Source organism: Hubeiibacter jixunmingi (assembly GCF_041928215.1).
In the GTDB taxonomy this organism is placed as follows: domain Bacteria; phylum Pseudomonadota; class Gammaproteobacteria; order Pseudomonadales; family Moraxellaceae; genus Acinetobacter.
On record NZ_JBHFHK010000003.1, the window covers coordinates 1 to 57,671 of the forward strand.

Here is a 57,671-nt window from a genome sequence, read left to right on the forward strand (position 1 = left end):
TCGCTAGTATCATTTGTCGGTAGTCTTGTGAGTATGCCATAGTTATATTGTACCAATTTTATTTTTCTTTTGCTATAGTCATCAATCAATGCTTGGTTGTCAAAAAGTGGTATCACAAATTTCACAGGTAGTTTAGTAATGGGTTCTTTCAAATATAGATATTCGTCTAGTTCAACAAAAACGGTTATCAGTGCGTTTTCTGTCATGTCATTAATGTAGCAAAAGAAAGCCGAATGATAGCAACGCCCATCATTGTTTTGACAAGGGTCATAACCATGAATTCCCCAATTTCGATAAGGGTCAAAGATTAAATCTAACTCGCCTTGAAAATAACGAATCATAAACATACTCTTAGTGCGATTGGATTAATTTTAAGATGTTAGTTATTTAATCAGCTTGCATCAGAACCTTTTCAATCATCACCGCCAGCAATCGCCCTGCGACTTTTAAGCCACGCCCGTCAATATCGTATTTTGGACTGACTTCTGCCATATCAATGATTTTCACTTTTCCACTGTCAATAATCAGCGAGACACAACGCTCAACAAAATCCAAACTTAAGCCTTTGGCAGCAACGGCACTCACGGCTGGCATCACCGAACCTGAAAGACAATCCATATCAATGGTGAGATAAATCACATCAACTTGATTGATAAAGGCTTGAATTTGGCTTGCAATGTCTTGCCAGTCCAGGCGATAACAGTCATCATCGCTAATCACTTTTACGCCAAGATTTTCCGCACGTTCAAATAATGCAGCGGTATTGCCAAATTGACTAATGCCAATGGTTAGATAATGGAACGGCTGATTTTTTGCGTGTAAAAATTCGCTAATTTGGCGAAATGGTGTGCCTGAAGTAGCATATTGGTCATTACGCAAATCAAAATGGGCATCCAGATTAATAATACCAATGCTTTGATTTTGTTTTAATTTTTCTAAACCTTGATACAGACCCAAAAAACTGCCCCAAGCGATTTCATGCCCACCACCTAAGCCTATCGCCAATTGCCCTTTGGCAATCATCTCGCTCATCTGTTCGCTATAACTGGCTTGAGCTTGTTCTAAGGCATTTTCGGTAATCACATCATCGTCATGACAGCAAATATTGCCATGATCGCCAACTAAATTGGATAAATCTGCACATTGAGCTTGTAATTCACGGCTGATTGGCAACACAGCCAAAGCGGATTTGATTTTATCAGGGGCATGTTTGGCACCGATACGCCCTTTGTTACGTTGCACACCTTGATCTGATGCAAAGCCAAGTAAGCCAATTTTTTGACTGTCATTGGCTTTGATATGTTGATACCAATATTGAGCAATTGCTGGCTCAAAAGGCTCAGCACGTCCAGTATAAAGATTAGCGTTATAATCGGTGATTAAGGTCGTTGATGTTGCTTTAGTCATGGTCGTATTTCCTTTTGTTCATTGAACAATAAAAGCCGAGCATTGACTTGACTTTTATTTTCTAAAACTTTATAAGATTATTTAGCCAAATACCAATCTTGACGTAAATCTGCCCAATCAGCTAGCAATTCACCACCCAAAACCAATGCTTTTGCCACATCAATATCAGGGGCAAAGAAACGGTCTTGGTCATAATAAGCCACTTTGCTACGCAATTTTTGATGGACTTTTGCCAAGACATCACTGGTTTTCCAGCCGTGGTCTTGACTGTGAATATCCACACCTTGTGCAGCGGCTAATAATTCAATCGCTACCACCGCAGCAGTATTTTCCGCCATATCGTACAAACGACGACCTGCATAAGTTGCCATTGATACATGGTCTTCTTGGTTGGCAGACGTTGGGATGCTATCTACAGATGCTGGATGGGCGTGCGATTTGTTTTCACTTGCCAAAGCCGCAGCAGTCACGTGGGCAATCATAAAGCCCGAATTAACCCCAGCATTGCGTACCAAGAATGCTGGCAAGCCCGAAAGACTGGCATCAATCAATAGCGCAATACGGCGTTCACTCATAGAGCCAATTTCACTAATTGCCAATGCCAACATATCAGCAGCGAATGCTACAGGTTCAGCATGGAAGTTACCGCCTGAAATTGCTACAGGGGCATCATCGTTAAAAATTAATGGGTTATCAGTCACCGCATTGGCTTCAATCAATAAGGTTGCCCCTGCTTTGTTAATCACATCAAGGCACGCACCCATGACTTGTGGTTGGCAACGTAAGCAATATGGGTCTTGTACACGGAAGTTTGGCTCGCCGCGACTTGCCGCACGGAATCCGCTTTTTTCCACCAAGGCTTTATAGGTTTTACCCAATTCACTTTGTCCATGATGACCACGGGCAGTATGAATACGTGGGTCAAATGGTGAATCATTACCTTTTGCCGCATCGACTGACAATGCACCGACTACGGTTGCCGTTTCTAACAAATCTTGAGCCATAAAATAGCCACGAATTGCCAGAGCAGTAGAAGTCTGTGTACCGTTAATCAATGCCAAGCCTTCTTTGGCAGCCAAAACGATTGGCGATAAACCGCATTTTGCCAAGGCATCTTTGGCATCCATTTGCTCGCCATTGATATAGGCTTTGCCTTCACCAAGTAACGTCAAGGTCATATGCGACAATGGGGCAAGGTCACCCGATGCACCGACCGAACCTTTGGCAGGCACGTGCGGAATGATGTTGTGATTAAGTAGGGCTAAAATCCCGTCCACCACCAAACGGCGTACACCTGATACACCTTGGGCAAGGCTAGACACTTTCATCACCATCATCAAACGCACCACATTGTCAGGCAAGCGTTCACCCACACCGACAGAATGCGAGATAATCAAATTACGTTGCAAAAGCTCCAATTCCTCATCTGGAATACGGGTTTTTGCCAACAGACCAAAACCGGTATTAATCCCATAGGCAGGTTTGTCTAGGGCAATGATATCTTGCACGGTTTGATGTGATTTTTCAATTGCATCATAGGCACTTGGCTCAAGCGTGACCTTGACAGGGTTGTCATAGACTTGGCGTAATTGTGCAAAGGTCAGTTTGCGTGGGGTAATCGTCAGGTTGTTCATAGCTTCTTCCTAAAAAGTTGTATAGACAAATATAACAAAAAAAACGGCAATTGTAAGAATTTGCCGTAAAAAATTAAAAAAAATTTTAAGCTTTAAATTTCGCCAGTAAATGATTGGCATTAATGAACACCGCTAAGCCTAAAATGACCACAATCACAGAGATAACTTTTAGGCTATCCATCCGTTCCCCCAATAGTAAATACGATGCGATAATGCCCGAAATTGGTACAAATAATGACAGAGGTGCAACTTGTGATACAGGATATTTTTTCATTAAGTTATTCCAAATCATATAACCCAGTATCGTGGTAATATAAGCTTGAAATAATACAGAAAACCAAGCTTTACTATTCATCATTTGTGGTAAATCAAAAAAAGGTTGTGTGCCTTTTACAGCAATGGTCAATATAAATAAAGCAGGTAATGAACAAAAGCTTGACCAAACAATAAATGCAACCATATTTACAGATTTATTTTTTTTGACAATACTATTACATGTTTCCCATGATAATGCGGCTAAAAGTACTAAAAGAATGCCCATTAAAGTACTAGATTTTCCTTGTAAATAAACATGGCTAATCAGCATAATTAATCCAATTAATGCTAAGATAATACCTGAAATTTGTATTTTATTGATATTTTCTTTAAAAAGAACAAAGCCTAAAAATAAAGTAAAAAAAGCACTAAATTGTAAAAAAAGAGATGATAAACCCGCAGATAAGCCTTGATACATAGCAAAATTTACTACCCACCATAAACCACAAGCAAATAAGCTACCATAAGCAAATAAAATTTTAAAAGAAATTTCTTGTGGTTTTTTAATAAAAAATATCGCAGGAAATGCACAAAAGAAAAATCGTAAAAATGTCAGTAAAAAAGGGTCAAGTTGCTTTAACCCTACATCAATGACCACGAAATTACAACCCCACAAAATAGTGGTTGCGATGCCGAATAATAAGTCTTTCTTTTCCAGCTTTACAACATTGTTTTGCATAAAAATAGTCCTTTATTCGTCTAAGCTCTTTGGTTTTATACCGTAATAAACAAAATTGTCAAAGTCTTCATGGCGGTATGTATCATTTCTTTCATAATAGTTTAGTACTACACTTAACTTTTGTTCTGATACGGTAGGTTCAGAGTCATGTAAGGTTTTTCTACCTTGCATTATCAATAAAGCCCCTTTTTTAGCATAAATATTTTTATGTTCAATCCATGCTTCTTTTTTACTAGGATGCGTTCTAGGAATTTGCATTCGTAAAGGTGCTTCATGATTTGTTGTTCAAAATAACAAAACTGTTATACCATTTGTATCATAGTGTAAGCCTAGAGTTCCACCACCTGCAGGATAAGCTTTTATATTAATATCTGATGCTGGATACGGTGAAACGATGGTATCAGTGCTAGTCACCATACTTATAATAGGAACAATTGCATGGTATATACAAACTAATTCAGGAAAATATTCACGAATATCTTCACCTTTAAATATATGATAATTATATTCTCCACCTAAATCTGATACAGCATCAGTTCCTAAACCGCCATGTCTAACATAATCAATTTTTCCACTTGATATTAAATCATTTATTCTATTAGCTAGCGTATCACAAATATTTTCAGGAATTAAATTCTCAATGACAGTGGCTAGATTATAGAAATAATCATATTGGTGTTGGGTTAGATTAAACATTTGCATTCCTTGTATATTTGTTTATTGTTCAAAAATAGCTTATTTGTTTTAGTGTGTCAATTAGCCTTTAATGCTTATTTAAAAAAATGAAACAAAAAAGTAAGGGAGAATTCGATAATATTTTGAAAATTTATTGGTATTTTTTTCTTATGATATTGTTGCCCAATGCGAGCAAATTCATCCAATAAATCATCTGTATCAATATAGGTCTGTCTAGATACACCACGCTCATGACAAGCCAATAAAAATGCTTGTTCGCTGATATCTAGCCAAGTGTGGGCTTGTTTGAGTGTTACTTTACCTTGACGATATTGCTTTACTATAAAGCTGAGTTTAAACGCTTGCTCAATATCTGCTTGAGTCATTTGCTGACTGATGGTATCAGGCACATGTATGCTAATTTCCATGTTCTTTCCTATTGATCACAGTGTGAATAAGGGTGGCGTAAAGAAAAAATCAGCCAGACTCAAGCATTATCGTATGATTGGTTATTTAATCATTGGTAACTTTAAGCCATAATTTTTGGCAGTTTCGATTGCCAATTCATAGCCTGCATCAGCATGACGCATCACACCACTACCGCAGTCATTGACAAGCACATTGGCAAGACGTTTAGCTGCTGCATCAGTACCATCAGCGACAATCACCATACCTGAGTGTTGGCTATAACCCATACCGACACCGCCACCATGATGTAATGATACCCACGTTGCACCGCCAGCCACGTTCAACATACCGTTTAACAACGCCCAGTCTGATACGGCGTCTGTACCATCTTTCATGCTTTCGGTTTCACGGTTTGGACTGGCGACAGAACCTGTGTCCAAATGGTCACGACCAATCACAATCGGGGCTTTTAACTCGCCATTTTTGACCATTTCATTGAATGCCAAACCAGCTTTGTCACGTTCGCCCAGACCTAACCAACAGATACGCGCAGGTAAACCTTGGAAATGAATACGCTCGCCTGCCATGTCTAACCAACGATGAACGTGTTTATTTTCTGGGAACAATTCTTTGATTTTTTCATCGGTTTTGCGGATGTCTTCTGGGTCACCAGATAATGCCACCCAACGAAAAGGACCTTTACCTTGACAGAACAATGGACGGATATAGGCAGGGACAAAACCTGGGAAATCAAAGGCATTTTTTACGCCTTCATCAAACGCCACTTGGCGGATATTGTTACCATAATCCGTTGCAGGTACGCCCATGGCTTGGAAATCAAGCATTGCTTGGACGTGTACCGCACAAGATTTTGCCGCATCTTTGGTCAATTCAGTGTGTTGGCTGGCGTCCGCTTGCGCAGCTTTCCACTCATCCACTGTCCAACCGATTGGCAAATAACCATTAATCAAGTCATGGGCTGATGTTTGGTCGGTGACTAGGTCTGGTTTGATTTCACCGTTATTGGCACGTTTTACCATTTCAGGTAAAATTTCAGCAGCGTTGCCTAGTAGTGCAATCGACACTGCATCACCATTGGCGGTATGTTCTTTGATTAAACGATAAGCATCATCCAAATCTTTGGCTTGTTTATCGACATAGCCTGTACGTAGGCGGAAATCAATACTGGATTGTTGGCATTCGATATTGAGTGACACCGCACCGGCAAAAGTCGCTGCCAATGGTTGAGCACCGCCCATACCGCCTAGACCTGCGGTCAGAATCCAACGACCTTTCCAGTTGTCATAGCCGTCACTGCCCTCGATAGCATAGTGCTGACGACCTGCTTCGGCAAAAGTCTCGTAAGTACCTTGCACGATGCCCTGTGTACCGATATAAATCCAGCTACCTGCGGTCATTTGACCGTACATAAACAAGTCTTTTCGGTCAAGTTCGTTAAAATGTTCCCAAGTCGCCCATTTTGGCACAAGGTTGGAGTTGGCAATCAAGACTCGGGGTGCATTCTCATGCGTGTTAAATACGCCCACTGGCTTGCCTGATTGCACAAGCAAAGTTTGATTGTCTTCTAAGGTTTTTAGGCTCTCAAGGATTTGATCATAACATTCCCAGTTACGTGCCGCACGTCCGATACCACCATATACCACAAGGCTTTTTGGATTTTCGGCAACGTCTGGATGTAGGTTGTTTTGAATCATACGGAAAGGGGCTTCTGTCAGCCAGCTTTTGCATGATAATGTAGTGCCCGTTGGGGCTTTGATTTCGCGATTTTCGTCACGACGAGTGAATTTTTGATTATTTTGGCTCATAGTGAAATCCTTGTAAACGTATACTTAATGATGTATAACAGTTCGCTTTTCCTATTGCAAAGTAATATGCGTAAGCAAAATGACTACACACCTTGAATTTGTATATACAAATCTAGCAAACAATTGTATGATAGGCAAGTAATATTTGTTAAAATATTTAAAGATTATCGATCATGTTTTTACGCTGTTACTTTGCTATTGCTAAGTATATGTAAGAACAGACTTTTTATTTTGTAGGCGACCTATGAGCACACGCAAACCCGCATATCAGCTAATCAAAGCAGAAATTCTTGCCAATATTCACAATGGTGTTTGGCAAGTGGGTTCAGCGATTCCAACAGAAATTGCATTAAGCGAGCAGTTTTCAGTATCACGGATGACGGTCAATCGTGCCCTAAAAGAGCTTGCAGAAGAGAAAGTATTAGAACGTCGTCAAGGCTCAGGTACTTTTGTTGCACAAAAGCATTTTAATCATACTTTTGTGGAAGTACGCAATATTGCCCATGATATTCAAGAAGATCATCATGGTTATCATGCTGAAGTCTTAGTGCAAAAAGAATTGGATTTTGCTGAGATACCGCAGGACATCCAAGTACAATTTTTAAAATCAAAGAAAAATAGCAAATCAAAAAAATCCATCAAATCAGTAGCTTTGGTCAGTATTGTGCATTTTGCCGATGATTTACCTTTACAGTTTGAAGAGCGTTGGGTGAACTTAGACTTAGTAGCGGATTTCCTTGAGCAAGATTTTACTCAAGCCAATAGCAGTGATTTTCTGATGAGTCGTGTGCCTTTAGAAAGTGGAGAATATACCATTTCTGCCCAACAAGTCACCACTGAGATTGCTCAAGCTTTAGCGATTCCAATGACCGAGCCAGTATTATTATTGAATCGTGTGACTGTTTCACAAGGGCAAGTAGTGACCGTGGTAAACATGTGGCACGCAGGCAGTCGCTATCAATTTTCGGGTAAACTGGGTTAAATACAATCGGAATAACGATCAATGAATGAGAACCGACTAATTGCTGTAAAAATAGAAATAAATCAGCTAAGATAGATATCTATCACCTATGTAAAAATGCAATCTTTTGATTTTAATTTTGTAAATCATTTAAAATAATCACTGCCAAAGGATGATTTAACTGTTGTTTTTGTAAAAATATTGTTTGGGAAATATGATTTAACTTTAAACTATCATATTGCTCAAGCGTATAATTTTTTGTTATGTCGCCATCCTTTAACATCAATTCAATTTTTGCATCAGCATTAAAAATAAAAATTAAATCTGTTTTTGGTAAAGCAAAATCTTCTTCTAATTCATCCAACCAAAACATTTCACCGTTTAACTTATTGGCATCATAAATCAAGTTTAAATCACGCACGCTATCTGCCATCAAACGTGAATACACATGACTATCACCATCAAACGCACAGACTTTTTGATAAGGCAATTGTTGGATTTTTCCATCAATATCAAGGGTTAAACCTTGTCCTGATAAGACGCTCAGCAAGCGTTTTTTATCATGAAAATAAGAAAACTCGCCATCTTCAGTAACATCTGCCATCGATATTCGCCAAACAAAATCATCGCCTTGAGGGTTATCTTGTCGTGCGATTTGATAAGTATAGCCTTTGCCATTTTTCCAGAGCATTTTTTTGTAGTCGCCGAGACCGAGCTGGTGAATATCGATAGATGGATTGTGCATACTTTTTTGTTCCGTCATGTTTGGTATAGCGTTATGTCAGTATGGAGATTATTTTATAATAAGCTGTAGTGAAAACCAATGTTTATTCAACCATGAGCTTTAGTTGAGAAAATAAAAGGCGAGTCCTTGAACTCGCCTTAATATTTGTCGTTTATAAGTTGTTTAATGAGCTTACCAACTTAATGCACCGCCAGTTTGATAATCGGTAACACGCGTTTCAAAGAAGTTTTTCTCTTTACGCAAATCCATCATCTCAGACATCCATTGGAATGGATTGTTTACGCCTTTGAATTGCTCTGGCAAACCAAGCTGATTTAAACGACGGTTACAGATGAATTTCAAATATTCTTCCATCATTGCGGCATTCATACCGAGTACACCACGTGGCATGGTATCACGAGCATATTCGATTTCGAGCATCGTGCCTTCTAGGATCATTTGCACGACTTCTTCTTGGAATTCCGCTGACCACAAATGCGGGTTTTCGATTTTGATTTGGTTAATCATATCAATACCGAAGTTTACATGCATTGATTCATCACGCAAGATATATTGGAATTGCTCAGCAACACCACTCATCTTGTTACGACGACCCATTGACAAGATTTGACTAAAACCACAATAGAAGAAAATGCCTTCCAGTACGCAATAGAATGCGATCATATTACGCAACAATTGCTGATCAGTTTCGACTGTACCAGTCGTGAACTTAGGATCGCTTAGTGATTCAGTATATTTCAAGCCCCAAGCTGCTTTACGTGCAACGCTTGGAATTTCACGATACATATTGAAGATTTCGCCTTCATCCATACTGAGTGATTCGATACAGTATTGATAAGCATGGGTGTGAATGGCTTCTTCAAAGGCTTGACGCAAAATATATTGACGGCATTCAGGATTGGTAATCAAACGATATAATGCCAATACCAAGTTATTTGCCACCAAAGAATCGGCAGTCGAGAAAAAGCCCAATGAACGTTTTACAATTACACGTTCATCTTCAGTCAAGCCGTCTTCTGATTTCCATAATGCGATATCATGGTTCATATTGACTTCTTGTGGCATCCAGTGGTTTGCACAACCATCTAGATATTTTTGCCAAGCCCATTCGTATTTAAATGGTACAAGCTGGTTCAAGTCGGCACGACAGTTGATCATACGTTTGTCATCAACTTGTACACGAGCTGCACCCATTTCTAATTCTTCTAAGCCTGCTTCGACATCAAGATCTTTTAGCGCTTGTTCGGCTCGAGCCAATGGATCACTGTCATCGGTTGCGTGATAGCTGGCTGAAGAATTGGATTGTGTACTAGCCATACTCGGCGTCTGTGGTTTCTGATCAGGTACCACTTCTGCTGCAGACGCTTTCTGCGACGTGACGGGCTGAGGGTTAGATGTCGGTGCATCGTCTTTCGCATCATCAAAATCATCCCAGTTAAGAATGGACATAATATCACCTTTTCAAATAAATTAAGTTAAACCAGCATTTTGTCTTAACCAAATATAAGCAACAAATCCACCTATAATCAGAAAAACAATAACAATCAGTAAAAAGACTTTACCAGCAGCACCAGCAGTTTCTTCAGTTTCTATCTGCCCTTGCAGCTGATCGCCTTTACCATCGACAATACCTACAACATCAAATTCGGTCAGGAGTTCTTTGAGTATACGTAATTCAAGTAAGCTCAAACCACCTTCACTCGCAGCCATCCACTGTACGATCAACCCTGGCTTGCCAAACATCTTTTTGGCACGAGATTGCTTGCGTAAACGTTTGATACATTCATCTGCAATCTCATAATCCGCAATCAAAAGCCTAGGCAATTGACTATAAGGTTTTTCGGGACGTTGCCCAAAAAGCTGCCCTGTTGAGTCTTTTTGTAAGATCATCCGATCGGGATAAATCTCTAACCGCCATGCATTGGGATATTGTTGTCGAAGATGGGTATGGCTCATGCTAAAGTCCGCTGACATTTTTTAATCATATAAATTGTGTAATATCTATGCTGACTAAGCAAGCGAAAAAGTGTTGCAATGTACTCGCCAATCAGTGACTCACCGTAGCATAAACATGTTACGGTGAGATGGACATATTACTGACACGCTTCGCAATCAGGATTGTCGATACTACATGCCAAAGGCACTGGTGCAGCTTGACTAAAACCATCATCTACTGCTACTGGTGCTTCTACCGCAGCAGCTGCCATCATCGCAGGTTTCACCGCATTCAATGCACCTGTATTGATGGTTGATTTCTCTGCAGAGGTTGCACCCAATGCTCGGAGGTAATACGTAGTTTTCAAGCCACGCACCCACGCCATTTTATAAGTGATGTCTAATTTCTTACCGTTAGCACCAGAGATATACAAGTTCAATGATTGAGCTTGGTCGATCCATTTTTGACGGCGTGATGCTGCATCAACAATCCAACGTGGCTCAACTTCAAAGGCTGTTGCGAAAATTGCTTTGAGATCATCTGGAATACGTGCGATTTTTTGTACCGAACCTTCATAGTGTTTCAAGTCATTAACCATCACCACATCCCACAAACCACGAGCTTTTAACGCATCAACCAAATAAGGGTTAATCACGGTAAATTCACCAGAAAGGTTTGATTTGACATATAAGTTTTGGAATGTCGGTTCAATTGATTGTGATACGCCACAAATATTCGAGATGGTTGCAGTCGGGGCAATCGCCATCACGTTTGAGTTACGCATACCGTCTTTTTGTACTTTGGCACGCAAACTGTCCCAATCCAAAGTCTGACTACGATCTACATCAAACATGCCTTCTGGACGTGTTTTCGCTAACAGTTCCAAAGAATCTAATGGCAAAATGCCTTGATCCCACAATGAACCTTTGAATGTTTCATACGCACCACGTTCTACCGCCAAGTCACTTGAAGTTTGAATCGCATGATAGCTGATGACTTCCATCGAACGGTCGGCAAATTCTACTGCTTCAGCAGAGCCGTAAGCCAAATTCAATTTATACAAAGCATCTTGGAAACCCATAATACCCATACCAACAGGACGATGTTTGAGGTTCGATACTTTGGCTTGTGGTACAGCATAATAGTTGATGTCAATCACGTTATCCAACATACGCACTGCAGTTTTGATGGTTTGAGCCAATTTTTCTTGGTCAAGCTTGCCATCTTTGATGTGCTGTACAAGGTTGATTGAACCCAAATTACACACAGCGATTTCATCTTGGCTAGTGTTCAAGGTAATTTCTGTACACAAGTTTGATGAATGCACCACGCCTACATGTTGTTGTGGTGAACGTAAGTTACACGCATCTTTAAAAGTAATCCACGGATGACCTGTTTCAAACAACATCGATAACATCTTACGCCACAAGTCTTGGGCACGGACTTTTTTATGCAAAATTTGTTTTTGTTCCGCCAAGGCTTCATATTCAGCATAGCGTGTCGCAAAAGCATGACCTGTCAAATCATGCAAATCAGGGGCATCAGACGGGCTGAATAGTGTCCATTCGCCATTTTCAATCACACGTTGCATAAACAAATCTGGAATCCAGTTTGCGGTATTCATATCATGAGTACGACGACGGTCATCCCCTGTATTTTTACGCAATTCTAAAAATTCTTCGATGTCCAAATGCCATGTTTCAAGATAAGCACATACCGCACCTTTACGTTTACCACCTTGGTTTACCGCAACCGCTGTATCGTTCACCACTTTTAGGAATGGCACAACACCTTGTGATTTACCATTGGTGCCTTTGATATACGAGTTTAAAGCACGCACTGGTGTCCAGTCATTGCCCAAACCGCCTGCCCATTTTGACAATAAAGCATTGTCACGAATGGCAGAATAAATACCATATAAATCATCTGGCACGGTGGTCAAATAACAGCTTGATAATTGTGAACGCAATGTCCCAGAGTTAAATAGGGTAGGCGTTGATGCCATATAATCAAAGCTAGACAACAAGTTATAAAACTCAATGGCACGTTGCTCACGGTTTTCTTCATTTAATGCCAAGCCCATCGATACACGCATAAAGAATAATTGCGGTAATTCAAAACGCACGCCATCTTTGTGGATAAAATAACGGTCAAATAAAGTCTGTAAACCCAAATAAGTAAACTGATTTGAACGCTCTGGACGAATCGCATCCGCCAATTGTTTTAAATCAAAGTTTAATAATTCTGGGGAAATCAGCTCTAATTCTACGCCTTTTTTCAAGAAGGTTGCTAAAGCATCATTTTCAGTGGTGTCACGGCTTAAGCCCAAGAATGCCAAGCCATCAGCCAACAGTTCATTACACAATAAACGTGCAGTCACATAGCTATAATTCGGCTCACGTTCGATGCGAGTACGGGTTGCCATCATCATGGTGGTGGCGATATCAGAAATATTTACCCCGTTATATAGATTTTTTACTGTTTCATCGACGATCGCTTGCACATCAATATTGTCCAAACCTTCGCTGGCTTTGCTGACTGTTGCGGTCAAAAGGCTCAAGTTCAATGGTTGTAATTGACCATTTTCATCAGTAACTTGTAATGTTGGGTGGTGGTCAGCTTGTTGAGATTTGCGTTTTTCTGCTTGTTTTTCACGATAAATCACGTAGGCACGAGCGACTTTTTGTTCACCTGCACGCATCAATTCCAATTCGACCTGGTCTTGGATTTCTTCGATATGAATCGTTCCGCCAGACGGTAAACGACGTTGGAAAGTCGTCCAGACTTTTTCGGTTAAGTCTGCAGTTAGGTCGTGTACACGGCTAGAGTTCACCGCCTGCGAACCTTCGACTTCTAAGTAGGCTTTGCCAATGGCAACATTGATCTTGTCTGAATCAAATGTTACCACGTCACCATTACGTTTGATGACACGGATTTCGCCTGGGGCGGTGGAAAGAACGCTCATAGCTGTTGCTCCATAAGGATATTTTATTGTGTTGAATTTTGACGAAAACACAATAACTTGTGTCTCTGCAATAAGATTTCCACAAGATAAGCTATTTTTAATATTTAATCAATATTGACAAATAAGTCATTTAATTTGTTAGAAATAAAAAATCTATCCACAGTATTGTCCGCAATTTATGATTAAAAAACAATCACATGGTCGTATTTTTTATAATTTAAGATTAAAAAATATGCAAAAAAGGACTGCCGTTTATCGGAAAGTTTGCAGCAAAATATGATGAAAAAAATCGTACTTTTTTAGGTGTTTTATAATATATTTTTATTAGAAAAAAAGCTCACACAAAGTAAGCTTTTTTCCTGTTGGGTATATAATCAAATTAAGCGTGATCTGCGGTGTCTAACACGCCACGACGGACTTGATCACGTTCCATCGACTCAAACAAGGCTTTAAAATTCCCTTCGCCAAAACCTTCACGATAGTCGCCTTTACGTTGAATAAATTCAAAGAATACAGGACCCATCAAGGTTTCAGAAAAAATCTGTAATAGCAAACGTGGCTGTCCGCCTTCAGTTGTACCATCAAGTAAGATACCACGACTTTGTAAAGCTTCAACATTCTCACCATGATTTGGCAAACGCTCGGCAAGCATTTCATAATAGGTTTCAGGCGGTGCAGTCATGAGCGGCACACCAGCTTGGCGTAGGCTATCAATGGTTGTGAGCAAATCATCGCTGAGCAAAGCAATATGCTGAATACCTTCACCATTAAACTGCATCAAATATTCTTCAATTTGACCGCCACCTTGTTTGGCTTCTTCATTGAGTGGAATACGAATCATACCATCTGGGGCAGTCATGGCTTTACTGGTCAAGCCAGTATACTCACCTTTGATGTCAAAATAGCGAATCTCACGGAAATTAAAGATTTTTTCATAAAAATTCGCCCAATATGCCATACGTCCACGATAGACATTGTGGGTTAAGTGGTCGAGTACACGTAAGCCATGCCCTTTTGGATGTTTATCGACATTTGGTAAATATTCAAAATCAATATCATAGATGCTAAGTTGCTCATCAAAACGGTCAATCAAATAAATCAGACTACCGCCAATGCCTTTGATGGCAGGCAATTTTAATTCCATCGCACTGGTTGCCACATCAACAGGCTGTGCCCCCATCTCTAAAGCACGTTGATAGGCTTGCTGTGCATTTTTAACACGAAACGCCATACCACACGCCCCAGCACCATGTTCATCAGCAAAATAAGACGCTGGGCTATTTTTTTCACGATTGATAATAAAATTGATGTCACCTTGGCGATATAACGATACATCTTTAGAACGGTGATTGGCGATATGACTAAATCCTAATTTTTTAAAAATCGTTTCCAATTCGGCTGGATTTGGTGATGAGAATTCTACAAATTCAAAACCTTGAAGTCCCATAGGGTTGTCAAATAAATCTGCCATGATATGCTCCTGCATTAAAATATAAAAAACTTATAGACAAGCTATAATATTTCTTCATATTAAATGAGCTGGCAGCTTAGCACTATCAAGATTTTCTGATTGATTTATAGCTAACTACAATAAATATATACCTTTGTCTAATACTGAATACAACAAAAATTAGCATTTTTAGCACATAGAATGATGATTTTTAGGTGTTGTTATGATGTAGTTGTTATATAATAACACCATTCTAAGTCGTGTTCATATTTGGCTCACATTGGTCAAGTATGCACATGGTCGATTCTGGCAAAACTGGTCAAAGCAAAGGAGCATTTGATGTTTGCACATGTTGAGCATTACGCAGGCGACCCAATTCTTGGGTTAATGGAAAAGTACAATCAAGATACACGTGAAAATAAAGTCAATCTTGGTATTGGTATTTATTATGACGATAATGGTAAATTGCCAGTATTACCATCAGTACAACAAGCAGAAACGCAAATCTTCAATCCAATCAAACCACGTCCTTATTTGCCGATGGATGGTTTGGTCGGTTATCGTACAGCTTGTCAACATCTATTGTTTGGCAAAGGTGCACAAGTCCTTGCAGACAAACGTGTAGCAACCATTGCAACGCTTGGTGGTTCTGGTGCATTAAAAGTCGGTGCTGATTTTATTCATACATGGTTTAAAGATGCAAAATGCTACGTCAGTAAGCCAACTTGGGGTAACCATATCAGTATCTTCGAAGGTGCTGGTTTTGAAGTGGCTGAGTATCCATATTATGATGCAGCGACCAATGGCGTAAAATTTGACGAAATGGTCGCTTGCTTCAAGCAACTTAATGCAAATGATGTGGTGTTATTACACCCATGTTGTCACAACCCAACAGGGATTGATTTAACCCCTGCTCAGTGGGATATCGTGCTTGATATCGTGAAAGAAAAGCAATTGATTGCTTTTATGGACATCGCTTATCAAGGCTTTGGTGAAGATATGGACGCTGACGTTTATGCGATTCGTAAGGCGGTAGAATTAGAGTTGTCTTTCTTTGTCAGCAACTCATTCTCTAAAAACTTGTCTTTGTATGGTGAGCGTGTCGGCGGTTTATCAGTAGTTTGCCCAACAGCGGACGAAGCAAAATTAGTACAAGGTCAATTGCAATTTACTGTACGTCGTATCTACTCAAGCCCACCATCTCATGGCGGTCATGTGGTGGATATTGTCATGAATGACGATGCTTTATTCACACAATGGGTGGGTGAAGTCTATGAGATGCGTGATCGTATCCGTGATATGCGTCAAAAATTACGTGATGTACTAGAGCAAAAAATACAAGGTCGTAGCTTTGAATACATTACTACGCAAAAAGGTATGTTTAGCTTTACAGGTCTAAGCCCAGAGCAAGTAGCACGCTTACAATCAGAATTTGCCATATATATGGTGTCAAATGGTCGTATGTGTGTCGCTGGTTTGAACAACAGTAATATCGACTATGTGGCAAATGCCATGGCAACGGTGTTAGCAGACTAAGTCTGAGCATCTTTGTAATAAAAAAGAGTCACGCACCATAGCGTGGCTTTTTTATTGTAGTCATTAATCGAGATTGTGAAATGATTGTAAAATCAGCTTGCTTTATTTACATAAGTTTACATTGTAACTGTAGTAGTGCTGTAAAAGCATGATTCTATGTAGTAGTTTGGTGAAACAGGGCTTGTTTACAATGTAAACATCTGTATATTAGTAATCAGTAGCAATGCTGATAAAGATTTTTGTAAAAAACGCTTGAATCAAAAGTATTGTTTAATAAGTTCACTCATTCTAAGCAAGCATTGACTTGCAATTTTTGGAGAAGCAACATGACTGGTCAAGAAGAAAAATTACCAAAGATTTTGATCGTTGAAGATGACGAGCGTTTAGCTATGCTTACTCAAGACTACTTACGTAAAAATGGTCTTGATGTCGCAATTGAAACTGACGGTTTGCGTGCGATTCGCCGTATTATTAACGAACAGCCTGACATGGTGGTACTTGATGTGATGCTACCTGGTGCAGACGGCTTGACCGTATGTCGTGAAGTGCGTTCACAATATCATCACCCAATTTTGATGCTCACCGCACGTACTGAAGATATGGATCAGGTGCTTGGTTTGGAAATGGGTGCTGACGACTACGTTGCAAAACCAGTCCAGCCACGTGTATTGTTGGCACGTATTCGTGCTTTGTTACGTCGTACAGATAAGACTGTTGAAGAAGAAGTTTCACAACGTATTGAGTTTGACGACTTGGTGATTGACAATGGTGGTCGCACTGTAACTTTGGCAGGCGAGCCAGTCGATTTCACCAGTGCCGAATATGATTTATTGTGGCTATTGGCATCAAACGCAGGTCGTATTTTATCTCGTGAAGACATCTTTGAGCGTTTGCGTGGTATTGAATATGACGGTCAAGACCGCTCGATCGATGTACGTATTTCTCGTATTCGTCCAAAAATTGGCGATGACCCAGAAAATCCAAAACGCATTAAGACCGTACGTAGTAAAGGTTATTTATTTGTGAAAGAATCGGGTAACTAATCTTAAATAAGCAATAGATTATCATCAAAATCCATCTATCTGGTATAGATGGATTTTTTATTCAAAGTATTCACTACAAGAAAAACATAGACCTTTGAAAAATTTAAACGCATAATAATGCTTTAAATGATTTTTAACTTCATGCAAAAGATAAGAAATTTAGCACTTCACGAGGTTTTGGCGTGGTAAAACATAGTATTTTCGTGCGGATTTACGCAGGATTGGTCGGGCTGGTGATGTTGGTTGCCATATTGACCTATTTTATTGTGCAACTGATCAATGCTCAGCGTGCACAAGATTATCGTGAATCTATGGCAGACGGTCTTGCCTATGTGGTGTCGCAGGTCGTTGCAAAACAGCCAACACCACAAGCACAAAAAGATTGGATAGCTGATGTATCACGGGTGATGGAATTGCCGATCGACTTTGTCAGCGATGAAAATCTCAATCCATCTCGTGGCGAGAGAAGACGTCTTGACCAAAATCGGGCTGTAGTACGTTATGATGATCAGCAAGCGATTGGTGAAATTTATACACGAGTTGAAGGGATAGAAAATAGCTATTTACATATCCATGTTGATAAATTGACCGAAGCACAAATCAAAATGATTCCGATCTTGGTCTTAGAAGATTTGATGTATTACCAAGGCAGTGAGCAACAACGCTTAAAAGAATTAGAAAATTATTTCCCTTATCCGATTGGTTTTCGTCAGCTTTCAGATTTAAAATTGGATGTAGATCAAATTAGTCGTCTGCGTACCGATAAAACACAAACATTGCTGATTTATCGTGACAGTGCAACGCTACAAGGGACAACTATCTCTGCGATTTCAGCTTATACCAATGTACCAAATCAAGTATTGGTACTCGGTCCTGTACCTGTTTTTAACTGGTTTCCGTTCCGTATGTTTGCAGGGATTGTGTTATTCAGTTTATTTATGCTGAGCTTGGGCGTTTATATCTTGATGCGTCCTTTACAACGCAAAATTCGTGGTGTGCGTACTGCCTTAAACCAAGTCCGCCAAGGCGACATGAACACTCGTGTAGAAGTCGATGGCAAAGATGAAGTTGCAAACTTGGGCTTGAGCTTTAACATGATGACTGAGCATATTCAGCGTTTGATTGAAGCACAGCGAGAGTTAACCCGAGCGGTATCGCATGAGTTACGTACACCTGTGGCACGGATTCGCTTTGGGGTGGAAATGCTCACCGATTATGATGATTACGATGATCGTGTGGAGCAGATGAATGCCATTGATAAAGATATCGAATCTTTAAATAGTTTGATCGATGAAATCCTGACTTATGCGACTTTGGAGCAAGGTACGCCATCGTTAAACTTTGAAAAAATCGTACTTAAAGATGTGTTACAACAAGTATTGAACGAGACTGATGTCATCAAAAAAGACAAAACAATTTTGGAGCTTTTGCCTGATGATAATCAAATCGTTGAAGCAGAATATCGTTATCTGCATCGTGTGATTCAAAACTTTGTCGGTAATGCCTTGCGTTATTGCAATCATTCCATTCAAGTGAGTGGTGGTATTGAAAATGGCATGGCGTATATCTGTGTAGAAGATGATGGAGCAGGTATTCCCGAAAAAGACCGTGATAAAGTCTTTGAAGCCTTTGCACGTTTGGATGATAGTCGTACTCGTGCATCGGGTGGTTATGGTTTGGGATTATCGATTGTCAGTCGTATTGCCTATTGGTTTGGTGGTTCGGCAAAGGTCGATCAAAGCCCGAGTCTAGGCGGGGCAAGATTTATCATGCGGTGGCCTGCCAAACGTACCAATAATGAACCTGAAAAAAGTACAAAAGAACAGAAAAATAAAGCTTAAATTACATAGTTAGTCACCTTATATGGGTGACTGATTTTTAATAACTATATAAAGTTTAGATTATAGCTTCTGCTTCATCTGCGGTTATTCCATGCTCAAGTAAACAATGCCTAAAGCGTGGTGTAAGTATTTTTTCAACTAACTGAGATTTTAATAAAAAATAGTTGAACAAATACGTACTATACCTATTAATAAGGATCATTGAGAAATTTAATGAATGCTTCATAATCATTAGGATTTAGCCCATTGTCTTGTAAGCATTGTTTAAAATGCGGTGTGAAAATCTGTTGCGATAATTGTTTTTCATTCATATGGGTGAGCTGTTTAGCTTGATAAGTTTTTGCTACACTTTGTTGAATATACGGTTGGATATTTTTTGCTGAATCAACCTTATCCAATTCAGAAAATTCTTCCATTAAAGCTTTTTCAGCTTGAGCAAATGATTGCCCTGATTGGCGTAATGCATAGGCTTTGCTGTCAATCAAAGACTGTGCTAAACAGCGATCAATCTCGTGTTCTCGTAGGCATTGTTCAAAATGTGGTTGAAAAATCCGTTCAATGATTTGCTTATCATCCATCTTTGTAGGCAGTTGGCTTCGATAAATGTCGGCTACAGTTTCTTGAATATACTGTTGCAGATCCATTGCGGAATGAGCTGAATCAAGCTGGGAAAATTGTTCAAATAGTGTCTTTTGGGCTTGTTCTAATGATTGCCCTGACTCACGTTGGTTGTAGGCTTTCATGTCAATCGAAGCCTGTATCATACAGCGATTGCTGACTTGCTCTGCTAAGTTTTCACTAGGATCAGTTTGGGCAAAACTATAGCTTGAGCCACATATTCCCAATAAGATCAACATTGTACTGATTAAATATTTATTCATGTTTTCCATCGCTTTTTGTTTTGCTTAGTCAAAATGAAGATTAGCATTTTAAAGACTAAAAAGAAACCATTGAGCTTATTTTTTTGCCTTTAAACAAAAGCAAATCATATCAAAAAATTCATTTACCATGATGAAAAACTATGCTATAAAAATTTGAAGCAATGATGCTTTTCTATTATTTTTTCAAGGACATCACGATGACCGCTATTCTAAACCAATCCGAACATTATCTCGCTTCTACATCGGCTTATGATTTTCCTTTGCTGATTAAACAATTATTATTGCGTGCCAAAACCGTATCAGGCGATGAAAAAATTCATTATGCCGACAAACTAACTTATACCTATAATGATTTTTTTAAACGTATCAATCGCTTAGCGAATGTATTAAATGACTTAGGGTTAAAAAAAGGCGATGTGGTGGCGGTGATGGATTGGGATAGTCATCGTTATTTAGAATGTTATTTTACTATTCCAATGTTGGGTTTAATTTTGCAAACCGTCAATATCCGATTATCACCTGATAAAGTGCTTTATACCATCAATCACGCTAAGCCCAAAGCCTTGCTAATCAATGCCGAATTTCAGCCGATGATTAGCGATTATCGCCATGATGCATCATCGGTTGAGCATGTGATTTGGTTGGATGATGGTGCAGATGTCGCCATGCCAAAAGATTTTGCTGGTGAATATGAACAGCTGTTGGCGAATGCCAGTGATGAATTTGATTTTGCTGATTTTGATGAAAATACTATTGCGACCACATTTTATACCAGTGGTACAACGGGCAATCCAAAAGGAGTGTTTTTTACTCATCGTCAGTTGGTATTACATAGCTTGGCGATTTGTGCCAGTGCGGGTTTGAACGCTAATGGTAAAAATCTAAAATATAGCGATGTCTATATGCCAGTCACGCCATTATTCCATGTACACGGTTGGGGGATGCCTTATGCTGCGACCATGATTGGCTTACAGCAAGTCTATCCGGGGCGTTACGTTCCATCTTTGTTGGTGGATTTGATTGAACAAAAAGGCGTGAGCTTTACCCATGGTGTACCAACCATTTTGCAAATGTTATTACAAGAAATGCAACAACGTGGCGGTAAGTTTAATCAGGTCAAAATGTTGATTGGCGGTTCACGTCTGACTGAAGGGCTGGCACGTTTGGCAGTAGGGATGGGTATGCAAGTTTTGGCTGCTTATGGTATGTCCGAAACTTGTCCTGTCATTACTATGGCAGTGTTCCGTGACGATGAGCAACTGACGGAAGATGAGGAGATTTTACGTCGCACGCAAACGGGTTCGCCAGTCGTGCTGACTGATTTGGCATTGTGGCATGATGGCAAAAAACAACCACAAGATGGCAAAAGCACTGGTGAAATCGTGGTGCGTACGCCTTGGCTGACGCAAAGTTATTACAAAAATAAAGATGCCGGTGATGAGTTATGGCAGGGCGGTTATTTGCATACGCAAGACATTGCCTATATGACTGCTAAAGGTCAAGTGCAAGTCACCGATCGTCTAAAAGATGTGATTAAATCAGGCGGTGAATGGATTTCATCGTTGGAAATCGAAACCATTTTGTCATTACATCCAAGTGTGGCGGATATTGCGGTGATCGGTGTGCCTGATACGCAATGGGGTGAGCGTCCATTGGCATTGATTGTCCGTAAAGCAGATAAGCAAGATACGCAAGCTGATGAGATTTTGGCATTGGCACAACAAGCTGTAGAGCGGGGTATTATTCCAAAATACGGTATTCCAAGTGAAGTGAAATTTGTCGCTGAATTGCCAAAAACCAGTGTCGGTAAACTAGATAAAAAAGTCATGCGTCAAATGTATGCGGATGGTTTATTTGTATAGTATTACAAAATGGAATGGGAGGATAAGTTTATTATTCCCCCATTTATAATCAAAGTGAGTTAATTGGATTTAAAATGAAAAAAATCTTATTTTCTAATATTATTTTAATGTCATTATTATTTACAGCAAGTCATGTATGTGCAGAAAATAAATTAAAAATTGATGACAATCAATGTCTGGTCAGTCAAGATGTTCAACAGGAAGATGATATTTATACAGCGAAAACGCTGATATTAAAAATAGGCGATTGTCATCAGTCAAGTCAGCAATATCAAAAAATAGGTGAGTTTGATGTCCCTAACGATACACCAAAACTCGATTGGGTACTTGCTAAGAAAATCAATAATAAACAGTACATTATTGCCATGATGTCATTCGATGCTGATTTTCGAGATCAGCAACGAGATATAAATTATACCAGATATTATATGCCAACGATTTATACATGTACTCATCAGCAGTGTAAAAGTGAAAACGGCAGACTAGATCATTTTATTTCTGCTGGGGGTGATTTAAAAAACTTTAGTACTAATCAATTTATCAGAAAATATCCTTATAAATTAAAAAACATGCTTGAAAAGGATTTAAATACACAGTTATTTAAAGATTGGTTTAATCAAAATACCATTCAAGGCGTTACCTTAAAAACAATACCGTTGAGTGCTGAGTCATATCCATTGACAGATCTAAACATCAATGTAGATAAAAATACTGCTTTTACCGTGTTGGATATTAACGCTCGATATTTAAATATCATTTTTATGGATAAAAAAGGTAAAAAGATACAAGGTTGGATTAATTGTGAAGCAACCAACTTATGCCAATCATTTAATAAATAAAGGTCATTTGGCAAAAAAACTGAAAATACCACATGAGCGTAAATCTGATATGTCATGCGTTTGGTTGTTTATTTACAAAAATAGACGATAGATTCTGTCTGCTACTGTTTTGTTGAGAATAAAAATCATTTACAGAAATATATTTGCAATAAAGTCCAAAAATCAATCCAAAGTCTAAGCTTTACGTCTAGTAAGTTAATGACAAAATCAGTACAATAGATAATATTTTTATTTACGTATTTTGATGATTTTTTGTTCAAAAAAAGCCATCAAATCAACAATCGATGGATTGTATTTGCTAGGAGTTATCCCCGCATGAGTGCCATTACTCCCTATGAATGGGCGATTATCGCGTTTGTTATTGGCGTGACCTTTTTGTGTGTCTTTATGCTTACCGTGCCGTTGTTGCTTGGTGGTAAAGCATGGGGTCGTGCAAAACAAGAACAATTTGAATCTGGTGTAGTGAGTGCGGGCGGTGCGCGTATTCGTTTATCAGCGAAGTTCTATTTGGTTGCAATTTTCTTTGTGGTATTTGATCTAGAAGCCTTGTATTTGTACGCATGGGCGACATCTGTGCGTGAAGTTGGTTGGATTGGCTTTAGCGTGGCTGCGGTATTTATCTTGGTGCTATTGATCGGCTTGATTTATGAGATGAGTACAGGTGCATTGAATTGGGCACCAGCAGATCGTTTGAAAGCCGCAGGTATCAAACCAAAAATTGGTTCACCAAATATGAATATTGCTGACGTGACTCGTTTTAATAATATTCAAGAACTGGTACAAGACCCTACTGGTAAAATCCCAGCACAATCTGCGCATAAAGATATTAAAGATCCAAATGGCGTTGTGACTTTGGCGAAGGAGTAATCGACTGTGAAATATACTTTAACCCGTGCAAATCCAGATGCCAATCAATACCCACTACAAGAGCGTGAAGTATTGGGGGGTGATCCATTACAAGAAGAAATCGACAAGAATATTATTCTGACCAAATTAGAAGACGTCATGCATACAGCGGTCAACTGGGGGCGTAAGCACTCAGTTTGGCCGTTTAACTTTGGTACATCTTGCTGCTATGTTGAATATGCGACCACATTGACAGGCGTACACGATTTATCACGTTTTGGTGGTGAAGTGATTCGTGCGTCACCACGTCAAGCGGATTTGATGATTGTAGCAGGTACTTGCTTTATGAAAATGGCACCAGTTATCCAACGTTTGTATGAACAAATGTTGGAGCCAAAATGGGTGATTTCAATGGGTGCATGTGCCAACTCGGGCGGTATGTACGATATTTATTCTGTTGTACAAGGTGTAGATAAAATCATTCCTGTGGATGTTTATATCCCAGGTTGCCCGCCACGTCCAGAAGCATTGATTCAAGCCTTGATGCTATTGCAAGATCAAATCCAAAAAGAACGTCGTCCATTGTCTGCCGTGATTGGTGATGACTTAAAACCAGTCTATAAGCCAAAAATGATGCCAGAGCGTGACCGTAAAAATGCACAACGTATTGCGGTAACCAATTTACGTTCGATGGATGAAGTGAAATAAATCGGCTAAAAAGTCATGGTGGGTGGTGCGTGTAGTGAGTTTGTTAAATCATTACATCACCAAGCAAAAGAATTTAATGTTGAAAATAGGAAGCCAAGTGTATGGCTGAAACCGAAAATACTGTGCCAGATGTGGAAGTTGATACCCGTCCAGCCTTTACTGTGATTGAAGAGCTCAAAGCCAAATTTGGTGATAGCTTTTTAGTACAGGCGACGTTTGAGAACTTCCCAACCATTTGGGTTGAGCGTACTGCCATCCAAGATGTGTTGATGTTCTTGCGTACTTTGCCACGTCCTTATGTGATGTTGTTTGACTTGTCAGCGGTTGATGAGCGTTTACGTAACAACCGTCAAGGTCTGCCAGCGTCTGATTTTACTGTGTTTTATCATTTGTTGTCTTTGGAGCGTAATAGCGATATTCGTATCAAAGTGGCATTGAGTGATGATGATTTGAATATGCCGACTGCTACCAATATTTGGCCAAATGCCAACTGGTATGAGCGTGAAGCATACGATATGTTTGGTATCAATTTCGAAGGGCATCCAATGCTACGTCGTATCTTGTTGCCAACCTATTGGGAAGGTCATCCATTGCGTAAAGAATATTCTGCACGTGCTACAGAATATACACCTTATATGCAAAACAAAGCCAAGCAAGATTTTGAACAAGAACATCTACGTTTTGTGCCTGAAGATTGGGGCTTAAAACGTGGTACTAAAGATGAAGACTTCATGTTCTTGAACTTGGGTCCAAACCACCCTTCTGCACACGGTGCGTTCCGTGTAGTATTGCAGTTGGACGGTGAGGAAGTGATGGACTGTGTGCCAGATATCGGCTATCACCATCGTGGTGTGGAAAAAATGGCTGAGCGTCAAACATGGCATTCGTTTATTCCTTATACTGACCGTGTCGATTATTTGGGTGGTTCTGCACAAAATATGCCTTATGTCATGGGTGTGGAGCAATTGGCAGGCATTACCGTGCCAGATCGTGCTCAATGTATCCGTGTCATGCTGAGTGAATTATTCCGTATGAGTAACCACTTGGTATTTATCGGTACAGCGATTCAGGATACGGGTGGTATGACACCAGTATTCTATATGTTTGCTGACCGTCAAAAAATCTTTAACATTGTTGAAGCGATTACTGGTTATCGTTTGCATCCATCTTGGTTTCGTATCGGTGGTACTGCACATGACTTACCAAATGGTTGGCATAAACTAGTACAAGAATTGCTAGATTGGATGCCAAAACGTTTGGACGAATACCATAAAGCAGCCTTGAAAAACTCAGTATTCCAAGGTCGTACCAAAAATGTTGCACAATATGATGCCAAGTCTGCATTGGCTTGGGGTGTAACGGGTACAGGCTTGCGTGCGACAGGTATTGATTTTGATGTGCGTAAAGCACGTCCATACAGCGGCTATGAGAATTATGATTTTGAAGTGCCAGTAGAGTACACAGGTGATGCCTATGCCCGTGTAATGGTGCATTTCCACGAAATTCGTGAATCATTAAAAATCATTAAGCAATGTTTGGATAATATGCCTTCTGGTGCGTATAAAGCTGATCACCCATTGGCTGTTCCACCACCAAAAGACAAGACATTAAAAGACATTGAAACCTTGATTACGCACTTCTTGAGCGTATCGTGGGGTCCTGTGATGCCAGCGGGCGAAGCCAGTGTGATGGCAGAAGTGGTCAAAGGTGCAAGTAATTACTACTTGACGTCTGACAAAGCCACCATGAGCTATCGTACGCGTATTCGTACGCCTACATTTACCCATTTACAGCAAATCCCATCGGTGATTAATGGCAGCTTAGTGTCTGACTTGATCATTTATTTGGCGACAATTGATGTCGTGATGGCGGACGTGGACCGTTAAGGGGTAATAGAATTATGATGATTTTAACTGACAAAAAACCACGTGTGAATGTAGAAGGCATTTTGACTAGCGAAGAGCTACACGAGATTGACCACTACATGCACCATTATCCTTATCCACGTGCAGCATGTTTGGATGCCCTAAAAATTGTGCAACGTCGCAATGGTTGGGTAGATGACGCACAAATGAATGCCATTGCACAAGTGCTAGGCATGAGTTTAGCGGATTTGGAAGGGGTGGCAACATTTTATAACCGTATCTATCGTCGTCCTGTTGGTCGTCATGTGATTTTGGTTTGTGATTCGATTGCGTGTTTCTTGATGGGTGCAGAAAGTTTGACCGAAGCATTCCAACGTGAATTAGGCATCCAATTGGGTCAAACCACGGCGGATGGTCGTTTTACTTTATTGCCAATTTGCTGTTTGGGCAATTGTGATAAAGGTCCAACGTTGATGATTGATGAAGATACGCATGGTTTGGTTGAGATTAGCTCAATCAAAACTTTGTTGGAGAAATATGTATGAACCAACAACCAATCCCAATTTATGGCGATGGCAATCCAGAAACGCATCCACTGACTTGGCGTTTGAGCAAGCATGAGCAAGTGCATGATATTGCTGATTATGAAGCATTAGAAGGTTATGCAGGTTTCAAAAAAGCCATCAGCATGACACCTGCTGAAGTATTAGAGGCAGTCAAAGCCGCAACAGTAAAAGGTCGTGGTGGTGCAGGTTTCCCAGCAGGGATTAAATGGTCATTGATGGCACCGAATGATGGTGGCCCACGCTATTTGATTTGTAATGCTGATGAAATGGAACCAGGTACATTCAAAGACCGTCTATTGATGGAGCGTTTACCGCACCAATTGATTGAAGGCATGTTGATTGCTGCTTATACCTTAGAAGCTACACAAGGCTATATCTTTATTCGTGGTGAATATATCGAAGCTGCACAATATCTTAATGCTGCTTTGGATCAATGCCGTGAAAAAGGCTACTTGGGTGACAATATTCTCGGTACCAACTGGAATTTTGAATTGCATGTGCATACCGGTGCAGGGCGTTATATCTGTGGTGAAGAAACGGCATTGATTAACTCTTTAGAAGGTCGTCGTGCTAATCCACGTACTAAGCCGCCTTTCCCACAAGTGGCAGGGGCTTGGGGTCGTCCAACGATTGTCAATAACGTGGAAACTTATAACAACTTGCCAGCGATTTTATTGCGTGGTGCAGAATGGTATATCAATCTTTCTGCACACAAGTCTAAAGACCCAGGTACCAAGATTTATGGTGCATCGGGCAAAGTCAAATTCCCAGGTTTGTGGGAATTGCCATTTGGTACGACAGCACGTGAAGTGATTGAAGACCATGCAGGCGGTATGCAAGACGGCTTGACCTTGAAAGCATGGCTACCAGGTGGTGCATCAACTGACTTTTTGACTGCAGATCATATTGATCTACCGATGGACGGTGAAAGCATCATGAAAGCAGGTTCTCGTTTGGGGACCTGTCTATTGATGGTGGTTGATGAAACCCAATGTATGGTGTCTTTGACCCGTAATTTAGAAGAATTCTTTGCACGAGAGTCTTGTGGTTTCTGTACCCCTTGCCGTGACGGTTTACCTTGGAGTGTCAAAGCCTTAAAAGCCATTGAACATGGTGAAGGCAAGATGGAAGATATCCAACACTTGCAAGAATTGACCAAAAAATTGTGGATTGGTAAAACCTTCTGTGCCCACGCACCAGGAGCGATGGAACCACTACAAAGTGCATTAAAATATTGGCGTAATGAATTTGAAGCAAAAGTGACCGATCGTCCAGTTGCTCAAGTTCAACCAGCTGAACAAGCATAAGGAATACGACAATGGCTACTATACATGTCGATGGAAAATCTTATGAAGTCAATGGCTCTGAAAACTTGCTACAAGCATGTTTGTCACTTGGCTTAGATATTCCATATTTTTGTTGGCACCCTTCTTTAGGTTCTGTGGGTTCATGTCGTCAATGTGCGGTGACCCAGTATGCCAATCCAGAAGATACCCGCGGTCGTTTGGTGATGTCTTGTATGACACCTGCTGCGGACAATACGTATATTTCGATTGAAGATAAAGAAGCGGTTGATTTTCGTGAATCAATCATTGAATTGTTGATGACCAATCACCCACATGACTGCCCAGTTTGTGAAGAAGGTGGTCACTGTCATTTACAAGATATGACCGTGATGACAGGTCACGACCGTCGTCGCTATCGCTTTACCAAGCGTACTCATCACAATCAAGAATTGGGTTCGTTTATCGCCCATGAAATGAACCGTTGTATCGCATGCTATCGTTGCGTGCGTTATTACCGTGATTATGCAGGCGGTACAGATTTTGGTGTATATGCCAATGCATCACGTGTGTATTTCGGTCGTCCAGAAGATGGCGTGTTGGAATCAGAATTTTCAGGTAACTTAACTGAAGTCTGTCCAACGGGTGTATTTACCGATAAAACCCATTCTGAACGCTATAACCGTAAATGGGATATGCAATACGCACCAAGTATTTGCCAAGGCTGTTCTTCAGGCTGTAACATTTCTCCAGGTGAACGTTATGGCGAATTGCGTCGTATCGAAAACCGATTTAACGGTGAAGTCAACCAATATTTCTTGTGTGATAAAGGTCGTTTTGGTGCAGGTTATGTCAATAATGCAGACCGTCCACGCCAACCACAATTACGTTTGAATGGCAATGCTACAAAGCTTGATACTGATCGTGCTTTGGACGATGTGATTGCAAAATTACAAGGCAAAAAAGTCTTGGGTATCGGTTCACCACGTGCCAGCTTAGAGAGTAACTTTGCGTTGCGTGAATTGGTTGGTCAAGCCAACTATTCAACAGGGATGACGCAAAAAGAGCAAAGCTTGGTGGAATTGGTTGCCGACATCATGCAAACCGAAGGCATTTATACGCCAAATATGCGTGAAATCGAAAGCTATGATGCAGTGGTGATTCTGGGTGAAGATTTAACCCAAACTGCACCGCGTATGGCTTTATCTGTACGTCAAGCTGCCAAAAACAAAGGCAAGCAAATGGCGGCAGATCGCAAAACACAAGATTGGTTGGCTGAGCCAGTACAACGTATTGCTCAAACTGAAAAATCACCGATTTTTGTCTTTGCGGTAACACAAACCCGTTTATTTGACGTTGCTGAAGCGGAAGTGGTTGCTTCACCGAATGACATCGCACGTTTAGGTTTTGCCATTGCAGCCAGCGTGAAAGGCGAAAGCGTGTATGGTGTAGATGAAGATACCAAAGCATTTGCTGAACATGTGGCAGGCGTATTGAAAGCCGCAAAAAAAACATTGGTGATTTCAGGTACAAGTTTGCAAGATCCAGCGATTTTACAAGCTGCAGCCAGTGTGGCACAAAGCTTGGGTGAAAATGCGGGCTTGAGCTTGACTGTACCAGAAGTAAACTCAATGGGCTTGGCATTATTTGGTGGCTTAAGCTTAGAACAAGCTTTTGCACAAGATTATGATACCGTTGTGATTACCGAAAACGATTTATTCCGTCGTTTACCAACTGTTCAGGTACAACAAGCCTTGGCAAAAGCTGAAACCGTGATTGTATTAGACCATAGCGAAACTGAAACTACCCAAGCAGCTGATTATGTGTTGTCAGCAGCAAGTTTTGCGGAAGGTGATGGTACCGTAGTCAGCCAAGAAGGTCGTGCACAGCGTTATTATCAAGTGTATGACCCAAGCTATTACAAGCCAGAATATGTGATTAAAGAATCTTGGCGTTGGTTGCATGCCTTGCACACTGGTGTGAAAGGTCAAGCGATTAGCTGGACAGTCTTGGACGATGTGGTCGAAGATATTGTGCGTCAAGTGCCAACATTACAAGCGATTGCTGATGTTGCTCCAGATGCAAGCTATCGTGTACACGGCTTAAAAATTGCTCGTGAACCACGTCGTTATTCTGGTCGTACTTCGATGCGTGCCAAATTATCCATTCATGAGCCAAAACAGCCAGTCGATAAAGACTCTGCTTTAACATTCTCAATGGAAGGTTATGTCGGTCCGCAAAAAGAATCGTCATTGATTCCATTTGCATGGGCACCAGGTTGGAACTCAACGCAATCTTGGAACAAATACCAAGATGAAGTGGGTGGTCACTTAAAAGGCGGTGACCCTGGCGTGCGTTTATTCGATGTATTGCCAAAACGTGCTAGCCGTAGCTTTGTTGCACCAAATGCCACAGTAACCAATCCTGCAGTATTCCATTTGGTACCGATGTATCATATTTTTGCATCAGGTGAATTTACCATCAAAACGCCAGCAATGCAGTCACGTATTCCTGAGCCACGTTTTGCCATGAATCCGCAAGATGCACAGCGTTTGGGTGTACAAGATGGCAGTACCATGAATGTAAATATTGGTGATACAGCAGTAAGCTTACCTGTACAAATTATTGAGTATTTGCCAGCAGGCTATTTGGGTTATCCAATGGGGATTGCACCAACAGTATCATTGGCTGAGCCAGTCACAATCAGTACTGTGGCACAAGTAGGAGCATCATCATGAATGAAGCTGTTCGTGTAATTCCTGAATGGGCAGTGGGCTACGAGACCTTGTTCTTGGTGGTGCAAGCTGTCGTCATCATGCTTGCAGTGGTGGTGATGGCTGCTGCAATGCCATGGGTAGAGCGTCGTCTGTTGGGCTTATGGCAAGACCGTTACGGTCCAAACCGTGTAGGTCCTTTTGGTATTTTCCAAATCGTTGCCGATATGCTCAAAATCATGTTTAAAGAAGACTGGACACCAAAATTTGCTGATAAATTGACTTTCCGTATGGCACCTGCGATTGCCATGGCGACAGCATTATTGTCGTTTATGGTGATTCCAATGAGTCCATCAATTGGCGTGGCGGATATGAATATCGGGCTATTGTTCTTTATGGCAATGGCAGGTATTGCAGTCTATGCGGTATTGTTCGGTGGTTGGTCTTCAAATAACAAATATGCCTTATTGGGTGGCTTGCGTTCTGCAGCACAAACCATTTCTTATGAAGTATTCTTAGGTATTTCATTGATGGGTGTGGTAGCGATTGCGGGTACTTTTAACTTGCGTGAAATCGTTGAAGCACAACGTGACGTGTGGTTTATCGTTCCACAGTTCTTGGGCTTTATGGTGTTTATCGTGGCAGGCGTTGCGGTCACACACCGTCACCCGTTTGACCAACCTGAAGCAGAACAAGAACTTGCAGAAGGTTATCACGTAGAATATGGTGGTATGAAGTGGGGGATGTTCTTCGTTGCAGAATATGTCAACGTGGTCTTGATCTCGGCATTGATTGTGACTTTATTCTTTGGTGGTTGGTTAGCACCGTTTAATCTTGAAATTCCGTTTATTCCACCAATTTTTTGGTTCATTATCAAGACATTATTCTTTGTGATGATGTTTGTCTTGGCACGTGCGTCATTGATTCGTCCGCGTTATGACCAAGTGATGAATTTTGGTTGGAAAGTCTGTTTACCATTAGCCATCTTAAACTTGTTGGTCACTGGTGCAGTGATTTTATGGTAACTAAGGAGGCAAAAATCGTATGAGTAATTTATTCGCTTCCTTAGGGAAGGTGATTGTTGGTACAGGTACAGTGGTACGCTCGTTAGCCATGGTATTTAGCCATGCTACACGCAAGCGTGATACCATTTTGTATCCAGAAGTGCCTGCAGAAGAAATCGTACCACCACGTTTTCGTGGTCGTATCGTGCTAACCCGTGACCCAGATGGTGAAGAGCGTTGTGTGGCTTGTAACCTGTGTGCGGTAGCATGTCCTGTCGGCTGTATTTCATTGCAAAAAGCTGAAAAAGAAGATGGCCGTTGGTATCCAGAGTTTTTCCGTATCAATTTTTCACGTTGTATTTTCTGTGGCATGTGCGAAGAGGCGTGTCCGACCACAGCCATTCAGCTGACACCAGACTTTGAATTGGGTGAATACAACCGTCAAGATTTGGTCTATGAAAAAGAAAACTTGTTGATCTCAGGTCCGGGTAAATATCCAGATTATAATTTCTATCGTGTGACAGGTATGGCGGTGACTGGCAAAGAAAAAGGTCAGGCAGAACGCGAATCTGCACCTATTGATGTACGGAGTTTATTACCATGATGTGGCCATTTTATGTGATGGCTATCGTCGCCATCTTATCCACCATTCGTGTGATTACCAACGCCAATCCTGTACACGCATTACTTAATCTTATCGTGTCATTGTTGGCTGTGGCAGGTATTTTCTTTATCGTCGGTGCACCATTTGCTGGTGCATTGGAAGTCATCGTCTATGCAGGGGCAATCATGGTATTGTTCGTGTTTGTGGTGATGATGTTGAACCTAGGTTCACACACTGTCATGCAAGAAAAATCATGGTTAAGCTCATCCACATGGGCTTGGCCAGCAGCTTTAAGCTTTATCGTTGGTTTGGTTTTGGTCTGGTCAATGTCAGGTACTGCGTCAGACAAGGTGATGGGACAAGAAATCATTGGTCCAAAACTGGTCGGTATTGCCTTATTTACCAAATACTTATTATTAGTTGAAATCGCTGCATTATTACTGTTGGCTGCTTTGGTAGCAGCATATCATCTTGGTAAACGTGGTGCAGAAGAAGAGGAGCAAGGCTAATGGGAAATATTCCTTTGGAACACGGCTTAATCCTTGCAACAATACTTTTTGCACTGGGATTTTGTGGCGTGATGGTACGTCGCAATGTGTTATTTATCTTGATGAGCTTAGAGATCATGATGAATGCTGCGGCACTTGCCTTTGTTTTGGCAGGTAGTGCGTGGAAACAGCCTGATGGTCAAATTATGTTTATTTTTATTTTGACTTTGGCAGCAGCAGAAGCATGTATCGGGTTGGCTATCGTTCTTCGATTCTATCATCGCTTCCATCATTTGGATGTTGATGCGGCAAGTGAGATGCGCGGATGAGTTATTTATATTTAACAATTCTTTTCCCGCTAATTGGCTTTGTATTATTAGCGGCAGGACGAGATAGACTGTCTGAAAATGTAGCAGCGGTGATTGGTGTAGGTGCGGTAGGTTTATCAGCATTGACGGCTTTAATTGTCGGCATTGAGTTTTATCAAGCACAACCAAGCTGGACAGCTGAAACTGTAGGTTATAACCAACATCTTTGGACGTGGTTCAATGTCGGTGGTTTTGCCCCTGCATTTGGTTTGTACTTAGATGGCTTATCTTTGTTAATGCTTGGCATGGTGACTGGTGTGGGCTTTTTGATCCATATCTTTGCATCATGGTATATGCGTGGCGAAGAAGGCTATGCACGCTTTTTCTCTTACTTCAACCTATTCGTCGCCAGTATGGTGGTGTTGGTATTGGGCGATAACATGGCGTTATTGTTCTTGGGTTGGGAAGGCGTAGGTCTATGCTCTTATTTGTTGATTGGTTTTTATTATGCCAATCCAAGCAATGGTTGGGCGGCCATCAAAGCATTCACGGTTACTCGTGTTGGTGATATTTTCTTATTGATTGGCATGTTCTTGTTGTATCAACAATTTGGTACTTTGGATATTCGCCCAATCGTGGATAATGCCAAAGAAATCTTAACAGGTCAGAATATTGCGTTCTGGACAGCGTTGATGTTGTTCTTGGGTGCGGCAGGTAAATCAGCACAGATTCCATTACAAACTTGGTTGGCAGATGCGATGGCAGGTCCTACACCTGTATCAGCGTTAATCCACGCAGCGACCATGGTTACTGCGGGTGTGTATTTGACTAGTCGTTTGTTCCCAGTATTCCAAGCAGCACCAGAAATTTTAACCTTCATTTCGGTAACAGGTGCGGTAACATTATTGGTTGCAGGCTTTGCGGCATTGGTACAAACCGACATCAAACGTATCTTGGCATACTCAACCATGAGTCAGCTTGGTTATATGTTTATGGCGGTCGGTGCAGAAGCGTATCAAGCAGGCTTGTTCCATATGCTGACTCACGCATTCTTTAAGGCATTATTATTCTTATCATCTGGTGCAGTGATTCTTGCTTGCCATCACGAACAAAACATCTTTAAGATGGGCGGTTTGTGGAAAAAGATTCCATTTGTATTTGCCTGTTTCGTGGTCGGTGGTGGTGCATTAGCGGCGTTACCATTTATTACCGTAGGTTATTTCTCTAAAGATGCGATTTTGGCAGCCGTGTATGCACATGGTCATATGGCGAATTTAGAAGTATATGGCTATTTGTATTGGGCTGGTGTTGTGGGTGCGTTCTTAACCTCAATCTATACTTTCCGCTTGATTTGGGTGGTATTCTTTGGTGAAGAGAAAACTCATGCACACGCTATCCACGGTGTAACTTACTGGGCACCATTGTCTGTATTGTTAGTATTATCGACGGGTGTTGGTGCATTATTAAAAGCACCTGTAGAAAAATTATTAAATTCTGCACAAATTCCTGCATTTATCGTGCCTGAAAACTTGGCAGAACAAGTGCATCATGCAGAATTGACCGCAGTAGGTATTGCTTTGGCTGGCTTGGTAGTTGGTGTAATTTTATTTGCATTTGCGTATTCAAGCGTAAAATCTGTAGCAAATACTGGTTTTGGTCGTGGTGTTGCACATCTATGGCGTTCAGCATTTGGCTTTGATGCCTTGTATGACTTAATCTTTGTCAAACCTTATTTATTGCTCGCACGTATCTTTGGTCGTGATCCTGTAGATAGCTTGTGGCTGGCATTACCTGCCATCGTAAAAGGTGGTAATAAAGCAGCCAGCTGGCGTCAAACAGGTTTGTTACGTGAATATGCTGCCAGTATGGGCTTGGGTGTAATTGTGTTATTAATTATTCTGATTGTCACTCAGGTGGGGGTATAAGATGGAAAATAATTTACTTCTCCCTGCATTGATTTTGGTGCCATTTTTTGCAGGTCTGTTGTGTTGGCTTGCCGACCGTATGGGCAATACTGTACCAAAATGGATTGCCTTGATTGGTATGCTGATTACATTAGGTTTAAGCTTAATGTTATGGAGTACAGGTACTTATAGCTTTGAAGCACAAAGTGCAGTGCCACAATGGGCAGCACAATTCCACGTACCATGGATTCCGACTTTAGGTATTAGCATTCACTTGGCAACCGATGGCTTGTCAATGCTCATGGTCGCCTTGACCGCATTACTTGGTGTCTTGGCGGTAGGTTGTTCATGGTCAGAAATTCAAAAGCATGAAGGTTTCTTTTTCCTCAATTTATTATGGAGTTTGGGCGGTGTTATCGGGGTATTCTTAGCCATCGATATGTTCCTATTCTTCTTCTTCTGGGAAATGATGCTAGTACCGATCTATTTCTTGATCGCTTTGTGGGGACACAAGGGCTCAAACGGTCGTACTCGTGACTATGCAGCCAAGAAATTCTTTATCTATACTCAAGTATCTGGTTTGATCATGTTGGTTGGTGTACTGTCTTTGGTATTGATCAACTATTCACAACGTGCAGAAACTGATCCTAATGCTCTACTGAGCTTTAACTATATGGATTTGTTAGGTACGCACATTCCGCCAGGTTTTGACTATGCGATTATGTTGTGTTTCTTCATTGGTTTTGCAGTGAAATTACCAGTATTTCCGTTACATGGCTGGTTACCAGATGCCCACGCACAAGCACCTACAGCAGGTTCAGTGGATTTGGCGGGTATTTTGATTAAAACTGCTGCTTATGGTCTTTTGCGTTTTACCATTCCATTCTTCCCAGAAGCATCGGCTGAGTTTGCCAATATCGCGATTATCCTTGGTTTGATCGGTATCTTCTATGGTGCATGGTGTGCATTCCAACAAACTGATATGAAACGTTTGTTGGCTTATACTTCTATTTCACACATGGGCTTTATTCTGTTGGCGATTTATGCAGGCAACATTTTGACTTATCAAGGTTTGATGGTGATGATGTTGGCACATGGTCTGTCTTCAGCAGCATTGTTTATTATGAGTGGTCAAGTGTATGAGCGTCTACATACGCGTGATATGCGTTTGATGGGCGGTATGCGTGGTCAGTTCCGTTATTTACCTGTGTTTTTGATGTTCTTTGTAGTAGCTTTGGTTGGTATTCCAGGTCTAGGTAACTTTGTTGGTGAATTCTTAATTTTGATGGGTTCATTTAATAAATATCCAACCTTTACTATTATCGCTGCAATCAGCCTTGTGTTTGCTGGTTTGTACGGCTTGATTTTGATTCATCGTACTTTGTTTGGTCAGCCAAACCCAGAGCAAACGCCTTATTATGATGCTAAGCCAAAAGATTTGACTGCCCGTGAAATCCTGATTTTATCTGTAGCAGCGATTGGTCTGATTTGGTTAGGTATCTACCCGCAAACGATTTTGGATGTGTCACATTCAAGTTTGCAATGGATCGTGGATAGTTTCAGTGTTGCACAATCTATGCCATTGTCTTCAATTAATGCTACGGAGATTCAATAGTCATGAACTTTACTATTTCATTTTCGCAGCTACTGCCTTTAGTGCCAGTGATGATTGTGGCGTTGACTACAATCATCGTGATGTTGTTGGTGTCTCTTAAGCGTCATCATGATTTGGCAGCGACCGCAAGTGTGTTGGGTTTAAATATTGCAGCATTGTGGTTGGTTAAAGATCTATATTTAAAAGTGCCATCAGCTGATGTGATGGGCTTATTTACTGTAGATAGCTTTGCACGTGTATTTATGTTGATGGTGGTGATAGCATCATTGGCTTGTATGACGTTGTCACACGCATATTTATCAAAATTCAAAGACAATAAAGAAGAGCTTTATATCTTATTGCTTGCATCAGTGACTGGTGCAATGTTAATGGTATCAAGTACGCATTATGCATCGTTCTTTATGAGTTTAGAGTTGATGTCGATTCCAGTATATGGCATGTTGGCTTATACCTATCATCGTCAGCGTTCGCTTGAGTCGGGCATTAAATACTTAGTATTGTCTGCGACGGCATCAGCGATGCTCTTGATGGGTATGGCATATCTTTATGCTTATACAGGCGAGATGTCGTTTGCTATTTCTGCTATGGAAATAGTAAAAGCGTTGCATGAGCCTTTGGTGGTGATTGGTCTAGGCTTGACTATATTTGCAGTGGCGTTCAAATTGTCTTTAGCACCTTTCCACAAATGGACAGCAGATGTCTATCAAGGCGCCCCTGCACCGATGGCAACTTTCTTGGCATCTGCTGCGAAAGTGGCGACTTTAGGTCTATTCTTACGTTATGTCTATACTTCAGGTGCGTTGGTACTTGACGGTGTCATGACTGTATTGACCGTGATTGCTATCTTATCGGTATTCCTAGGTAACTTGTTGGCATTGAATCAAAATAATTTAAAACGTATTTTGGCATATTCTTCAATTGCTCATTTTGGTTACGTTTTGATTGCATTAGTCAGCACAGATATTTCTGCATTAGCTGCGATTAATACTTATATCATCAGTTATGTATTAACGACTATTGGTGCCTTTGGTGTGATTGCTTTGATGTCTAGTCCATTCAATCATGAAGCAGAAGCTGAAACCTTGGAAGACTACCGTGGCTTGTTCTGGCGTCGTCCAGTATTAACCGCAACATTGACGGTGATGTTATTGTCATTGGCAGGTATTCCATTGACCGCAGGTTTTGTTGCCAAGTTTATGATCGTATTACAAACTGTTGCAGTGATGAACTGGTGGCTCGCTGGTGTGATCATCATTGGTAGTGGTATTGGTTTATACTATTATTTGCGTGTTTTGGCAGTGCTTTATATGGCACCGATTGACAAGCCAAATCTTGATGCTGAAAAGCATTGGGGCAAAACTGCTGGTGGTATCATGGTACTCGTTGCTGCATTACTTGTATTGGTATTGGGTGTTTATCCAGAGCCAATGTTAAAAGTAGCCGAGTTTGCTAAAATCGAAGTTTTACAATAATTTTTCAGCTTTAAAGATTATTGTTGCACAAAAAAGCCTACTGTAAATGCAGTAGGCTTTTGTATTATGAGAGAACTGTTCTATAATAAAGGTCTGTTCAAGTACAATTTTGCCCAAAGGTCAGCTATCATGTCTATTCAAGAAATCCGCCATCCGCTTATCCGCCATAAACTTGGTTTATTACGTCGTTCAGACATGAGTACTAAAAATTTTCGTGAGTTGGCTCAAGAAATAACCATGTTATTGGTCTACGAAGCAACAAAAGACTTAGAGCTTGAAAATCATACCATTTCGGGCTGGGCTGGAGATGTCAGTGCTGAGCGTATCGCAGGTAAAAAAATAACGATTGTGCCTATTCTTCGTGCTGGTATTGGTATGTTAGAAGGCGTGTTGAATTTGATTCCGAGTGCCAAAGTGAGTGTTCTAGGCTTAGAGCGTGATGAAGAAACATTACAAGCACGTACTTATTACAAAAAATTAGTTCCAGATGTAGCACAACGTCTAGCAATGATTATCGATCCGATGCTTGCAACAGGTAGCTCTTTGGTGGCAGCGATTGATGTGCTGAAAGCCAGTGGCTGTAAAGATATTCGTGTTATGGTCTTGGTTGCAGCACCAGAAGGCATAGCATTCGTTGAAAAACATCATCCTGACGTGCAAATTTATACTGCGTCAATCGATCAAGGTCTAAATGAACAAGGTTATATCTTGCCTGGTTTAGGCGATGCTGGCGATAAAATTTTTGGTAGCGTGCAAAAGTGCTAATTATTGCCAATCTTGCTCTATAACTGTAACGATAAAAAAACAGCACCTAGAATACTAGGTGCTGTTCTTTATGCTCAAACCAAGATTAGCGATTGAAGCGATCCCAAGCTTGACGAGCCGAGATTTTAGCTTCTTCCCACTTCAAGCGAGATTCGCCTTTGATTTCATGCCACTTGGCTTCTAAGTCATTTTCATGGTCTTCGAAACGTGCATCGACTGGATAATAGTTACGGCTTTCATAACCTACACGGTAAGCAGGGTAGTAGTCACGCTCGTATTCGTAGCCAGTGATAGGGTTTTGTGAATATACTTCACGCCAGTAAGCTTCTTCGAGCGTTGGATCAGCAAGCTCTGCAACTGCTTTACCAGCACCGCCACCTACGACTGCACCAATTGCACCACCAACGATTGTACCAAGTGGACCTGCAACTGAACCTACTGCTGCGCCGATTACCGCACCAGAAGCACCGCCGATACCAGTACCTGCTGGATGCGAACCTGGCTCACCCGTGATTGGGTCAGCATTCAAATCTTCACGCACTTCTTTAGGAAGGGTCTTTACTACGTCTTTATCAATTTCATTGTTACTCATCGTATTACATCCTCTAAAGCATAATAGGTTTTATGAACATCAGCACATGTTCGATCGATTTGAGTGAGGTGGCTGTGTATATGTTAATCATAAACAGATATAAAAGAGTGAGATATAGCGAAGTTGTAAAGTAGGTAAGCAACTGTTATTGAAATTACACTTTTAAGTAAAGATATACTTTGCTTATGTATTTATCACACAAAATGATTGACTATAAAAAAACTGATTTTTTCTAAGTATTTGATATTTATTAAATTTAAAAATATTATCCTATTATTTAAAGATACAATAGGATAATATGTGATGATTTTAACAAAAGTTAAAAATTTCGTAATGCATTATGCATTCGCTTGTTTTTGGCAATAATCCAAGAATGCTTTTAGACCAGGTCCCTGATATTTCTGACGATGAACCAGTAGATATAATTGGCGAGTTAAATTCCAAAAAGGCGTATCTAAAATCACCAATTGCCCTTTTTCAACAAAAGGTTGAATGGCTAAAGTCGATGCACAAGTAATACCTAATCCCTGAGCCACGACATTCAGGATCGTTTCATTATGCCCCAAAGTCAGACGGATATTTGGATGATCTAAATTTGGTAAAATCATTTGATCAAATACTTCTCTTGTGCCTGAACCTTGTTCACGTAAAATCCAATCGACATCGACAAAATCATCCGCCGAGAATTTGTGCTGTTGAGATTTGAGCTGAGCTAAAGCATGGTTAGGTGCACAGCAAATCGCTAGCTCATCACTTTGCCAAGGAATACATTGCAACTGTGGCATATTGCATGAGCCTTCAATAAAGGCGACATCAAGTTGATATTGATTGACCGCATCAATCATTTGACGGGTATTGCCCGATTGTAGTTGTAAATTGGCTTTTGGATATTGGATAAAAAAGTCAGTAACCAATTGTGGAATCAAATAATCGCTAATAGTTAAGGTCGCACCCAAACGTAAATCAATGCCTTGTAACTCACCGCGTGCGACTTGTTCAAAGGCTTCACAACGTCCCAAAATTTCTAAAGCCTGTGGTAATAAATAACGTCCTAAGTCATTAAGCTGTAAACGCTTGCCTTGACGATCGAACAAAGGCGAGCCTAAGCCGTCTTCTAAGTCGGACAATGCCATACTGGCAGCACTTTGCGTCAGTCTTACCGCATCACTGGCTCGGGTAACAGTACCTTCTTGAGCGACGGCAACAAAAACCGCTAATTGACGCAATGTCATACGCATAATAACTACCTTTCAATCATAGGCTAAAATCACTGATTTATGCTAACATGGATTGATTAAATTTTCTTGTGATTTCGGCATGATTGATGAAAAATTTCTCGCAACCCAAGTAATTTCTATTCATACTTGGTCTGATACGCTATTTAGCTTTACTGTAACACGTCCTGATAGCTTTCGCTTTACTGCTGGGCAGTTTGCACGGATTGGTATTTTAGTTGATGGTGAGCTGATTGTGCGAGCTTATTCAGTAGTGTCATCACCATATGATGAGTATTTGGAATTTTTCTCTATTGTTGTGCCTGATGGTGCGTTTACTTCACGCTTACAGCATTTACAGCTTGGTGATACGTTGTATATTGAAAAAGTACCGTATGGCTTTTTGACTTTGGCTCGCTATCAACAGCCTGCACCGCAAGATTTATGGCTATTGGCGACAGGGACGGGGGTTGCACCATTTATTTCTATGCTGCAAGATTTTAAGACTTGGGAAGATTATCAACATATTATCTTGGTCTATAGTGTGCGGACGGCACAAGAATTGGCATATCAAGATAAAATCGCTGAGATAAAAGCGTTATTTGCTGATGAGCCTGCCAAATTGACGTTTATTCCAATTGTTACCCGTGAAGTCGTGCAAGGGGCGTTAAATCAACGTTTACCGCAATTGATTGCATCAGGTGAGCTTGAGCGTGTGGCAGAATTAAAATTTGATGTAACTCGTAGTCATGTCATGTTGTGCGGTAATCCGCAAATGGTGGAAGATACCAAAGAAAGCCTAAAAGCCATCGGTCTGACCATGAATAGACGTGGTGAAGGCAATATTGCGGTGGAAAATTATTGGTAATATTTGCATTTTGAATATCTTTACAAGCCATAAATGATAAAAGCTCTATCAAAAAATAGAGCTTTTATTTTAATAAAATCAAAAAAAATTAAAGACTTACACAACGTCCTTCATCATCACAAATTTTTCCACTGCCCTGATTCATTGGTGAAGTATAATTTGGACTGGCACTTGGGGCAGGGCCGCTTGATGTATTGCGATTCGGATTGCCTAAACTTGGTGGCAAACTATTACTTGGCATTAGGCTGTTGCTATTTAGAGTGATTTTGAAATTATCGTACAAATCATTTGCCAACTGTTCATAGCCCGAGCGACTAAAGTGCACACCATCTTTGGCTGCTAGCCCTTTTGCTACCCAATTATTCATGCTACAAGCACCACCCATAGCGTCTTGCCAACTCCAATACAGCGTACGATTTTGCTGTGCTAAGCGACGTAATTGGCTCTGCACGGTATCTAGACTTGGCGAACGTGTACCGCAACTACCTGATGTGCTTTGCAAGCTTTCAGGGGCATTTACCACCAAGATGGCTGCATTCGGCAAGGCTTGACGTACTTGGCTAATGGCTTGCTGTACCGCAATCAATTGACTATCGACTTGTGCTTGAAAAGCTTCATTAGTACCATAAGCCAAAATCACCATGTCAGCTTGTGAAGCAGCGATATCTTGGCTCAAACCACTACGCCAGCGTTGCCAATAATCTTGCGTTGCACCATTAATCCCGATTGCTGATACTGTGCCGCCTTTATTGGCACCTAACCAAAAACCACCTAAACTCATTCCCTTATTGGCAGTAACGGTGACAGGCAAAGTCATACTACTCGGTAAAGTCTGCCAACCCGAACGGCTCAAAGTGATTTGACGTTCACCTTGATTATCTTTGATTTTAAGCTGTTGCCCTGCGTCACCTTGTACTAGAATACGTGCATCTTGATATTGATTATTATAATTTTGACTGGTTAGAGTGACACTCGCACCATCAACATCCGCTGTAGCGGTAATACCACCTAAGGCATAGTCACCGTTACGATTAAAACGGCTATTATTTACTGTCCAGCCATTGCTACGATAATCGTGGCGTGCGTTGCGTTGCCCACTGACTTTAGCAGGATAAGCAAAGCCAATCCCCCCCACACCAACATCACTTTGCAACCGTTTACGTAATTGTTCTGTCAAATAATCGCCTGCGGTATGCGAATCGCCAAATTGTACGATATGGACTTTCTGTTGATTAAATGCATTTCTTAACGATGCCAAATTTTCACCAAAATTTTCTACAGGTGCAGCCATCACACTACTACAACACATCGTAGCAAATAGGCTAAAGCAGATTTTAGTCATGCTTAGATTGAGTTTTGTAGGGTATTTCATGTGATGTCCTAAAAAATAACATTAAAATTTGAGCGTAGCATAACAAAAAATCGTATAGAAGTTTTGCTGATTTTGCAAAGCAATGTAATGAAGATGTTCATTATTTTTGATATATGCTGCTCTCTTTTCTATTCCCTAATTATTAAACACCAAATTTTAGCTGTTTTTCACTTTGATTTTTTGCAAAATGGCTTGGGCAATGAGCTTTTGACCATCTGCTGTAAAATGAATACCATCTGCTGTACGCACTTTGGTTATTTTACCATCAATATTAATGCTGTCGCTGTAATGACTTTCATTGCCATTGGTCAATAATAAAGGCTTACTATCAATGACCAGTGCATTATTTTTAGGAATGGTTTGATGATAGACTTGACGTAAAGCATCCATTTGCTGGCTGAGCTCAGGGCGTTTCATTGTAGGTGGCGTAACCCATAATACTTGCACATCACTTTTTTGAGCAGCCTTTAATATACGTTGAATCTTTTCAGCATAAAGTTGATTCCAGCGAGGTGTATTAAAAATCACACGTTTGCCATTTTGGGGATCGCTCACATCCCAAGGGTCGTTTGGCCCTAAGAAAATAATTAAAGCCCCAATATCTGGATTGGCAGTAAGTGTATTTTCAATGGTTTTAGGCCAATCAAAAAACGTGCTGTAGCTCAGCCCTGTACTTTGCTTACTCAAATCAATGCTTTTGACTTGATACTGTTTTTGTAAATCACGCATAACCCAAGGTGCAACACCTTGCATCATTGAATCGCCAGCAAAAAACACTTTTTGGTCGCTACTGATAGACACGCTATCAAGTTCTAAACTTTGCTGCTGTTGCTTTAATAAATGTGCTGCATGACGTTTGGCAAGCTCTTCTTGATGACGTTTTTGTGCTGCGATTTGTTCAGGATATAGGGTCTGATTGAGTTCTTTGTTGCTGAGTTTACTCACTTCAGTCAAGTTTTGCTGAATACCTTGAGTGTAATCAATCACTTGTTGAATTTGTTGTCCAGAACGCCAAGCATCTGCCTGTGATAACTGATCAAATACTGATGTATTTTGATAACTTTGTTGCCAATAACTGCTAATGCTATCTTGTTTTACCCATGTCACCAAAAGTAATGTTGATGCCAAAATTGCACCCACTTTCCAAGGTTGTAATTGCTTTGACTTATTTGATTCAAAATGAGCGTCAGTGTTGTCATTCATCATAGTCTTCCATTATTTTCCAAAAACTAGAAATTGGCGTAAATAAAACCTGGCAAACCTTCAGGTGCTAAACTAAATACCAAAGTGATATACAAAGCAAAAATAACGGGCAAACTCCACCATGGTAATTTTGCCAATAAATTTGCCAATTGCTCACGGCTACGTCCCAAATATGGATAAACTAACCATGCCAATAACATCATGGCTAAAGTCGGTACAAGTGATAAAGTTACCATCACACCATCAAATTGGGTTAGACCTTGCAAAACTTGTACAGCCTGTTCAAAGCTGGCACTACGGAAAAATATCCAGCCAAATGCCACATAATGAAACGTCAGTATAACTGCAAGAAATTTTGCTTTTTGAGTTAGCCAACCACGCCAGCCGACTTTCTTCATACAATTCAAAAATACTAAGGCAATACCGTGAATCGCACCCCATATAAGGAAATTCCACCCAGCACCATGCCACACACCCGAAATAATAAAGGCAAGCATAATATTGATTTGCACACGCCAAAAGCTGGCACGTCCGCCGCCCAATGGGATGTAAATATAGTCACGAATCCATGTCGATAAGGTCATATGCCATTTATTCCAAAAATCTTGGATGTCGGTGGCGAGATAAGGGCGATTAAAGTTTTCAGGTAAACGAAAACCCAATAACAAAGCCAAAGCAATTGCCAAATCAGTATAACCAGAAAAATCAAAAAATAGCTGTAGCGAATAGGCATACACAGCGGTCAATACTTCTAAGCCGTGGAATTGTAAAGGATTGGCAAAAACAGGATTGACCCATAATGTCTCTAACCAACTCGCCAAGACGATTTTTTTGAACAATGCAAAAATAATCAATGCTGCTGCCAAATAGGGCAAGATAATATGGCGTTGTCTGGCTGCTACTCGCTCTGCTCGTGTCATGCTCTGTGGTACATTCGATTCAGTCATGTCCTGTGCAGGCAAATAATTCTGATAATTTCTTGGTTGCCAAAATTTGATGGCATCGCTCATACGAACGATTGGTCCCGCGGTGATACTTGGCACAAAAGACAAAAATGCCAAAGTAACCGATGCAGGTACAGCTTTAATTTTGTTACGGTAGATATCAACCAAATAGCTAATCGCTTGGAAGGTGTAGAAAGAAATACCTAATGGCATCACAATATCCAAAGGTGATATCGAGCTATCAGGCAGATTACGATTCAGTTCACCAATGGTAAAGTTGGTATATTTAAAGAAACACAGATGCAAGGCAAGTGCAGACACCGCAAAGATAAGAATGGTTCCTTTTGAGCTTTGTTGCGTCAGACGATTATGAAAGTGAATGTACACCTGTACAATTGCCCAAACGTAGCTGATGCTTAATAAAAATTGCCACTGCCAACTAAGCACAAATAATAGGCCAGCACCCAACAGCAAATAATTTTGGATTTGAATAGAACGTCGACATGCCCAATACACCACAAAGAATAATAAAAAGCATAAAGCAAATTCGTATGACAAAATAACCATGAAATTGTGCCGACAAAAAAAAGATATAAAAAAGATATAACGATACCAATCTGCGAAAATAATTTAAGCTGAACTGCAAAATGAATCAAAAAATAGACTTAAAAGCAAACCTTAGGACAGCAATCCTTGCAAATATTTATGACGTGCAAAACATGACCTTGTGCATAATTTCAGCTTAAAAAATCTCAATCTTAGCTTAAATATTTACGCTTAAGATATACCGCAAATATAGCAAATTTTGCCTTATTATTCAAATGCCTTGCTTAAGTATTTATGGCTAGAATGATAGTTTTGTGTAACATTGCATTAAAGATTTTCACTGAAATATTTATCTGTATCTTTAATGCGAGCTATTTTAGCTCATGTATTATTTTTGCAATATTTTCAATGCTGAAATTTAGATTAGTTTGTGCAGTCTGTGCACTCACAATCAAACCTTCACCAAAACTAAATAGAATATCAGCTGGTTTATCTGCCTGAATATAATTAAGCTGTTGAAAGCGTTGAGTGAGTATAGCCCGTATTTGAGATTTATGTGCTTGGGCTTTCTTGAAAATCAAACAATCAGACTCAGAAAATTCCGCACAGGCATTAATAAACATGCAGCCATAAAAATCATCGCTCTGAGTCCATGCTTGGATAAAGCTTAAGTAAGCTTTTGCAGTCTCTTCAACTTCATATCTTTGTAAAGCCTCTTGTAGCTGTTCTAGAAACTGCTGATGTCGATAGTCTAATACTGCCAAAATTAAACCATCTTTATTTGTAAAATGTGCGTATAACGTTCTTTTCGTTGTGCCAGCGTGTCTAGCAAGCATTTCTACGCCACAAGCATGAAAGCCATATTGATAAAAAAGAGTAAAGCTATTTTTGATGATTTTTTCTCGAACGTTGTTCATAGATCTTGACCTCGTATTTAAGAAGGTTTAATGTATACTGATTGGTATACTTGTGCAAGCAACATTTAAACAGATTGAAAGGATAAAGATATGGTTAAGAGTAGACTATTTCACGCAACAGAAACGTGTCCACCGAGATTGCCCATAAAAAATATTATGATTGCATGGTTAGGTGCATTTATTGCTATAGCAAGTTTAGCAACAGTTCAATATTGGACAAAATTTCCGATGATTTTAGGCTCTTTTGGAGCAAGTTGTCTATTGATTTTTGCTTATCCATTTAGCCCATTCGCTCAACCTAGAAATGTGATAGGTGGTCATATGATTGCGAGTTTTGTAGGTTTAGCGATTATGGCATTATTTGGCGTGACATGGTGGAGTATGGCGTTGGCAGTAAGTACAGCGATTGCAATGATGTTGATATTTCGAGTTCCTCATCCACCAGCAGGCTCAAATCCACTTATCATTATGCTGGGTGGTGCAAAATGGAGTTTTCTGATTAATCCGACTTTTGTTGGTGCAGTGATTGTGGTTTTGATTGCGTTGATTTATAACAATGTCGGCAAGGATAAACAATATCCAGTTTATTGGATCTGATTTTTAATTTACTTTTTAGATAAAATAAAAAAGCCTTAAGTGAATGACTTAAGGTTTTTCGTATTTGGCTCTCCCACCTGGGCTCGAACCAGGGACCTGCGGATTAACAGTCCGTCGCTCTACCGACTGAGCTATGGGAGAATATGCAGTGCATTATATAGGATTTTTTTGGGTCGTCAAGCACTAAAAAATAAAAAAAATAGAAAAATGACATTAAGTGATTTAAAAATGTACTTTGTGGATTTTTAGTATCGATACACTGTATTTTTGGTATACAGTGTGTTTACAAAAGCAACTTGACTTTTTACACAATCAGTTTACATTAATCAGTATTCAAATTAAATGTGATTAATAGGTGTACATCATGGCAAAAACTGATAAACCAGCAGCAAAAAAAAGCAAACTCTAAAACTTCAGCGAAGACCAATCAAATCGGTCTTGAGCAAGCAGAAATGAAGCCAGTGATTGGTAAGTTGAATGCTTTGCTATCTAGTTACCATATTTTCTACATTAACGTTCGTGGCTATCATTGGAACGTTCGTGGCGAACATTTCTTCTCTCTACATGTGAAATTTGAAGAGCTTTATACAGCACTACAATTACAGATCGATGCGATTGCTGAACGTATCTTGACTCTGGGCGGCACACCTTTGCACGCATACAGCGAATTTGCGAAGTATTCAAGTGTACAAGAACATAAAGACGTTTTTGATGGTCGTGACTGCGTGACTGGCTTAGTTGCTGGTTTAAATGCATTGATTGAAGAGCAACGTGCAATTAGCAACATTGGCAGAAGAGGCGAGCGATCAAGGTTCAGCAGACTTGGTATCTGAATATATTCAAGAACAAGAAAAACTTGTTTGGATGTACAACGCATTCCTTGGATAATTATTGATTATAGGGTTATGAAAGTCAAATTTGTTTTTATAATCCAAATGAAAAAACGCAAATCTTAAAGATTTGCGTTTTTTTTGTGGCTTCAGTTTATTTGCCCGCTGTCCATCCATTGATGATTGGATAACGGCGATCACGTCCAAAAGCCTTGGCACTGATACGTGGACCAATTGCACCTTGACGACGCTTGTACTCGTTACGGTCTGTCAGACCGATGACTTTTTTGACGACTTCAGCGTCAAAGCCTTTCGCAATGATCTCATCTTGGCTCATGTTTTCTTCGATATACATATAAAGAATACCGTCTAAGATGTCATAAGGTGGCAAGCTGTCTTGGTCTTTTTGATCAGGGCGTAATTCTGCTGATGGTGGGCGTGTGATAACACGTTCTGGAATGACTGGTGTTTCGCTTAAGCTGTTGCGATATTTTGCCAATTCAAAAACAATACTCTTGTACACATCTTTTAATGGTGCAAAACCACCGACCATGTCACCATAAAGTGTGCAATAACCTACAGCAAGCTCTGATTTGTTACCTGTAGCTAAAACCAGATTACCAAATTTATTTGATAGTGCCATCAGCATCGTACCACGGGCACGAGCTTGTAAGTTTTCTTCTGTGGTGTCGGCAGGACCATTACCAAAGAATGGATGTAAGGTCTGTAAAAAACCACTGACAATTGGATGAATTTCTGCCACAGCAAAAGTCACACCCAGTGCATTGGCTTGGGCAGTTGCATCTTCAATACTGATTTTTGCAGTATATTGATAAGGCATCATCACGGCTTGTACTCGATTAGCACCCAATGCATCGACTGCAATCGCTAAGGTAAGTGCCGAGTCTATACCGCCAGACAAACCTAAAATCACACCAGGGAATTTTGAACGATTGACATAGTCACGTACTGACATCACCAACAGTTGATAAATTTCTGCTACAGCATCGGTCACTCGGCTAATTGTTTGTATGGCATATTTTTGTTGCTCGTGTTGATATTCAACCATAAGCAATTGCTCATTGGCCAATGATGCAGTGGCTGCCAATTCGCCATCAGCGTTCATTAGCATACTACAGCCATCAAAAATCAAATCATCTTGACCACCAAGTTGATTGACATAGGCAATATTCATATTAAATTTTGTTGCCATACGTTTGAGCAAATCACGACGAACATCTTGCTTGCCTGCTTCATAAGGCGATGCATTCAATACCAATAATGTTTTTGCACCTAGCTTAGCAACTTGTTTAACTGTTTCTTCTGTCCACACATCTTCGCAGATAAGCACACCGAATTTGTGTCCAGCGTGTTCAAAAATTAAGTGTTGCGAGCCTGTTGTGAAATAGCGTTTTTCATCAAATACACTGTAATTTGGCAAATTTTGTTTGCGATAAGTTGCTAAAATTTCACCATTTTTGATCAACACAGCTGCATTATGAAGCTGACCTGCACTGGTAGACTCTACCGCACCAACGATAATTAAAATGTCTTTGATTTTTTTAAGCTGTTCCAAAGCATCGAGTGTACGTTGAGCGATACTTTTTCTTAAAATTAAGTCTTCTGCTGGATAACCAATCAGGCTCAATTCAGGGAAAACAATAATATCAGCACCTTGTTGCTGTGCTTGTTGTGCTTGTTCAGCGATACGAGTTGCATTTTGTTCAATATTGCCCACATGTGGAGAGAATTGAGCAAGAGCAAGTTTGAAGTTACGCATCATTACGATCCTATCTGTGACTTGTCATTGCATACAAAATGTTAAGAATTATTATTAATATAGCTTAGACATTTTGATGTGCGTTGGGTGGATGTTCAGTTTCGCTAGCCTGTAATGGTGATGTGTGAAATGATGTTTAAAAATCAACAACATCTATTATTATACGCGCGAGAACCTTAACAATAATTGTAAGTTAAAACCAGCATTAAATATAGTGATAAATCGTTGTTTTTTGCAAAGCATACAAAAAAATAATCACAAAGATGGCAAAGGCTGTTTTATAATTACTCATCTTCTACAGCGTCATTGATGCAACGCGTGATAAGGAAATTAGGATGAGTTTTTTTAAAGATTTCGCACAGTACAGTCGTGAGCTAATTATGCCAAAGCGTCGTAAATTGACCGTTGGTGAAAAAGAGATGGCACGCCAGATTTTTATGGATGCATTGGATATGGAAAATGTAGAAGTGGTCGCACACCGCTTGGTACTAAAAGACTATGCAATGAGTCCAAATGGTCGCATTTATTTTCATCCAAAAGATTATGTCGATGATTTTAGTCAGCAAGATTTATCAACACAATCATGGTTAATCCATGAATTGGCACATATTTGGCAAATGCAACAAGGTGTGAAAGTAGTGCGTAAGGCACTGTTGGATAGACGCTATCGCTATGTATTGGAGTTGGGTAAAGGCTTTGCTGAATATGGCGTAGAGCAACAAGCCCAAATGATTCAAGATTATTTTCTGCGTAAACAGCGTGGGCAAGATTGTGGATTATATGAGAATTGCATTCCTTTTCTGCAAGACCGAGATGTAAACACACCAACTCAATTGACTTAAAACACGAAACAAAAAAAGAGCATCCGAAAAATGCTCTTTTTTATTACAATTTAGACAAATCGTATATTATTTGATGTCACGTTGTGTTTCGCCGCTATAAAGCTGACGTGGACGACCAATTTTGTACGGTGCAGAATGCATTTCTAACCAATGGCTAATCCAACCCACAGTACGTGCCAAAGCAAAGATCACAGTGAACATTGCTGTTGGAATACCGATTGCTTTTAAGATAATACCAGAGTAGAAGTCTACGTTTGGATATAATTTACGTTCGATGAAGTATGGATCGCTCAATGCGATTTCTTCCAATTTCTTCGCCAATGCCAATTGTGGGTCGTTATTATGACCTAGTGCAGCCAATACTTCGTCACACGTTTCTTTCATCACTTTAGCACGAGGGTCAAAGTTTTTGTAAACACGGTGACCGAAGCCCATCAATTTAGCTTCTTTACGTTTTACTTTTTCCATGAACTCTGCAACGTGTTCAACACTGCCGATTTCATCAAGCATCGTTAATACAGCTTCGTTTGCACCACCGTGTGATGGACCCCAAAGTGCAGAAATACCTGCAGAAATACATGCATAAGGGTTTGCACCAGTAGAACCTGCCAAACGTACAGTAGAAGTCGATGCATTTTGTTCGTGGTCTGCGTGCAATGTAAAGATTTTGTCCATTGCTTTAGCAAATACAGGATTTACTTTGTAATCTGGGTTTGCTGGTGTAGCAAACATCATATACAAGAAGTTTTCTGCATAATTTAGATCGTTACGTGGGTACATAAATGGCTGACCTACAGTGTATTTGTAGCTCCATGCTGCCAAAGTAGGTACTTTTGCGATCAAACGTTTTGCAGTGATTTCACGATGATTAACATCTTCGATATTAAGGTTGTTATGATAGAATGCAGACAACGCACCAACTACGCCAACCATGATTGCCATTGGGTGAGCATCACGACGGAAACCATTATAAAAACGGCTTACTTGGTCATGTACCATAGTGTGGTTGCGAATGTCGTCTTCAAATTTTGCTTTCTGTTCAGCGTCTGGTAATTCACCATTTAACAACAAATAACAAGTTTCTAAATAGCTTGCTTTGGTCGCCAATTGATCAATAGGGTAGCCACGATGCAATAAGATACCTTTGTCACCGTCAATAAAGGTAATCTTTGATTCGCATGACGCAGTAGACATAAAACCTGGGTCAAAAGTGAAATAGCCTTCCTTCAATACACTACCCACATCAATCACATCTGGACCTAAGCTGCCAGAGTAGATTGGAAGTTCTATTCTCTTGCCATCAATCTCAAGAATGGCTTTTTTACCTGTATTTTCAGACATTCAGAAGTGCTCCTGTCTTGGTGAATATCAAAGTTATCATGATGAAGCTCGCTAGCATACTCAATATTGTCAACAATGTCATCATTAATGACGCTTAAGTATCACAGGCGAGAAAAGTCCCTGTTCACACTATCAGATTTATGTGGCGTAATAATTACACTAAAAACTATTCTAGTACGCTCAAATCAGTATTGGGCATACCAGTGAATAATCATTCACCAAAGCATGATAGGATGAGTTTAAAAGTTACAGCTTAGCTTAAACTGAAAACATTGTTACTGTAAATAACTAATTGTAAGCAGATTTAAGTAAATGAACTTTGCATCTATGTTGCTGGTCACTCTTTATAGCCTCAAATGAGGTATTAGATAAATTAAACTTAAGTCTTATAGTGGATGCTAGATTGGATTTTTTTATGCGATGTGTCACATTATTTTCTGATAGATATTATTGTAATGATTGTAAAATCATTGGCTTATCATTTTAATGAGAATCGTTCTTAATTATATAATTCTAAAGCATTTTTTTTGGAGTGATAATTGTAATTTTTGTCTTGTCGCTTTATACTGCTGAGTTACAAAGTTGTTTGTGGATAAGCTTGCGTTGGTGGTTTGCGTACTTATCAAAACATTTATTTTCAGATTTCGATGCCTTTTTTGATTGTAAAAAATTGTTTTGTTTACAATCCTATGGTGTCAGATCATAAACCTATAGGATATTCGCTGTGAAAAACAACAGACCTGTCAATCTGTCCATGGGTCAAGTTTTAGCTGTAAACTTAAAATCCCCTGTGGCGATTGCATCCATTTTACACCGTTTATCGGGTGTAGTTGTCTTTTTATTGATTCCAGTTTTGCTGTGGATCTTGGACAAATCTTTATCTTCTCCTGAAGGTTTTACCTACGTAAAAGAACAAATCTTCGGTAACTTTTTGGTGCGCTTTATTGTTTGGGTGTTTGCGGCAGGTTTGATTTATCACTTTATCGCAGGACTTAAGCATTTATTGGCAGACTTAGGTGTTGCTGAAGAATTACAAAGTGGTCGTACTGCTGCGACTGTGTCTCTCATCTTGTCTGCAATCGGTATCATTGCGGCCTTTATCTGGATTGTATTGTAATGAAAAGTGCAACAGGTTTAACGGGTTCAGGCTCTCGTGATTGGTTTATCCAACGTGTCAGTGCTGTGGTACTGGCAGTTTATACGGTAGTGATTTTTGGCTGGTTATTGAGTCATAGTGGTTTTGACTATGTGGCTTGGTCTGGCTTTATGAAAACTTTACCAATGAAAATTTTATCATTGCTTGCAGTATTGTCTTTGCTTGTTCATGCATGGATCGGTATGTGGCAAGTATTCACTGACTATGTGACGACTCGTCAAATGGGTCCGTCAGCGTCAGGTTTACGTTTGGTCTTGACGTCAGCAGTGATTATTTCAGTTTTTGCTTATGCAATCTGGGCAATCCAAATTTTTTGGGCAAATTGATAGGAACACATCATGGCTAGTGTAAATGAAAATTATACCAATGTAGAAACTTTGAGCTTTGATGCGGTGATCGTGGGCGGTGGTGGCTCAGGGATGCGTGCATCTTATCAATTGGCTCAAGCAGGTTTAAAAGTTGCGGTATTAACCAAAGTATTCCCAACACGTTCGCACACTGTTGCGGCACAAGGTGGTATCGGTGCATCTTTGGGTAATATGCAAGAAGACAACTGGCATTATCATTTTTACGATACCGTAAAAGGCTCTGACTGGTTGGGTGACCAAGATGCCATTGAGTTTATGTGTCGTGAAGCACCTTATGTGGTGTATGAACTAGAGCATTTGGGTATGCCGTTCGACCGTAACGAAGATGGTACGATTTATCAACGTCCATTCGGTGGTCACTCTGCAAATTATGGTGCCAAAGCTGTACCACGTGCGTGTGCTGCGGCTGACCGTACAGGTCATGCTTTATTGCATACCTTGTATCAAAGCAACGTCAAAATGGGTACACAATTTTTCGTTGAATGGATTGCATTAGATTTAATCCGTAACGAAAATGGTGACGTATTGGGCGTAACTGCAATTGACCAAGAAACAGGTAATATTGCCGTATTCCAAGCCAAAGCAACATTGTTCGCTACAGGTGGTGCGGGTCGTGTATATCGTGCATCGACTAACGCGTATATCAATACTGGTGACGGCTTAGGTATGGCAGCACGTGCAGGTATTCCATTACAAGATATGGAATTCTGGCAATTCCACCCTACAGGTGTAGCGGGTGCAGGCGTATTATTGACTGAAGGTTGTCGTGGTGAAGGTGGTATTTTGCGTAACAAAGACGGTGAGCCGTTTATGGAGCGTTATGCACCAACATTGAAAGACTTGGCACCACGTGACTTCGTATCACGCTCAATGGACCAAGAAATCAAAGAAGGTCGTGGCTGTGGTCCAAATGCTGACTATATCTTGTTGGATATGACGCACTTGGGTGCTGAAACCATCATGAAGCGTTTGCCATCGGTATTTGAAATTGGTAAGAAATTCGCCAATGTGGATTGTACGAAAGAGCCAATTCCAGTTGTACCAACCATTCACTATCAAATGGGCGGTATTCCAACCAATATTCACGGTCAAGTCTGTGTGCCAGACGGTCAAGAAATTGCCCCATTAAAAGCACACTACAACAAAGACACCAAAGAATACACTTATGAAGGTGATCGCAATTATACGAAGCCTGTTAAAGGTTTTTATGCGATTGGTGAGTGTTCTTGTGTATCTGTACATGGTGCAAACCGCTTAGGTACCAACTCATTGCTTGACTTGGTGGTATTTGGTAAAGCAGCGGGTAAACATATTATCGAATATGTAACCAAAGAATGTGATGATAAATTTATCCCATTACCAAATGATGTGTTGGAAGGAACGTTAGATCGTATCCGTAAATTGGACAATTCTACTACTGGTGAAAATGCCCAAGATGTTGCGGATGAAATTCGTGAAATCGTACAGTACCATGCTGGTGTATTCCGTACTGCTGAACTGTTGGAAAAAGGTGTAAAAGAAATTCTTGCCCTTGAACCACGTGTACGCAACATCCATTTGAAAGACAAATCAAAAGTATTTAATACTGCACGTATTGAAGCTTTAGAAGTGGAAAACTTGTACGAAGTCGCAAAAGCAACTTTGATTTCCGCTGCTGCACGTAAAGAATGTCGTGGTGCACATACTGTGGTTGACTATGAAGAAGCACCAGATCATCCACAATATTCATACGGTCGTCGTGATGATGAATGGATGAAACACACATTGTGGTTCTCAGCGGACAATCGCTTGGAATACAAACCAGTTCGCTTTACACCGTTAAGTGTTGAAGCCATCGAACCTAAACCACGTACATTCTAATCAGGAGAATACAGATGAGCAGAGGTATCCGCACATTTCATATCTACCGCTATGATCCTGATAAGGATAAAGCACCGTATATGCAAACTTACAAGCTAGAATTGACGGATAAGCATCGTATGTTGCTTGACGCATTACTGGCTTTGAAAGTACAAGACGAAACTTTGACATTCCGCCGTTCATGCCGTGAAGGGATTTGTGGTTCGGATGGTGTCAATATTAATGGTAAAAACGGTTTGGCTTGTTTGTGGAATCTTAACGATTTACCAAACGAAATTACCATCCGTCCATTGCCAGGTTTGCCAGTGATCAAAGATTTGGTCGTGGATATGAATCAGTTCTACGAACAGTACAACAAAATTCAGCCATTCTTGATTAACGATCAGCCACCACCAGCCAGAGAGCGTTTACAGTCACAAACTGACCGTGAGCATTTAGATGGCTTGTATGAATGTATCTTGTGTGCATGTTGTTCAACATCATGTCCATCATTCTGGTGGAATCCAGACAAATTCTTAGGTCCTTCAGCATTATTGAATGCCTATCGTTTTATCATCGACTCTCGTGATAATGCAACCCAAGAGCGTTTGGCACGCTTGGACGATCCATTCAGTTTGTTCCGTTGTAAAGGTATTATGAACTGTGTATCAGTATGTCCTAAGGGCTTAAACCCAACCAAGGCAATTGGTCATATTCGTAGTATGATGTTGGATCAGGCGGGTTAATATAATCCTATTGATTTTCATCAAAAAAGCACATCTGAGGATGTGCTTTTTTTTTGTTCCAAAACAATAAAAAACGTGCTAATCACTATAGCGTCATTAGCACGTCAGTATTATTTAACGTGAGTTCGGTTTAAAAGGCATATTTTTATTGTAATTATATGATTTCTAAAAAGTAGGGTGTGAGAAACATTTTTTCGCAAGACGCACCATTTTAATGCCGTTTTCTGAAAGGTGCGTAAGATGCACCCTACAGACGAATTAAATTTACTTTTAAAATCAAATAATTATATCTTAGTTTATCCCGAACTCACGTTATTTAACTGAGTTTAATAGCGGTAAATCCGTTTAGAATTTTAAATTTAAACCAGCAGTATAATTTCTACCTATTTGTGGCACATAAGGCAGATATGAAGTATGGATATAAATGTCTTGATTCAAGAGATTATTTGCACCAAGAGAGAGCTGATAATCCAAACCTTGCCATTTATTTTTGTAATCCACCGCCAGATTTAATGCATTATAGCCTTTGCTTGCATCTTCATGGATGTTTGTACCCACTAGGCTATCGCCATCTTCAGACTTTTTACTATAAATAGATGTAGAGGTTTTTTTCTGAGCAAAAACATGTGTGTAGTCAAGCACTGCTGACCAGTGATCATTAAACTCAGATTTCCACTGTGCACCTAAACGAGCAGGTGGTGTGCGAGGGTTATTACGGTTTGGGCGTGCCAAAGTTTGATAACCAATTACATCATGACAAATATCATCATAACCATCACTATCTACGCAGTCATAACCTTCGGAGTAAATTTTATCACCATAAATAGTCGGTAAATTAAATAATTTCCCACGTACATAATCACCAAATAATTTGACTTGATGCTGAGGGTTTATATGATAAGTGATATTGCCTTCAACACCATAGATTTTGGCTTCAGATTGTAGGTAACGACGTGCGTATAAATTGCCACTACGTAAAATGGTTTCGTTATGGATATAATTTTTAAAGCGATTGTAATAAGCACTTAAATTATAATCAACTTTATCGCCACGGTGCATTAAACCAATTTCAAAATTATTTGAGCGTTCTTTGTCGAGGTTTTTATTACCATATTCAAAAGAGTTGGTCGCCAAATGCTTACCGTGATAATACAATTCCATTGGGCTTGGCAAGCGTTCATTGTGTGAGGCATTCAACGACAAGCGATATTCTGGTTGAATATCCCATGCTAAACCTGTGGAATATGAAAACGCATTTTTTTGTACGTAGATAGATCTGGTTTGATATCAAGGCGTTTTGATGTATATCTCTCGAGCAAATCTAAATTATATTCAATCGGAATGGCTTGTTTTTCAGCACGAAAACCTACA

General features: G+C 40.2%; 51 protein-coding genes, 1 tRNA gene and 1 pseudogene (1 of these 53 running past the window's edge). 28 read left to right on the forward strand and 25 right to left on the reverse strand.

The annotated features are described in order from the left end of the window. The 8 genes from ACEYX7_RS00740 to hutU form a co-directional block, all read right to left on the reverse strand. The coding region (locus tag ACEYX7_RS00740; protein WP_374900091.1) for a hypothetical protein at window positions 1-341 on the reverse strand (341 nt) is incomplete at its 3' end. 46 nt (window positions 342-387) lie between these two features. After that, on the reverse strand, window positions 388-1,407 hold the full coding sequence (gene hutG / locus ACEYX7_RS00745; RefSeq protein WP_374803455.1) for a formimidoylglutamase: 1,020 nt from the start codon (window positions 1,405-1,407) through the stop codon (window positions 388-390). A 77-nt stretch (window positions 1,408-1,484) separates the two neighbouring features. Further along, window positions 1,485-3,041, reverse strand: a complete 1,557-nt coding sequence (hutH, locus tag ACEYX7_RS00750) for a histidine ammonia-lyase (protein WP_374803453.1) — start codon at window positions 3,039-3,041, stop codon at window positions 1,485-1,487. Between the two features lie 85 nt (window positions 3,042-3,126). Beyond that, window positions 3,127-4,035, reverse strand: a complete 909-nt coding sequence (locus ACEYX7_RS00755) for an EamA family transporter (RefSeq protein WP_374803451.1) — start codon at window positions 4,033-4,035, stop codon at window positions 3,127-3,129. Window positions 4,036-4,047: 12 nt separating this feature from the next. Further along, window positions 4,048-4,293 carry a hypothetical protein gene (locus tag ACEYX7_RS00760; RefSeq protein ID WP_374803449.1) on the reverse strand — a complete coding sequence of 82 codons (246 nt, stop codon included), beginning with the start codon at window positions 4,291-4,293 and terminating at the stop codon, window positions 4,048-4,050. A 27-nt stretch (window positions 4,294-4,320) separates the two neighbouring features. Continuing rightward, the gene (locus ACEYX7_RS00765; RefSeq protein ID WP_374900093.1) at window positions 4,321-4,731 is read right to left on the reverse strand and encodes a hypothetical protein; all 411 of its coding nucleotides are present in this window, start codon (window positions 4,729-4,731) and stop codon (window positions 4,321-4,323) included. 74 nt (window positions 4,732-4,805) lie between these two features. Next, entirely contained in the window at window positions 4,806-5,138 is a 333-nt protein-coding gene (locus ACEYX7_RS00770; RefSeq protein ID WP_374803445.1) for a UPF0175 family protein, read from the reverse strand. Window positions 5,139-5,219: 81 nt separating this feature from the next. After that, complete coding sequence (gene hutU / locus ACEYX7_RS00775; RefSeq protein ID WP_374900094.1) at window positions 5,220-6,944, reverse strand: urocanate hydratase; 1,725 nt, start codon at window positions 6,942-6,944, stop codon at window positions 5,220-5,222. Window positions 6,945-7,188: 244 nt separating this feature from the next. Here hutU and ACEYX7_RS00780 point away from each other — a divergent pair, with 244 nt between their 5' ends. Continuing rightward, window positions 7,189-7,926 (forward strand): UTRA domain-containing protein, encoded by a 738-nt coding sequence (locus ACEYX7_RS00780; protein ID WP_374803441.1) that lies wholly within the window; start codon window positions 7,189-7,191, stop codon window positions 7,924-7,926. 112 nt (window positions 7,927-8,038) lie between these two features. Here ACEYX7_RS00780 and ACEYX7_RS00785 read toward each other — a convergent pair whose 3' ends face one another. The 5 genes from ACEYX7_RS00785 to hppD form a co-directional block, all read right to left on the reverse strand. After that, entirely contained in the window at window positions 8,039-8,668 is a 630-nt protein-coding gene (locus ACEYX7_RS00785; RefSeq protein WP_374803439.1) for a HutD/Ves family protein, read from the reverse strand. A gap of 153 nt (window positions 8,669-8,821) precedes the next feature. After that, the gene (locus ACEYX7_RS00790; protein WP_374803437.1) at window positions 8,822-10,099 is read right to left on the reverse strand and encodes a ribonucleotide-diphosphate reductase subunit beta; all 1,278 of its coding nucleotides are present in this window, start codon (window positions 10,097-10,099) and stop codon (window positions 8,822-8,824) included. 21 nt (window positions 10,100-10,120) lie between these two features. Then, entirely contained in the window at window positions 10,121-10,606 is a 486-nt protein-coding gene (locus ACEYX7_RS00795; protein ID WP_374806819.1) for a hypothetical protein, read from the reverse strand. Between the two features lie 137 nt (window positions 10,607-10,743). Continuing rightward, entirely contained in the window at window positions 10,744-13,551 is a 2,808-nt protein-coding gene (locus tag ACEYX7_RS00800) for a ribonucleoside-diphosphate reductase subunit alpha (RefSeq protein WP_374803433.1), read from the reverse strand. 379 nt (window positions 13,552-13,930) lie between these two features. Further along, entirely contained in the window at window positions 13,931-15,022 is a 1,092-nt protein-coding gene (gene hppD, locus ACEYX7_RS00805; protein ID WP_374803431.1) for a 4-hydroxyphenylpyruvate dioxygenase, read from the reverse strand. A gap of 318 nt (window positions 15,023-15,340) precedes the next feature. On the opposite strand from hppD, the gene ACEYX7_RS00810 reads away from it, so the two are divergent. The 3 genes from ACEYX7_RS00810 (at window position 15,341) to ACEYX7_RS00820 (ending at window position 19,421) form a co-directional block, all read left to right on the forward strand. Further along, entirely contained in the window at window positions 15,341-16,537 is a 1,197-nt protein-coding gene (locus ACEYX7_RS00810; protein WP_374803429.1) for an amino acid aminotransferase, read from the forward strand. 326 nt (window positions 16,538-16,863) lie between these two features. Continuing rightward, the gene (locus ACEYX7_RS00815) at window positions 16,864-17,580 is read left to right on the forward strand and encodes a response regulator (RefSeq protein WP_374803427.1); all 717 of its coding nucleotides are present in this window, start codon (window positions 16,864-16,866) and stop codon (window positions 17,578-17,580) included. 182 nt (window positions 17,581-17,762) lie between these two features. After that, window positions 17,763-19,421 (forward strand): ATP-binding protein, encoded by a 1,659-nt coding sequence (locus ACEYX7_RS00820; RefSeq protein ID WP_374803425.1) that lies wholly within the window; start codon window positions 17,763-17,765, stop codon window positions 19,419-19,421. A gap of 188 nt (window positions 19,422-19,609) precedes the next feature. Here ACEYX7_RS00820 and ACEYX7_RS00825 read toward each other — a convergent pair whose 3' ends face one another. Then, window positions 19,610-20,302: a hypothetical protein gene (locus ACEYX7_RS00825; RefSeq protein WP_374805494.1), complete on the reverse strand. Its 693-nt coding sequence runs from the start codon at window positions 20,300-20,302 to the stop codon at window positions 19,610-19,612. Between the two features lie 197 nt (window positions 20,303-20,499). Between ACEYX7_RS00825 and ACEYX7_RS00830 the strand changes: the two genes are divergently transcribed. From ACEYX7_RS00830 to upp, 16 genes are all read left to right on the forward strand, one after another. Then, complete coding sequence (locus tag ACEYX7_RS00830) at window positions 20,500-22,164, forward strand: fatty acid--CoA ligase (protein WP_374900096.1); 1,665 nt, start codon at window positions 20,500-20,502, stop codon at window positions 22,162-22,164. A gap of 74 nt (window positions 22,165-22,238) precedes the next feature. Beyond that, the gene (locus ACEYX7_RS00835; RefSeq protein WP_374806622.1) at window positions 22,239-23,003 is read left to right on the forward strand and encodes a hypothetical protein; all 765 of its coding nucleotides are present in this window, start codon (window positions 22,239-22,241) and stop codon (window positions 23,001-23,003) included. Window positions 23,004-23,318: 315 nt separating this feature from the next. Then, on the forward strand, window positions 23,319-23,870 hold the full coding sequence (gene ndhC, locus ACEYX7_RS00840; protein ID WP_374804639.1) for an NADH-quinone oxidoreductase subunit A: 552 nt from the start codon (window positions 23,319-23,321) through the stop codon (window positions 23,868-23,870). A 6-nt stretch (window positions 23,871-23,876) separates the two neighbouring features. Further along, the gene (locus tag ACEYX7_RS00845) at window positions 23,877-24,557 is read left to right on the forward strand and encodes a NuoB/complex I 20 kDa subunit family protein (protein ID WP_374804640.1); all 681 of its coding nucleotides are present in this window, start codon (window positions 23,877-23,879) and stop codon (window positions 24,555-24,557) included. Between the two features lie 101 nt (window positions 24,558-24,658). Beyond that, window positions 24,659-26,443, forward strand: a complete 1,785-nt coding sequence (gene nuoC / locus ACEYX7_RS00850; protein ID WP_374804641.1) for an NADH-quinone oxidoreductase subunit C/D — start codon at window positions 24,659-24,661, stop codon at window positions 26,441-26,443. Between the two features lie 14 nt (window positions 26,444-26,457). Further along, window positions 26,458-26,967 (forward strand): NADH-quinone oxidoreductase subunit NuoE, encoded by a 510-nt coding sequence (gene nuoE, locus ACEYX7_RS00855; protein WP_374804642.1) that lies wholly within the window; start codon window positions 26,458-26,460, stop codon window positions 26,965-26,967. Next, a complete protein-coding gene (gene nuoF / locus ACEYX7_RS00860; protein ID WP_374804643.1) occupies window positions 26,964-28,295 on the forward strand; it encodes an NADH-quinone oxidoreductase subunit NuoF in 1,332 nt (443 codons plus the stop codon). The genes nuoE and nuoF overlap by 4 nt, the downstream gene beginning before the upstream one ends. An 11-nt stretch (window positions 28,296-28,306) precedes the next feature. Continuing rightward, window positions 28,307-31,009: an NADH-quinone oxidoreductase subunit NuoG gene (gene nuoG, locus ACEYX7_RS00865; RefSeq protein ID WP_374806619.1), complete on the forward strand. Its 2,703-nt coding sequence runs from the start codon at window positions 28,307-28,309 to the stop codon at window positions 31,007-31,009. Beyond that, a complete protein-coding gene (nuoH, locus tag ACEYX7_RS00870; protein ID WP_374804645.1) occupies window positions 31,006-32,010 on the forward strand; it encodes an NADH-quinone oxidoreductase subunit NuoH in 1,005 nt (334 codons plus the stop codon). The genes nuoG and nuoH overlap by 4 nt, the downstream gene beginning before the upstream one ends. 19 nt (window positions 32,011-32,029) lie before the next feature. Continuing rightward, the gene (gene nuoI / locus ACEYX7_RS00875) at window positions 32,030-32,593 is read left to right on the forward strand and encodes an NADH-quinone oxidoreductase subunit NuoI (RefSeq protein WP_374804646.1); all 564 of its coding nucleotides are present in this window, start codon (window positions 32,030-32,032) and stop codon (window positions 32,591-32,593) included. Next, window positions 32,593-33,102 carry an NADH-quinone oxidoreductase subunit J gene (gene nuoJ / locus ACEYX7_RS00880; protein ID WP_374804655.1) on the forward strand — a complete coding sequence of 170 codons (510 nt, stop codon included), beginning with the start codon at window positions 32,593-32,595 and terminating at the stop codon, window positions 33,100-33,102. The genes nuoI and nuoJ overlap by 1 nt, the downstream gene beginning before the upstream one ends. Continuing rightward, complete coding sequence (gene nuoK / locus ACEYX7_RS00885; RefSeq protein WP_374804647.1) at window positions 33,102-33,410, forward strand: NADH-quinone oxidoreductase subunit NuoK; 309 nt, start codon at window positions 33,102-33,104, stop codon at window positions 33,408-33,410. Before nuoJ ends, nuoK begins: the two co-directional genes overlap by 1 nt. Then, window positions 33,407-35,314 carry an NADH-quinone oxidoreductase subunit L gene (gene nuoL, locus ACEYX7_RS00890; RefSeq protein WP_374804648.1) on the forward strand — a complete coding sequence of 636 codons (1,908 nt, stop codon included), beginning with the start codon at window positions 33,407-33,409 and terminating at the stop codon, window positions 35,312-35,314. The genes nuoK and nuoL overlap by 4 nt, the downstream gene beginning before the upstream one ends. 1 nt (window position 35,315) lies before the next feature. Then, a complete protein-coding gene (gene nuoM, locus ACEYX7_RS00895) occupies window positions 35,316-36,908 on the forward strand; it encodes an NADH-quinone oxidoreductase subunit M (RefSeq protein ID WP_374900098.1) in 1,593 nt (530 codons plus the stop codon). Between the two features lie 2 nt (window positions 36,909-36,910). After that, window positions 36,911-38,380 carry an NADH-quinone oxidoreductase subunit NuoN gene (gene nuoN / locus ACEYX7_RS00900; RefSeq protein WP_374804650.1) on the forward strand — a complete coding sequence of 490 codons (1,470 nt, stop codon included), beginning with the start codon at window positions 36,911-36,913 and terminating at the stop codon, window positions 38,378-38,380. Window positions 38,381-38,509: 129 nt separating this feature from the next. Next, window positions 38,510-39,145: a uracil phosphoribosyltransferase gene (gene upp / locus ACEYX7_RS00905; RefSeq protein ID WP_374804651.1), complete on the forward strand. Its 636-nt coding sequence runs from the start codon at window positions 38,510-38,512 to the stop codon at window positions 39,143-39,145. Between the two features lie 85 nt (window positions 39,146-39,230). Here upp and ACEYX7_RS00910 read toward each other — a convergent pair whose 3' ends face one another. Together ACEYX7_RS00910 and ACEYX7_RS00915 are read right to left on the reverse strand one after the other, a co-directional pair. Continuing rightward, window positions 39,231-39,737: a glycine zipper family protein gene (locus ACEYX7_RS00910; protein WP_374804652.1), complete on the reverse strand. Its 507-nt coding sequence runs from the start codon at window positions 39,735-39,737 to the stop codon at window positions 39,231-39,233. A 338-nt stretch (window positions 39,738-40,075) separates the two neighbouring features. Next, window positions 40,076-40,975 carry a LysR family transcriptional regulator gene (locus ACEYX7_RS00915; RefSeq protein ID WP_374804653.1) on the reverse strand — a complete coding sequence of 300 codons (900 nt, stop codon included), beginning with the start codon at window positions 40,973-40,975 and terminating at the stop codon, window positions 40,076-40,078. Window positions 40,976-41,054: 79 nt separating this feature from the next. Here ACEYX7_RS00915 and ACEYX7_RS00920 point away from each other — a divergent pair, with 79 nt between their 5' ends. Further along, window positions 41,055-41,819: a ferredoxin--NADP reductase gene (locus ACEYX7_RS00920; protein ID WP_374804654.1), complete on the forward strand. Its 765-nt coding sequence runs from the start codon at window positions 41,055-41,057 to the stop codon at window positions 41,817-41,819. Between the two features lie 88 nt (window positions 41,820-41,907). Here ACEYX7_RS00920 and ACEYX7_RS00925 read toward each other — a convergent pair whose 3' ends face one another. The 4 genes from ACEYX7_RS00925 to ACEYX7_RS00940 all read right to left on the reverse strand — a co-directional run bounded on the left by ACEYX7_RS00925 (window position 41,908) and on the right by ACEYX7_RS00940 (window position 46,801). After that, window positions 41,908-43,191: an SGNH/GDSL hydrolase family protein gene (locus ACEYX7_RS00925; RefSeq protein ID WP_374804175.1), complete on the reverse strand. Its 1,284-nt coding sequence runs from the start codon at window positions 43,189-43,191 to the stop codon at window positions 41,908-41,910. 156 nt (window positions 43,192-43,347) lie between these two features. After that, on the reverse strand, window positions 43,348-44,394 hold the full coding sequence (locus ACEYX7_RS00930) for an SGNH/GDSL hydrolase family protein (RefSeq protein ID WP_374804177.1): 1,047 nt from the start codon (window positions 44,392-44,394) through the stop codon (window positions 43,348-43,350). Window positions 44,395-44,420: 26 nt separating this feature from the next. After that, entirely contained in the window at window positions 44,421-45,905 is a 1,485-nt protein-coding gene (locus ACEYX7_RS00935; protein ID WP_374804179.1) for an MBOAT family O-acyltransferase, read from the reverse strand. Window positions 45,906-46,255: 350 nt separating this feature from the next. Further along, window positions 46,256-46,801, reverse strand: a complete 546-nt coding sequence (locus ACEYX7_RS00940; RefSeq protein ID WP_374804181.1) for a TetR/AcrR family transcriptional regulator — start codon at window positions 46,799-46,801, stop codon at window positions 46,256-46,258. Window positions 46,802-46,891: 90 nt separating this feature from the next. On the opposite strand from ACEYX7_RS00940, the gene ACEYX7_RS00945 reads away from it, so the two are divergent. Beyond that, entirely contained in the window at window positions 46,892-47,398 is a 507-nt protein-coding gene (locus tag ACEYX7_RS00945) for an HPP family protein (protein ID WP_465246273.1), read from the forward strand. A 65-nt stretch (window positions 47,399-47,463) separates the two neighbouring features. On the opposite strand, the gene ACEYX7_RS00950 is transcribed toward ACEYX7_RS00945, so the two are convergent. Continuing rightward, window positions 47,464-47,539: transfer RNA gene (locus tag ACEYX7_RS00950), tRNA-Asn, on the reverse strand. Between the two features lie 311 nt (window positions 47,540-47,850). Between ACEYX7_RS00950 and ACEYX7_RS00955 the strand changes: the two are divergent. Continuing rightward, a pseudogene (locus tag ACEYX7_RS00955) lies at window positions 47,851-48,286 on the forward strand (Dps family protein). A gap of 96 nt (window positions 48,287-48,382) precedes the next feature. Here ACEYX7_RS00955 and ACEYX7_RS00960 read toward each other — a convergent pair. After that, window positions 48,383-50,008 (reverse strand): NAD+ synthase, encoded by a 1,626-nt coding sequence (locus ACEYX7_RS00960; RefSeq protein ID WP_374900099.1) that lies wholly within the window; start codon window positions 50,006-50,008, stop codon window positions 48,383-48,385. Window positions 50,009-50,343: 335 nt separating this feature from the next. Between ACEYX7_RS00960 and ACEYX7_RS00965 the strand changes: the two genes are divergently transcribed. Continuing rightward, window positions 50,344-50,850: a type IV secretion protein Rhs gene (locus ACEYX7_RS00965; RefSeq protein WP_374804187.1), complete on the forward strand. Its 507-nt coding sequence runs from the start codon at window positions 50,344-50,346 to the stop codon at window positions 50,848-50,850. 66 nt (window positions 50,851-50,916) lie between these two features. Here the strand turns inward: ACEYX7_RS00965 and gltA are convergent, their stop codons facing one another. Next, on the reverse strand, window positions 50,917-52,191 hold the full coding sequence (gltA, locus tag ACEYX7_RS00970) for a citrate synthase (RefSeq protein ID WP_374804189.1): 1,275 nt from the start codon (window positions 52,189-52,191) through the stop codon (window positions 50,917-50,919). 724 nt (window positions 52,192-52,915) lie between these two features. Here gltA and sdhC point away from each other — a divergent pair. Genes sdhC through ACEYX7_RS00990 form a run of 4 tightly spaced genes read left to right on the forward strand, consistent with a single transcriptional unit; the run spans window position 52,916 to window position 56,300 of the window. Then, complete coding sequence (gene sdhC / locus ACEYX7_RS00975) at window positions 52,916-53,308, forward strand: succinate dehydrogenase, cytochrome b556 subunit (protein ID WP_374804191.1); 393 nt, start codon at window positions 52,916-52,918, stop codon at window positions 53,306-53,308. Further along, the gene (sdhD, locus tag ACEYX7_RS00980; protein WP_374806614.1) at window positions 53,308-53,673 is read left to right on the forward strand and encodes a succinate dehydrogenase, hydrophobic membrane anchor protein; all 366 of its coding nucleotides are present in this window, start codon (window positions 53,308-53,310) and stop codon (window positions 53,671-53,673) included. The genes sdhC and sdhD overlap by 1 nt, the downstream gene beginning before the upstream one ends. A 12-nt stretch (window positions 53,674-53,685) precedes the next feature. Further along, window positions 53,686-55,575 carry an FAD-binding protein gene (locus ACEYX7_RS00985; RefSeq protein ID WP_374804195.1) on the forward strand — a complete coding sequence of 630 codons (1,890 nt, stop codon included), beginning with the start codon at window positions 53,686-53,688 and terminating at the stop codon, window positions 55,573-55,575. 14 nt (window positions 55,576-55,589) lie between these two features. After that, window positions 55,590-56,300: a succinate dehydrogenase iron-sulfur subunit gene (locus tag ACEYX7_RS00990; protein ID WP_374900100.1), complete on the forward strand. Its 711-nt coding sequence runs from the start codon at window positions 55,590-55,592 to the stop codon at window positions 56,298-56,300. A gap of 345 nt (window positions 56,301-56,645) precedes the next feature. Here the strand turns inward: ACEYX7_RS00990 and ACEYX7_RS00995 are convergent, their stop codons facing one another. Together ACEYX7_RS00995 and ACEYX7_RS01000 are read right to left on the reverse strand one after the other, a co-directional pair. Then, entirely contained in the window at window positions 56,646-57,503 is an 858-nt protein-coding gene (locus ACEYX7_RS00995; RefSeq protein WP_374900102.1) for a TonB-dependent receptor domain-containing protein, read from the reverse strand. Window positions 57,504-57,529: 26 nt separating this feature from the next. Continuing rightward, window positions 57,530-57,671: the end of a TonB-dependent receptor plug domain-containing protein gene (locus ACEYX7_RS01000; RefSeq protein WP_374900103.1), read on the reverse strand. Its footprint extends 1,496 nt past the window's final position; 142 of the gene's 1,638 nt are visible here — the last part of the coding sequence; its start codon lies off the right edge, out of view; it ends in the stop codon at window positions 57,530-57,532.

Excerpts from the sequence above, each read along its gene's own strand:
- ACEYX7_RS00965 (WP_374804187.1), top strand. The coding sequence starts at position 50,344 with ATGAGTTTTTTTAAAGATTTCGCACAGTACAGTCGTGAGCTAATTATG.
- ndhC (WP_374804639.1), top strand. The coding sequence starts at position 23,319 with ATGAGTGCCATTACTCCCTATGAATGGGCGATTATCGCGTTTGTTATT.
- ACEYX7_RS00770 (WP_374803445.1), bottom strand. The coding sequence starts at position 5,138 with ATGGAAATTAGCATACATGTGCCTGATACCATCAGTCAGCAAATGACT.
- ACEYX7_RS00835 (WP_374806622.1), top strand. The coding sequence starts at position 22,239 with ATGAAAAAAATCTTATTTTCTAATATTATTTTAATGTCATTATTATTT.
- ACEYX7_RS00800 (WP_374803433.1), bottom strand. The coding sequence starts at position 13,551 with ATGAGCGTTCTTTCCACCGCCCCAGGCGAAATCCGTGTCATCAAACGT.
- nuoC (WP_374804641.1), top strand. The coding sequence starts at position 24,659 with ATGGCTGAAACCGAAAATACTGTGCCAGATGTGGAAGTTGATACCCGT.
- nuoM (WP_374900098.1), top strand. The coding sequence starts at position 35,316 with ATGGAAAATAATTTACTTCTCCCTGCATTGATTTTGGTGCCATTTTTT.
- gltA (WP_374804189.1), bottom strand. The coding sequence starts at position 52,191 with ATGTCTGAAAATACAGGTAAAAAAGCCATTCTTGAGATTGATGGCAAG.
- nuoH (WP_374804645.1), top strand. The coding sequence starts at position 31,006 with ATGAATGAAGCTGTTCGTGTAATTCCTGAATGGGCAGTGGGCTACGAG.
- ACEYX7_RS00920 (WP_374804654.1), top strand. The coding sequence starts at position 41,055 with ATGATTGATGAAAAATTTCTCGCAACCCAAGTAATTTCTATTCATACT.
- hppD (WP_374803431.1), bottom strand. The coding sequence starts at position 15,022 with ATGGCAGATTTATTTGACAACCCTATGGGACTTCAAGGTTTTGAATTT.
- hutH (WP_374803453.1), bottom strand. The coding sequence starts at position 3,041 with ATGAACAACCTGACGATTACCCCACGCAAACTGACCTTTGCACAATTA.
- nuoN (WP_374804650.1), top strand. The coding sequence starts at position 36,911 with ATGAACTTTACTATTTCATTTTCGCAGCTACTGCCTTTAGTGCCAGTG.
- ACEYX7_RS00915 (WP_374804653.1), bottom strand. The coding sequence starts at position 40,975 with ATGCGTATGACATTGCGTCAATTAGCGGTTTTTGTTGCCGTCGCTCAA.
- ACEYX7_RS00930 (WP_374804177.1), bottom strand. The coding sequence starts at position 44,394 with ATGAATGACAACACTGACGCTCATTTTGAATCAAATAAGTCAAAGCAA.
- ACEYX7_RS00755 (WP_374803451.1), bottom strand. The coding sequence starts at position 4,035 with ATGCAAAACAATGTTGTAAAGCTGGAAAAGAAAGACTTATTATTCGGC.
- nuoJ (WP_374804655.1), top strand. The coding sequence starts at position 32,593 with ATGTGGCCATTTTATGTGATGGCTATCGTCGCCATCTTATCCACCATT.
- nuoG (WP_374806619.1), top strand. The coding sequence starts at position 28,307 with ATGGCTACTATACATGTCGATGGAAAATCTTATGAAGTCAATGGCTCT.
- ACEYX7_RS00815 (WP_374803427.1), top strand. The coding sequence starts at position 16,864 with ATGACTGGTCAAGAAGAAAAATTACCAAAGATTTTGATCGTTGAAGAT.
- ACEYX7_RS00985 (WP_374804195.1), top strand. The coding sequence starts at position 53,686 with ATGGCTAGTGTAAATGAAAATTATACCAATGTAGAAACTTTGAGCTTT.
- nuoK (WP_374804647.1), top strand. The coding sequence starts at position 33,102 with ATGGGAAATATTCCTTTGGAACACGGCTTAATCCTTGCAACAATACTT.
- ACEYX7_RS00960 (WP_374900099.1), bottom strand. The coding sequence starts at position 50,008 with ATGCGTAACTTCAAACTTGCTCTTGCTCAATTCTCTCCACATGTGGGC.
- ACEYX7_RS00935 (WP_374804179.1), bottom strand. The coding sequence starts at position 45,905 with ATGGTTATTTTGTCATACGAATTTGCTTTATGCTTTTTATTATTCTTT.
- ACEYX7_RS00925 (WP_374804175.1), bottom strand. The coding sequence starts at position 43,191 with ATGAAATACCCTACAAAACTCAATCTAAGCATGACTAAAATCTGCTTT.
- ACEYX7_RS00825 (WP_374805494.1), bottom strand. The coding sequence starts at position 20,302 with ATGAATAAATATTTAATCAGTACAATGTTGATCTTATTGGGAATATGT.
- sdhD (WP_374806614.1), top strand. The coding sequence starts at position 53,308 with ATGAAAAGTGCAACAGGTTTAACGGGTTCAGGCTCTCGTGATTGGTTT.
- hutU (WP_374900094.1), bottom strand. The coding sequence starts at position 6,944 with ATGAGCCAAAATAATCAAAAATTCACTCGTCGTGACGAAAATCGCGAA.
- nuoL (WP_374804648.1), top strand. The coding sequence starts at position 33,407 with ATGAGTTATTTATATTTAACAATTCTTTTCCCGCTAATTGGCTTTGTA.
- ACEYX7_RS00990 (WP_374900100.1), top strand. The coding sequence starts at position 55,590 with ATGAGCAGAGGTATCCGCACATTTCATATCTACCGCTATGATCCTGAT.
- ACEYX7_RS00760 (WP_374803449.1), bottom strand. The coding sequence starts at position 4,293 with ATGCAAATTCCTAGAACGCATCCTAGTAAAAAAGAAGCATGGATTGAA.
- nuoF (WP_374804643.1), top strand. The coding sequence starts at position 26,964 with ATGAACCAACAACCAATCCCAATTTATGGCGATGGCAATCCAGAAACG.
- ACEYX7_RS00795 (WP_374806819.1), bottom strand. The coding sequence starts at position 10,606 with ATGAGCCATACCCATCTTCGACAACAATATCCCAATGCATGGCGGTTA.
- ACEYX7_RS00810 (WP_374803429.1), top strand. The coding sequence starts at position 15,341 with ATGTTTGCACATGTTGAGCATTACGCAGGCGACCCAATTCTTGGGTTA.
- nuoE (WP_374804642.1), top strand. The coding sequence starts at position 26,458 with ATGATGATTTTAACTGACAAAAAACCACGTGTGAATGTAGAAGGCATT.
- hutG (WP_374803455.1), bottom strand. The coding sequence starts at position 1,407 with ATGACTAAAGCAACATCAACGACCTTAATCACCGATTATAACGCTAAT.
- ACEYX7_RS00945 (WP_465246273.1), top strand. The coding sequence starts at position 46,892 with ATGGTTAAGAGTAGACTATTTCACGCAACAGAAACGTGTCCACCGAGA.
- ACEYX7_RS00830 (WP_374900096.1), top strand. The coding sequence starts at position 20,500 with ATGACCGCTATTCTAAACCAATCCGAACATTATCTCGCTTCTACATCG.
- nuoI (WP_374804646.1), top strand. The coding sequence starts at position 32,030 with ATGAGTAATTTATTCGCTTCCTTAGGGAAGGTGATTGTTGGTACAGGT.
- ACEYX7_RS00910 (WP_374804652.1), bottom strand. The coding sequence starts at position 39,737 with ATGAGTAACAATGAAATTGATAAAGACGTAGTAAAGACCCTTCCTAAA.
- ACEYX7_RS00785 (WP_374803439.1), bottom strand. The coding sequence starts at position 8,668 with ATGACGGAACAAAAAAGTATGCACAATCCATCTATCGATATTCACCAG.
- ACEYX7_RS00790 (WP_374803437.1), bottom strand. The coding sequence starts at position 10,099 with ATGTCCATTCTTAACTGGGATGATTTTGATGATGCGAAAGACGATGCA.
- upp (WP_374804651.1), top strand. The coding sequence starts at position 38,510 with ATGTCTATTCAAGAAATCCGCCATCCGCTTATCCGCCATAAACTTGGT.
- ACEYX7_RS00940 (WP_374804181.1), bottom strand. The coding sequence starts at position 46,801 with ATGAACAACGTTCGAGAAAAAATCATCAAAAATAGCTTTACTCTTTTT.
- ACEYX7_RS00780 (WP_374803441.1), top strand. The coding sequence starts at position 7,189 with ATGAGCACACGCAAACCCGCATATCAGCTAATCAAAGCAGAAATTCTT.
- ACEYX7_RS00765 (WP_374900093.1), bottom strand. The coding sequence starts at position 4,731 with ATGTTTAATCTAACCCAACACCAATATGATTATTTCTATAATCTAGCC.